Below are 56,570 nucleotides of genomic sequence, written 5' to 3' on the forward strand. Positions count from 1 at the left end.
AAGACCGGGCCTCTGCTGGTTGTGATCATGATGTGGTGTCTAGATCACTAGCAGAGGCCCGACCCATACCCACAGACGGCATCAAAAACAGGCTCTTAGAACGGTAGTCATGCCTCGTCGATTCGCTGTGATCGCGTCGGGAGTCGCCTTGCTGACCGGCGCCACCACCGTCCCCGCCCACGCTGCCGGGGTGATCCAGAACTTCTCGGCCACCGCGACCACGTTGAACGCGGTGAACGAGATTTCCTACTTCCCGCTCGGGCCCATCATCCCGCTGCCGGTGTCGATTTCGCGGGTGGTCGACGGCTCACCACAGGTGGTGGCCAGCGGCAAAGGTTTCGTGCAGTACCAGTGCAACGGAACCGCGGTCACCACCTACACCGCCCTCGACCGGCAACTCACGGTGCCCTGCGGCTGAGGAACTTCCGCGGACACTAAGGGTCCGGCGTCGGCTCGTTCGAGAGCCAGGTGCGGGCGTCGGCGACGGTGGGCTTGATGGTCAGGTCGCGGTCGAGGGCGGTCAGCTGCAGGTGCCGGAGCATCGTGCGCTGCGCGCTGACCAGGCAGAACGCGACGCCCGCGGAGGTCGCCGCCTGCGCGAAGATCTGGAGTGCCGCGAGCCCGGACGAGGAGAGGAAGGCGACCTGGCCGAGATCGGCGATGACCGCGGCCGGCGGGCCGGTGAGGGTCGATTCGAGGTGCCGGGCGAAGGTGCGTGCCGTGGCGAGGTCGATCTCGCCGGACACGGTCGCCAGCACCACGCCGTCGTCGCGGGTGATGGACACGGTGAGGTCCGCTCGGCCGTAGTCCCCGCCGGACCGGCTCACCACTGCGTCGTGGAAGCAATTCCGCATTACCATGCTCCTTCTCGTCGGGAACTTCGTTCCTGCCGCGCCCGCCTGAGCAGGACCAGCAGCCACAGCACGCCGATCAGCGCGATCACGCCCTGGCCCGCCCAGGTCGTCACGGTGTACACCGTCGCCGCGTCCCCGGGCGGGACGGCGAGGCCGCGCGGGTCGAACCGCGCCACCTGCCCGGTGAGCACCAGGGTGATCACCAGCGCAATGGCCGACATCGAGTCCCACAGCGCGTGCAGCAGCGCGACGCCGAGGAACGCCGTCGCCAGGCGAAGGCTCAGCACGAAGTGTTCGCGCGTGCTCGGCGCGAACAGCAGCCCGCCCAGGATCGCGGTCCACAACCCGTGCCCGACCGGTGCGAGCAGCCCGCGCAGCAGCTCGGTCGTGACCAGGCCGGTCAGCGACAGGCCCTGCGCGGTGAACAACGACGTGAGCGCGTAGCCCGCGGATTCGAAGGCGGAGAACCCGAATCCGACCGTCGCACCGAGGATGATCCCGTCCCGCAGGGACTTCACGGCCAGCCCGCGCGTCAGCAGCGCGAGCGCGACCAGCTTGACGGCCTCCTCGATGAGCCCGACCCCCACGTACAGCCACGTCGACGGGTACAGCAGGTAGGTCTCCAGCACCGAGGCACCGAGGACGCCGAGCACCCCGCCGACGAGGAAGGTCCGGAACACCAGCTCGGCGGTGATCTCCCCCGAGTCGCGGCGCTCGAACGCCCACGCCACGAACGTCACCGGCACCAGGAAGCTCCCGAGCAGCACGAGGGTCGGCAGCAGGTTGGGGTTGCCGGTCGCGTACGTGACGACGACCGACAGCACCCACAGCAGCAGGCCGACCGTGAAGATCCGCGGCCACGCCCGCCGGCGGGGACGGCGGCTCACCGTGGTCATCGGCGCCTCCCGAACCGCTCGCCGCGCCCGGTGGCCGCGGTGTCGACGAACGCGCGGAACCGTGCGGGGGAGCCGGGTTCGGCGACGCCGTCGAAGCCCTGCGGGCAGCGCAGTGCCGCCCACCGCCGCCCGTCTTCGGATTCGACGCGGTACAGCGCGAACGCCTCGGCGAGCGGCTCGTCGTCCAGCTCGTGCAGCACCGGTGGCGTCAGGCCGGTCAGCTCCAGCCCGCCGCCGCCCGCGGCCAGCCGGTCGCCGAAGGTGCGCAGCAGGCGGAGGAAGTCGTCGCCGGGCTGCTCGACCCGGGACAGGTCGACGACGAAGTCGCGGGCGCCGGCGTACACCAGCCCGGCCAGGTACCCCGCCAGGGTCCGCGCCGCCGCCGCGTCCGCCCGTCCGGCGATCGTGACGACGGCGTAGCGCCCGGGGTGCAGGGTGGAGCTGATGGTGAGGTCGCCCGGAGGCGCCGCGCGGCTGATCAGCCGGTCCAGTTCCGCGAGCGCGAGGAGGGGTCGGGAAAGCCTGGTGATCATGGGAGTCCTCCCGGTGGTGCGAGTTCTTGTGCGAGGCGTTCGTGCACCAGCCGCACGGCCATGGCACCTTCGCCGGCCGCCGAGGCCACGCGCTTCACCGAGCCGTGCCGGACGTCGCCGACGGCGAACACGCCCGGGCTGCTCGTCTCGAGCGGCAACGGCGTGAACGAGCCGCCCGCGTCCGCGCCCGTGAGCACGAATCCGTCCTCGTCGAGGGCGATGTGGCCGGACAGCCAGCGTGTGTGCGGCGCCGCGCCGATGAAGACGAACAACGCGCGGGCGGCGAGCCGGTGCCGCTCGCCGGTGCGGTTGTCCTCGGTCTCGACGCCCGACATCGTCTTGCCGTCCTCGACGACATCGCGGACTTCGGTGTGCAGGTGGACCCGGATCCGCGGGTGGCGGTCGACCTGGTCGACCAGGTAGCGCGACATGTCCGCGCCGAGATCGCCGCCGCGCACCAGCAGGTGCACCACCGGTGAGGTCTGCGCCAGGAACACCGCCGCCTGCCCCGCGGAGTTGCCGCCGCCGACCACCGCGACCGGGTCGGCCCGGCACTGCCTGGCCTCCTGCGGGGTCGCGGCGTAGTAGAGGCACGTGCCCTCCAGGTGTTCGAGCCGGGGGAGGGGCAGCCGCCGGTACCGCGCGCCGGTCGCGATGATCACCGTCCGCGTGACGATCTCGGTGCCGTCGTCGAAGCCCACCGCGTACAGCCCGCCCCGCGGGACGAGCGTGCGCGCCTCGGCCGGAACGGCGACCCGGACCCCGAACTTGGCCGCCTGGATCGCCGACCGCTCGGCCAGTTCCGCCCCCGAAATCCCGGACGGGAAACCGAGGTAGTTCTCGATCCTCGACGTCGTGCCCGCCTGCCCGCCCGCGGCGACGGCGTCGAACGCCGACGTCGCCAGTCCTTCGGAGGCCGCGTAGACGACGGCCGCGAGCCCGCCGGGCCCGGCGCCGACCACGAGCACGTCGCGCACGCCCGCCGGGGGTTCCTCGTGCCGCAGCCCCATCGCGCACGCCAGTTCGGCGTTGCCGGGGTTGCGCAGCACGCCGGCGCCGGGCAGCACCACCACCGGCGTTTCCTCGACGGTGACGCCGAGCCGGCGCAGCAGCGCCTCGGCTCCGCGGTCCTTGTCGAGGTCGTCCAGCCGGTACGGCAGGCGGTTGCGGGCCACGAACTCCAGCAGCCGCCGGGTGTCCGGCGAGTAGCACGAGCCGACGATCCGCAGTCCGTCACCGGAGCCGATGATCAGCGTGCGGCGGACGAAGTAGGCGTGCAGGATCAGGTCGCCGAGCACCGGGTCGCCGAGGACCAGCCGCTTCAGCTCGCCGATGGGGACGACGAGGACTTCGCCGGGTTCCACCGCGACGGCGGTGAAGAACGACGGCTGCCCTTCGAGCAGGCCCAGCTCGCCGAGGAACCGCCCCGGCCCGTGCACCCGCACGGTTCTGGTGTCGTCGCCTTCGCGGTGCTGGATGGCGACCTTGCCACGCAGGACGACGTACCAGGCCGTCGTCCGTTCCCCTTGCGCGTAGAGCACTTCCCCCGGCCGAACCGGACGGCGCTCGCCCGCGGCGGAGAGCTTTTCGAGCTGCTCGCGGGTCAGCCGGGGGAACGCGCCCTGCGGATCCGGGGTCTCGACGAGGTCCGGTGCCGAGACCGTCATACGAACGCCTCGTGCACGTAGCACCAGCGCCAGTTCTCCCCGGGCTCGAACGAGCGCACGATGGGGTGGCCGATGGCGTGGGCGTGCATGCTCGCGTGCTTCATCGGTGACGTGTCGCAACAGCCGACGTGCCCGCAGGTCAGGCACAGCCGCAGGTGCACCCATGAGGTTCCGGTGGAGAGACACTCCTGGCAGCCCTGGGGCGTCCGGGGCACCACATCCCGGACGAGAGCCAAGTGCGGGTCGATGACAGTGGTCATTTCTTCGCCTCCTCCGGCGAGTTCAGCGCTTGGTCGAGCCAGTCGCGCAGCACGTTTTCCGGCGCCGCCCCGGCCTGCCGCCGGACGACCTCGCCGCCGCGGAGCACCAGCAGGGTCGGCACGGCCATGACGTCGAACCGGCGCGCCACGCCCGGCGCGCGGTCGACGTCGACCTTGACGAGCTTCACCTTCCCGGCCCGTGCGCGGGCGAGCCGGTCCAGCGCCGGGCTCACCGACCGGCAGGGGCCGCACCAGGTCGCCCAGAGGTCGACGAGCACCGGGAGACCCGCCTGTTCGGCGATCGGCGCGAAGTCGTCGTCGCCCGCGTCGACCACCCACGGCAGCGGCCGGTGGCAGTGGCCGCACCGGGGCGAACCGTCTGCGACGGCCGGAATCCGGTTGGTCTTCCCGCAGTGCTCGCAGGTGACGGTGACGGTCTTCATGCCGCCTCCTCCGCGGGGGCGCGGAACTCGACGGTCAGGTCACCGTCGACCGCGTCGACCACGATCGCCAGCCCCTCGGCCAGCTCGCCGCGCAGCAGCGCGCGCCCGATCCGCGTCTCGACCTCGTGGGAGATGTAGCGGCGCAGCGGCCGGGCGCCGTACACCGGGTCGAACCCACGCTCGGCGATGAACCGCCGCGCGTTTTCGGTCAGCTCGATCGTGACGCCCTGCTCGGCCAGCCGGCGGCGCAGCTGGTCGAACTGCAGCTCCACGATCCGCTCGATCTCCGGCCGCCCCAGCGGGGTGAACAGCACGATGTCGTCGAGGCGGTTGAGGAACTCGGGCCGGAAGTGGTGGCGCAGCTCCGCCAGCACCGCCTCCCGGGCCTCCGCCTTGATTTCGCCGGACGACGTGACGCCGTCGAGCAGGTGCTGCGAGCCGATGTTGGAGGTCATGATGATCACGGTGTTGCGGAAGTCCACCAGCCTGCCCTGCGCGTCGGTGATCCGGCCGTCGTCGAGCACCTGCAGCAGCGTGTTGAACACGTCCGGGTGCGCCTTCTCGATCTCGTCGAACAGCACCACCGAATACGGCTTGCGCCGCACTGCTTCGGTGAGCTGCCCGCCCTCGTCGTAGCCGACGTACCCCGGTGGCGCGCCGAGCAGCCGGGAGACCGTGTGCCGCTCCTGGTATTCGCTCATGTCGAGCCGGACCATGTTGTCCTCGCTGTCGAACAGCGCCGCCGCCAGGGTTTTCGCCAGCTCCGTCTTCCCGACCCCGGTCGGGCCGAGGAAGAGGAACGACCCGATCGGCTTGCGCGGGTCGCGGATCCCGGACCGGGCGCGGATGATCGCGTCGGCGACCAGCCCGACGGCCTCGTCCTGCCCGACCACCCGCTCGTGCAGGATCTCGTCGAGCCGCAGCAGCTTTTCGCGCTCACCCTCCTGCAGCCGGGACACCGGGATGCCGGTCCACTGCGCGACGATCTCGGCGATCTCGTCCTCGGTGACGACTTCGCGCAGCAGGCGCTTCTCGCCCTGCTTGCTCGCCAGCCGTTCCTCCTCGCCCTCGAGCTGGCGCTCCAGCTCGCGGATCTCGCCGTAGCGCAGCTCGGCGGCCCGGTTGAGGTCGTAGTTCCGTTCCGCCTCTTCGGCTTCGTGACGCACTCGCTCCAATTCGGACCGCAGCTCCTGCACGCGCCGGATCGCCTGGCGTTCGGCGTCCCACTGCGCCTTCTTGGCGTCGGTTTCGGCCCGCAGGTCCGCCAGTTCCCGGCGCAGCTCCTCCAGCCGCGCCTTGCTCGCGGTGTCGGTTTCCTTGGCCAGCGCGGCTTCTTCGATCTCCAGCCGCGTCAGCCGCCGGGTGAGCTCGTCGAGTTCGGCGGGCATCGAGTCGATTTCCGTGCGCAGCCGCGCGCACGCCTCGTCGACGAGGTCGATCGCCTTGTCCGGCAGGAACCGGTCGCTGATGTAGCGGTGCGACAGCACGGCCGCGGCGACGAGCGCCCCGTCCTGGATCTTGACGCCGTGGAACACTTCGAGCCGTTCGCGCAGGCCACGCAGGATGGAGATGGTGTCCTCGACGGCGGGCTCGTCCACCACGACCGGCTGGAACCGCCGTTCCAGCGCGGCGTCCTTCTCGATGTGCTTGCGGTACTCGTCCAGGGTGGTCGCGCCGATCATGTGCAGCTCGCCGCGGGCCAGCATCGGCTTGAGCATGTTGCCGGCGTCCATCGCACCTTCGGTGGCGCCCGCGCCGACGATCGTGTGCAGCTCGTCGACGAACAGGATGATCCGGCCCTCGGCCGCTTTGACCTCGCCGAGCACGGCCTTGAGCCGTTCCTCGAACTCACCGCGGTACTTGGCCCCGGCCACCAGCGCGCTCATGTCGAGCGAAAAGATCGTCCGGTCCCGCAGGCCCTCCGGCACGTCGCCGCGCACGATCCGCTGCGCCAGCCCTTCCACGATCGCGGTCTTGCCGACCCCGGGATCACCGACGAGCACCGGGTTGTTCTTCGTTTTGCGCGAGAGGATCTGGACCACGCGGCGGATCTCGGTGTCCCGCCCGATCACCGGGTCGAGCTTGCCGGTGCGCCCGTCGGCGACGAGGTCGCGGCCGTACTTCTCCAGTGCCTCGTACGCGCCTTCGGGCGTCGCCGACGTGACGCGCTGGTTGCCGCGGACCTTCGTCAGCGCGGTCAGGAAGGAATCACGGGTCACGCCGTGGTCGCGCAGGATCCGCCCGGCCGCCGACGCCGTCCCCTCCTCGGCCAGCGCCAGGACCAGGTGCTCGACGGAGACGTACTCGTCCTTGAGCCGCCGGGCTTCCCGCTCGGCGGCGTCGAGCAGCCCGGCCAGCCGCCGGGTGACGTAGACCTGGCCCGGCTGGGCGCCGGGCCCGGTCACCTTCGGCCGGCGGCCGAGCTCCACCTCGACCGCGGCGCGCAGCGCGTCGACGTCGGCGCCGGTCTGCGCCAGCAACCGCGGTACCAGGCCTTCGGGCTGGTCGAGCAGCGCGAGCAGCAGGTGCTCGCCGTCGGTTTCGGTGTGGCCGAGGCGCCCGGCGACGCTCTGGGCCTCCTGCAGGGCTTCCTGCGACTTCTGGGTCAGCTTGCTCATGTCCATCGCCGGTGGCTCCTGACTCGGGCTTCGAGGACGTCGATGCGGTCGAGCAGGTCGAGCACCAGCCCGAGCGCGGCGTAGTTGAGGGACAGGGTCGTGCGCAACCGCTGGATCCGGGCCAGTCTGGCCACAGTGGACGGTGGGAAGCACGGCCGCCCGTTCGCGTCCGGGGCCGACTCCACCAGGCCGAGCGCCGCGAACCGGCGGAGCAGGTCGGGGTGCAGCCCGGTGCGCGCGGCCACGGTCTCGAGGTCGAGCCGGGCCGGGCGGACGAGCACGTACCGCGCCATCAGGTCCTCCTGGGATCGAAGTCGGACACCGCGGCGAGCTCTTCGTACAGCTCGCGTTCCCGCTTGGTGGGGCGCTTCGGCACCTTGATCCGGACCTCGGCGTAGAGATCGCCCGGCTTGCCCTTCGGGTTCGGCATGCCCTCGCCGCGCAGCCGCAGCCGCCGCCCGCTGGACGACCCGGCCGCGACGCGCGCCTTCACCTCGCCGCCGGGGGTGGTGATCGGGACCGTGGCGCCGAGCGCGGCCTCCGGCGGCGTCACCGGGAGCTCGACGTGGATGTCGCGTCCGTCCAGGCGGTACCGGCGGTCCGGCCGGATGCGGACGACGAGGTAGAGGTCACCGGGGGCGGCGTTGCCGGAGCCGCGCCCGCCCTGCCCGGCCAGCCGGATGCGCTGCCCGTCGAGCACGCCCGGCGGGATCTTCACGTCGTATTCGCGGTCGCCGCCGAGGTTCAGGTGCCGCTGCCCGCCGCGGTAGGCATCCTCGACGGCCAGCTCCAGCGCGGCCTCCTGGTCCGCGCCCGGGACCGGGCCGCCGCGCCCCCGGCCGCCGAAGAAGCCGCCGAGGAGGTCTTCGATGTCGACGCCCTCGAATCCGTCGAACCCACCGCCGGAGGTGGTGTAGCGGACCCGGCCGCCACGCGGTCCGGCACCGGCGCCGACGCGCTGTTCCCAGTCGTCGGGCACCTGCCGGAAGTCTTCGCCGAACCGGTCGTACCGGCGCCGCTGCTCCGGGTCGGACAGGACCTCGTAGGCCTCGCCGACCTCCTTGAACCGCTCTTCGGCCTGCGGATCCTTGTTGACGTCGGGGTGGTTCTCGCGGGCGAGCCTGCGGTAGGCCCGCTGGATCTCCTCGGCGCCGGCGTCCCGGCCGACCCCGAGCGTGGCGTAGAAGTCCCGTGCCACGTGTGCTCACCCCCGCGGTTTGGCCACGGCGACCGCGGCCGGCCGCAGCTGCCCGCCACCGGTCCCGTAGCCCGGCCGGACCACCCGGGCCACCGTGTTCGGCTCGGTGGCCGGCTCGTCGACGACCGCGACCACCTCGTGCCGGGCCGGGTCGAACGGGACGCCGCTCTCGGCGTCCCGTTCGTACCCGAGGCCGGCCAGCAGCTGCACGGCCTGGTCGCGGATCGCCAGCACCCCCTGCACGACGGCGGTGGGGTCGGCTTCGGCGTGCGCGAGCGCCAGTTCCAGGTTGTCGACGACGGGGAGGAAGGCCGCGGCGACCCGGGCCCGTTCGGCCTCGCGCTCGGCGCGCAGCTCGGCCGCGTGCCGCTTGCGCACGTTGTCGGCGTCGGCCATCGCCCGGCGCCAGCGGTCCTCGCATTCGGCCGCCTTCGCCTCGAGCTCGGTGATCTTGTCCGGCCCCGCCGCCGGGACGGGCGCGTCCTGGGGGCCGGACTCGGCGCCCGTCCCGGCGGCTTCCACGGAGGTCCCAGGCTCCGTGGATTTTCCAGTGGTGGCCATGGTTCCTCACGCCCGATCGAAGTCGGCGTCGATCACGTCGTCGTCCTCGGCCGGCTCCGGCCGCGGCGGCGGACCGCCGTTTCCGCTCGGCCGGGCCGCGGTGAGCCCGGCCAGCACCTGCTGCAGTTCCGACGTCAGCTCGCGCACCCGGTCCAGCGGCGCGTTCGACTGGACGGCTTCGCGCGCGTCGGTGATCAGCATCTCCGCGCGCGCCTTCTCGTGCGCCGGCGTCTGCTCGGTGATCGCCCGCTCGGCCTGGTAGGCGACGGTGTCCAGCAGGTTGCGCGCCTCGACCTCCTCGCGCAGGCGCTCGTCGTCGGCGCGGTTGCGCTCGGCTTCGCCGACCATCCGCTCGATCTCGGACTTGTCGAGGTTCGAGCTCTCGGTGATCGTGATGCCCTGCTCGGCGCCGGTGTCCTTGTCGCGCGCGGTGACGTTGACGATGCCGTTCGCGTCGACGTCGAACGTCACCTCGATCTGCGGCTCGCCGCGGGGCGCCGGCCGGATGTCCTCGAGCCGGAACCGCCCGAGCACCCGGTTGTCGGCCGCGCGCTCGCGCTCGCCCTGCAGCACCACGACGTCGACCGCGGGCTGGTCGTCCTCCGCGGTGGAGAACACCTCCGTGCGCCGCGCCGGGATCGTCGTGTTCCGTTCGATGATCTTCGTCATCACGCCGCCGCGGGTCTCCACGCCCAGGGACAGCGGGGTGACGTCGAGCAGCAGGACGTCCTTGACCTCGCCCTTGAGCACCCCGGCCTGCACGGCCGCGCCGAGCGCGACGACCTCGTCCGGGTTGACGCTCATGTTCGGGTCCTTGCCGTTCGTGAGCCGGCGGACCAGGCTCTGCACGGCGGGGATCCGGGTCGAGCCGCCGACCAGGATGACCTCGTCGATGTCGTTCGCGCTCACCTTGGCGTCGGCCATCGCCTGCCGCACCGGGCCGAGGCAGCGCTCGACCAGGTCGGCGGTGATCTGCTCGAACTCGGAGCGCCGGACGGTGGCGGTCAGGTGTTTCGGCCCGCTCGCGTCGGCGGTGATGAACGGCAGGTTGACACTCGTCTGGGCGACCGAGGACAGCTCGACCTTGGCCTTCTCCGCCGCCTCGAACAGCCGCTGCAGCGCCTGCGCGTCCTGCCGCAGGTCGATGCCGTTGTCCGCGGCGAACCGGTCGGCGAGGAAGTCCACGAGCCGGCGGTCGAAGTCGTCGCCGCCGAGGTGGCTGTCGCCCGCGGTGGCCCGCACCTCGACCACGCCGTCGCCGACGTCGAGCAGGCTCACGTCGAACGTGCCGCCGCCGAGGTCGAAGACCAGCACGGTCTCGTGCTGCTGGGAGTCCAGCCCGTAGGCCAGCGCGGCCGCGGTCGGCTCGTTGATGATCCGCAGGACGGTCAGCCCGGCGATCTTCCCGGCGTCCTTGGTCGCCTGCCGCTGCGCGTCGTTGAAGTACGCGGGCACGGTGATCACGGCCTCGGTCACCCGCTCACCGAGGCTCTTGCCCGCGTCGTCGGCCAGCTTGCGCAGCACCTGCGCGCTGATCTCCTCCGGCGAGTGGAGCTTGCCCCGGATGTCGAAGCGCACGACGCCGCCCTCGCCTTCGACGACGGCGAACCCGACCGCCTTGGCCTCGTCGGACACCTCGTCGAACTTGCGGCCGATGAACCGCTTGGCCGAGTAGATGGTGCCCTCGGGGTTGAGGATCGCCTGGCGGCGGGCGAGCTGCCCGACCAGCCGTTCACCGCTTTCGGTGAACCCGACCACCGACGGCGTCGTCCGTGCGCCTTCCGAGTTGGGGATGACCCGCGGCTCACCCGCTTCCCAGACGGCGATCACCGAGTTCGTGGTGCCGAGGTCGATGCCGACCGCCCTGGCCATCACGCACCCCCCGGCGCCGGGGGCAGCTGCGCCAGCAGCGCCCGGGCGTCGTCGGCGACTTCGGCGTCGGCGACGACCTCGTAGCGGGTCGGCGCCATCGCACGCACCGACGCGAAGTCCCGGCGGCCGCCCTGCAGCGCGTGCGCGGCCAGACCGAAGAGCGCCCCGACGACCGCGCCGAAGACCAGCCCGTAGAGGGCGAGCGTCAGCGTGGCGAGGACCGGGGTGAACCAGTTGAACAGGCCGAACAGCCAGCCGATCAGGAGCCCGCTCAGCGCTCCGGAGCCGGCGCCGCGCAGGGCGGCGCCGCCGAGGCCGAGCCGGCCGATGACCTGCTCGACCAGCTGCACGTCGCGCCCGATGATGGCCGTCCGCTGCACCGGGAACCCTTGGTCGGAGAGGTGGTCCACGGCGCGCTCCGCGTCGCGGTAGTCGTCGTAGGAAGCGATCGGGACCCGGTCGGGGGCGTGGCGTGGAGAAGGCGCTTTCGCGCCCGGCTGTGCGGTCATGGCTCGTCTCCAGTGTTCGCGTGTTCTTCGGCCCGAGCTCGAGCGCCGGACGAACATTCGGGTTCTCGGCGATCACGGAAGTGATCTGAACGCGGCAAAGTCGTCGCCGGTGTCACGGTGCCGCCGGATCGTCCTACCGGGAGTGTCCGATTCGAACCGACTTCGTTCCACCGTGGCAAAGGTGCGCACCATCCGCGTGCGCCCGGCAGGTCGAATTTCCGGGAGCTTTGTCGTCCCGGCAGAACAGGTCCCGGCGGCGTAGGGTGCGAAACAGCAGGTCGGTGGCGGGGAGGCTGGAATGACGCCGGAGGACGACACGGTTCCACTCCGCCGGGAAGCCAAAACGGACAGCTGGTGGCGTGCCCAGATGTCAAACCTCTACGGCCTTTCCGCGATTTCGATGATGATGTTCGACGGCCGCGAAGCGGCGGACATAATGCGGCTCGCCACGACCTCGGTTTCGTCGTTGAGTGGTTGCACAACCGATGCGGCGTACCTCGTCGACGACGACGGAACGATTGTCCCGCAGGAAGGTTTCGGGGAGGCGCACCCCGATCTCGACACCGAAATCGGCAAGCTCGACGGGCAGAGCGGGCGGATCGAGCTGGCCGACGGCCACTGGCGCTGGTGCTACGCACTGCGCGGGCTGGGCGGCCTGACGGGCACCCTCGTGGTCCGGGCCGAGCAGCCACCCTCGCGGGACGAGATCTTCCTGGTCGGCTCGCTCTGCCAGCAGGCCGCCGCGGCACTGGCCAGCTCCGCACTGCTCAAGCGCGAGCGGCGGCAGTCGGTTTCGCTGCGGGAGCTCAACGAACAGCTGTCCACGTCCGTGGAGCGGCTCAAGCAGCAGACTCAGGTGCACGACGTGCTGTCCACCATCTCGGCTTCCGGGGCCGGCGAGCCGGGTATCGCGCACGCGCTGCACGAGCTGACCGCGCTGCCCGTAGCGATCGAGGATCGATTCGGCAACCTGCGCGCGTGGGGCGGCCGGCCGGACCCGTACCCGAAGGTCGGTGTGCACCGGCGCGAGGAGCTGCTCCGGCACGCCGCGACCCTGTCCGAGCCGGTCCGCGTGAAGGACCGGCTCATCTCCCTGGTGCGGCCGCGGCACGAGGTGCTCGGCGTGCTCGCCCTGATCGACCCCGGGCGGACGGCCGGCCCGGACCAGGTGTTCGCGCTCGAATACGGCTCGACCGTGCTGGCGCTCGAGCTCTCGCACCAGCGCAGCCTGGCCGAGGTCGAGCTGCGCCTGCGCCGTGACCTCGTGGACGACCTCATCGCCGGAACCGGTGACGGAAGCGCTTACGCGCGAGCCGACGCGATCGGGCACGATCTTCGCCGCCCGCACCACGTGGTCGTGCTGCGGTGGTCCGGCGAGCTGGCCGAGGACGTGGTCGCCGAGGCCACCGGACGCGCCGTGACGACGCTCGGGCTCGCCTCGCTCGTGTCGCGCCACTCGGGCGCGGTCGTGCTGCTGGTCGCGGGGCCGCTGGACGGCGGGGCGCTGTACGCCTCGCTGTCGGAGAGCCTCGGCAACGAGGGGGCGATCGGCATCGGCAGCCGGTGCGAGACCCCGGGGCGGCTGCCCAAGTCCTACGCGGAAGCGGTGCGGGCGGTCCAGATCCGGCGCAGCTCGCACACCCCGAACGGGGTCACCACGTTCGACCAGCTGGGGATCTACCGCATCCTGGACACCGGGCAGAACCACGGCGACGTCGTCGAGTTCGTCCGCGAGTGGCTCGGGAAACTGCTCGACTACGACACCCAGCGCAACGCCGAGCTGGTCGCGACGCTCGCGCAGTACCTCGACTGCGGCGGCAGCTACGGTGACACCGCCGCCGCGCTGATGATCCACCGGAGCACGCTGCGCTACCGGCTCGGCCGGATCCGGGAGATCACCGAGCTCGACCTCAACGACGTGGACAGCAGGCTGAACCTGCACCTCGCCACCCGGGTGTGGCAGGTGCTGCGCGGATCGTCGTGACCGGAGGTGACGATGGACCAGCAGGACCGGACCGATCGCACGGTGACCCTCGGCGGAGCCGCGCTGGCGCCGGGCGACCACCTCTGCGTCTTCCACCGGGGGAAAGCCGACCGGGACCGCCTCCTGCTCCCGTTCCTCACGGAGGGCCTGCTGGCCGGCGACGCCGTGTTCTACCTGGCCGCGGAGGGGAAGCGGGAGACCTTCCGCGAACAGCTGGCCGCCTTCGGCGACCTCGTGCTCACCGAGCCGGAAAACGGCCACCTCCGGGACGGCGAGTTCGCGCCCGACGCCCTCTTCGCGACGCTGGACGGCTGGTCGCGGCGCAAGCTCGGCTCCGGTGACCATCCGTTCGGGCGAATCGTCGGCGACATGAGCTGGGCCGCTCCGCGGCTGAGCCCCGCGCTGATCGGCGAGCTGCTCGCCGAGGAGGTCGCGGTGACCGCGTGGGGGAAGGACTTCCCGCAGGTCGTCCTGTGCCTCTACGACCTGGCCCTGTCGGCTACCGCACGTCCGTGCGCACGGACGTGTGATGCGCCCGCCGGCGGGTACGCGACCCCGAAAGGACCTGCGGGGAAAGGAGCTTGCCTTGGTACAGCACGAGAAGTGGCTGACCGCCGTCGAAGACGTCGCCGAGCTGGACGACCCGGCTGCCGCGAGGGCCGTGCTCGCCGCGGTCGTCGCCGCCCTCGCCCGGTGCCTGCCCGGCACCGGCCGCGCATGGCTGGCCGACCGGCTGCCGAGTCCCGAGGCCGGGCCGGCGCGCGATCCCGGGCCGGCGAACCTGGAGTCGGGCACCGACGTCGAAGCCGCGGTGGCCCGGCAGCTGCGGACCACCCCCGAGCGGGGCCGCTACCTCACCCAGGCGGTCCTGACCGCGCTCACCCGGACCGATCCCGGACTCGCCGAGGAGCTTCGCGGACGGCTCCCGCGCGCCGTCGTCGAGACGCTGAAGCCTGCGGGCGAATCGCCCCGCGACGCGGCGAGCCACCGGCCGGAGGTCCCGACCCGGCTGACGGACGAAGAGGTGGCTCGCGGCCTGCGTCACCTGACCGGATGGTCCGGGGACCGGCACGGGATCGAGCGCACCGTGCAGCTGCCCGCCGAGCGGATCACGCCGCTGGTCGAGCGCGTCCAGCGGGAGGCGCGGGCGATGAACGACCACGCCCACGTCGAGCGGGCCGACGGCGGGGTGACGTTCCGGCTGAGCACCGGCCGGGAAGGCGTCGTCACCGAACCGGATCTGTGGCTGGCCGAGCGGATCGACGAAGCCGTCGCCGCCGTCGGGTCCGGGGGACGGCCCGGTTGAGGGCGGCCGGAGCGGATACCCGGGTGCCATGGACGACTCCGAGAACTGGTGGCGTGACGCCGTCGTTTACGAGGTCTACCCCCGCAGCTTCGCCGACGCGAACGGGGACGGCACCGGCGATCTCGCGGGTCTGCGCGCGCGGCTCGGCCACCTCGCCGACCTGGGCGTGGACGCCGTGTGGACGACGCCGTGGTACCGCTCGCCGATGGTCGACGGCGGCTACGACATCGAGGACCACCGGGCCGTCGACCCGCTGTTCGGGACCGACGCGGACGCGCTCGAGCTGATCGCCGAGGTGCACCGGGCCGGGCTGCGGCTGCTGATCGACGTCGTGCCGAACCACACCTCCGACCGCCACCGGTGGTTCCGGGCCGCGCTGGCCGCCGGGCCCGGTTCGCCCGAACGGGCGCGGTACCACTTCCGGCCGGGGCGCGGCGACGGCGGCGAGCGGCCGCCCACCGACTGGCGCAGCGTCTTCGGCGGTCCCGCGTGGCAGCGGGTGCCGGACGGCGAGTGGTACCTGCACCTGTTCGCGCCCGAGCAACCGGACCTGAACTGGGACCACCCGGACGTCCGCGCCGAGTTCGAAGACCTGCTGCGGTTCTGGTTCTCCCGCGGGGTCGACGGCGTCCGCATCGACGTCGCCCACGGCCTGGTCAAGGATTCGGCGTTCCCCGACCTGGGCGCCGACCACGAAGACCTGATGCGGCCGCCGGACCGCGGCCGGCACCCGCACTGGGACGTCGAAGGCGTGCACGACATCTACCGGGCGTGGCGCAAGGTGGCGAGCGAGTTCGGCCCGGACCGCGTGTTCGTCGGCGAAGCCTGGGTCGCGAAGCCGGACCGGCTGGCGTGCTACGTCCGCCCGGACGAGCTGCACACCGTGTTCAACTTCGACTTCCTGCGCTGTTCGTGGGACGCCGGGGCGCTGCGTTCGGTGATCGACTGCACGGTGCACGCCCTGCACGCGGTGGGGGCGCCCGCGACCTGGGTGCTGTCCAACCACGACGTCGTCCGGCACGTGACGCGGTTCGGCCGCGCGAACACCCGGGTCGAGGACCACCCCTGCCCGCCAGGGCCCGCCGATCTCGCGCTGGGCAGGCGGCGGGCCCGGGCGGCGCTGCTGCTGATGCTGGCCCTGCCCGGCGGCGCGTACCTCTACCAGGGCGAGGAACTGGGGCTGGACGAGGTCGAGGACCTGCCGGAGGACGTGCTCACCGATCCGACGTGGAAACGCTCCGGCCACACCCAGCGGGGCCGGGACGGCTGCCGGGTGCCGCTGCCCTGGTCGGGAACGGCCCCGCCGTTCGGCTTCACCGACGACGGCGGGCCGACCTGGCTGCCGCAGCCGTCGCGGTGGCGGGAGCTGACCGCGCAGGCGCAGCGCGACGACCCGCAGTCGATGCTCTGCCTGTACCGCACCGCCCTCGCGGCGCGGCGGGAGCACCCCGCGCTGGGGGACGGGACGATGACGTGGCTGCCCGCGCCGGAGGGGGTCCTTTCCTTCGCACGGGAGCCCGGGTTCGAGTGCGTGGTCAACCTGTCCGCCGAGCCCGTCGAGCTGCCGGACGGCGCGCGGGTGCTGCTGGCCAGCGTGCCGCCGGAGGGGGGCCGGGTACCGGTGGACGCCGCGGCGTGGCTGGTCAGGCGGTGACGAGCCGGATCCAGCGGTAGCCGTGACCGGCGATGGCCACCTCCGCGGGATCGATCCGGTCGTCGTAGGCGCCGTCCTCGAACACCGCCAGCGCGCGGTCGTCCGGCTCGGCCGGGATGCGGACGCAGGTGCCGGCGGAACCCAGGTTGTGCACGAACACCATGCGGCCCTTCGCCGTTTCGGCCCGGTGCACCAGGACCTCCGACGGCCCGCCGTCGACGGGTTCGTGCCGGCCGACGGCGATCTCCGGGCACTCCTTGCGGGTGTGCAGCACCCGCTCGAACCAGGTCAGCAGGCTGTTGGCGTCACGGCGCTGGCCGAGGACGTTGACCCGTTCGTAGCCGAACGGCCCGCCCTCGACGAGCGGGGCGACCAGCCGCTCGGCCGGAGCGCGGGAGAACCCGCCGTTGGGCCCGTCGGACCACTGCATCGGCGTGCGGATCGCGGTGCGCTCGGGCAGCGCCAGGTCCTCGCCCATGCCGATCTCGTCGCCGTACCGCAGCACGGGGCTGCCCGGCATGGTCAGCAGCAGGCTGTAGGCCAGCTCCAGGCGCCGCCGGTCGCCCTCCAGCATGCAGGCCAGCCGGCGCCGGATGCCCCGGTCGTAGAGCTGCATGTGCGGCTCGGGCCCGAACCGGCCGAGCACGTCGCCGCGTTCTTCCGAGGACAGGCCGCCGAGGTCGACCTCGTCGTGGTTGCGCAGGAAGGTGGCCCACTGGGCGTGGCCCGGCAGCCGCGGCGAGCGCCGCAGCCGCTCCCGGACGGGCCCGGCGTCGCCGCGGGCCAGTCCGAGCATCAACGCCTGGTTGAGCCGGAAGTCGAAGAGCATCGTCGCGCGGCTGGCCTCGTCGTCGGCCGTGCCGAAGTACTCCAGCAGCTCGTCCTCGGGCACGTTCGCCTCGGCGAGCAGCACGGCGTCCCCGCGTTGCCAGGAAACGGTTTCCCGCAGCTGCCGCAGCAGGCCGAAGTCCCGCCGCCCGCGCGACTCGATGAGGAACGGGGCCGCGTCGATCCGGAACCCCGCGACGCCGAGCCGCAGCCAGAAGGTGACGATCTTGGCCAGCTCGGCCCGCACCGCCGGGTGTTCGACGTCGAGCTCGGGCTGGAAGCGGTAGAACCGGTGCCGGTACCAGCGGCCGACGGCCTCGGCGTAGGTCCAGGTCTCCTCTTCGGACCCGGGGAACACGCAACCGTCCCACCGGTCGGCCGGTTCGCGGTCGGCCCACACGTACCAGTCGTGGTGCGGCGCCGCCCGGCCGGACAGGGCCGACCGGAACCACGGGTGCTCGTCGCTGGTGTGGTTGACGACCAGGTCGAGCACGATCCGGAGGCCGGCCTCGTCGGCCTGGCTCACGAGCTCGGCGAAGTCACCGAGCGTGCCGAAGCGCGGGTCGATGCCGTAGTAGTCGGTGATGTCGTAGCCGCCGTCGCGGCGCGGCGAGGGGTGGCACGGGTTGAGCCAGATCGTGTCCACGCCGAGCCGGCCGAGGTAGTCCAGCCGGTCGGTGAGGCCGCGCAGGTCACCGACCCCGTCGTCGTCCGAGTCCTGAAAGGTCTCGATGTCGAGGGAATAGATCACCCCGTTGCGGTACCACCGGTTCACGGTGCGGCGGCTACCCGCCGGACCCCGGGACAAACTCAGTCGTGCGCCCGCGCGAGGTGCTGTCCGCGAAGGATGGCGTAGAGGTGGTCCGGGTCGTGGGGGAAGGGGAATCCCGTGGCACAGGCCCGTTCCGCGTCCTGCCGGATGCCGCGCAGCGCACCGGGGGACAGCTCCGGGATGCCCGGGCCTTCGGCGCGCAGCCACTCGAGCAGCTCGTCCCACCCGGCCCAGTCACCGGCCGCCAGCACCGTCCCCACGGCGGCTCGGTCGAATTCTTCCGCCCGCAGGTCGTCGCCGGTCGTCGTAGCGTCCTTTTCGGTCATGTCACGGCGATACCCGGTGATCCGGCAGGCAAACGCCCGGCCACCGGCGTGCCCGGCCACCGGGCTCGCCGGTGGCCGGGCACGAGAGCCCGTCAGGGCTTGAGGACGACCTTCTCGCAGTTGTCCTGCTTGTTCTTGAACAGCTCGAAGCCGCGGTCGGCCTCCTCCAGCGGCAGCGTGTGGGTGATGATCCGGGTCGGATCCAGCTCCCCGTTCTCGATGCGCCGCAGCAACGGCTCCATGTAGCGCTGCACGTGGCACTGTCCGGTCCGCAGCGTCAGCGACCGGTTCATCCACGCACCGGCCGGGAACTTGTCCAGCAGGCCGCCGTAGACGCCGATCACCGAGACCACGCCGCCGCTGCGGCAGGAGAGGATCGCCTGGCGCAGCGCGTGCGGGCGTTCGGTCTCCGACCGCACCGCCTGCTTGACCCGGTCGTAGGCGGCGACGTGCGCGCTGCCGTGGGTGGCTTCCAGCCCGACCGCGTCGATGCACTTGTCGGGCCCGCGGCCACCGGTCAGCTCCAGCAGCCGGGACCGGACGTCGACCTCCTCGAAGTTCACCGGAAGGTGGCCCGCCCGTTCCGCCAGCTCCAGCCGGTACGGCTCCTTGTCGATGGCGATGACCTTCGCCGCGCCCAGCAGCCGGGCGCTGTCCATGGCGAACTGGCCGACCGGGCCGGCGCCCCAGACCGCGACCACGTCGCTCGAGCGGATGTCGCACATCTCGGCGCCCATGTAGCCGGTGGGCAGGATGTCGGAGAGGAACAGCACCTGTTCGTCGGTCAGGTCCGACTCGATCTTGATCGGGCCGACGTCGGCGAACGGCACCCGCGCGTACTCGGCCTGGCCGCCCGCGAAGCCGCCGGTCAGGTGCGAGTAGCCGAAGATCCCGGCGACCGGGTGGCCGAACATCTTCTCCGCGATCCCGGCGTTGGGGTTGGAGTTCTCGCAGCAGGAGTACAGTTCCGCGGCGCAGGCGCCGCACGCGCCGCAGGCGATCGGGAACGGCACGACGACCCGGTCCCCGACGCGCAGCCGTCCCGGATCGACACCCGCGCCGACCTCGACCACCTCGCCCATGAACTCGTGGCCCATGACGTCGCCGTCCTGCATGGTGGGGATGTACCCGTCGACCAGGTGCAGGTCCGAGCCGCAGATCGCGGTGGAGGTGATCCGCACGATCGCGTCGCGGCGGTTGAGGATCCTGGGGTCCGGGACGTCGCGGACCTCGACCTTGTTGCGGCCCGACCAGGTGTTGGCCCTCATGCGTCCGCTCCCTTCTCGAGCTCGGCGTCCGACAGCGGCTGGGCCGGGCGCTGCGGGAACTCCTTGCGCGCCCGCTTGCCCCACGGGGCGCCGTCGGACCGGACGACCTCGCCGGTCTCCAGGACCTGCTTGAGCCGGCGCAGGTCGTCGTCGAGCTGCTGGTGCGGCTCCTCGCCGAAGTACTTGGCGACGGCCTTGCCGAGCGCGCCGCCGGGGATCTGGTAGGTCAGGACGACGTGCACCTCGGTGCTCTCCCCGTCGGGGGCGGGCGCGAACCGGACGGTGCCGGCGTTCGGCACGTCGGCTTTCCCGGTCGACTGCCACGCGATCCGCTCGCCCGGTGTCTCCTCGGTGATCTCGGCGTCCCATTCGACGGCCTTGCCGAACGGGGCGCCGGCGGCCCAGTGGCTGGTCCGGTCGCCGGTGGCGCGGACCTGTTCGAGGTGCGCCATGAACGACGGAAGGTTCTCCAGGTCGCGCCAGAACGCGAAGACGTCCGGCGCGGATTTGCGGATGGTGGTCGCTGCGGTCAGTTCCACGGAATCTCCTTTGCGTGTGCCCCGCTCCGCCCGCGCGGAGCCGGGGTGGTCCGCGCGGGTGGCCCGCACGGCGGTCAGCAGGTCCAGCGCCGTGATCCCGGCGACGGCGCCGGTGACCCCGGCGAGCCGCCACCGGCGCTGCCCGCCGCGGTGGGCGAGGGCCAGGCCGAGCGCGGTCAGGTCCATCGCGTCGCCCGCGACCCGGGTCCACGCCCAGGCGCCCTTCCGCCGTCCGGCCAGCAGCCCGGCCGCGTGGACCAGCTCCCGCACGCCGACGGCCGGCACCACCGCGCGCGAGGTCGCCGAGTCGTCGACGCCGCTGATCCGGCGCACGGTGTGCGGGGCGGCCAGCTGTGCCACGCCCAGGCCCAAGCTCAGCCAGCCCAGTCGCCGGCCTTGCCGCTGCACCTGTTGTCGTTGTCGTGTTCGTTCTGTTTCCGGGCTTACCGATTGCGTCATGATCGGCCTCCGTTTCCGGGAGCGGCTACCCCTCGGCGATCCGGCTAACCCACCGATCGCGCGGTCGTGGTTTATCGGGACCGCGTCAGGAAATTCGGGCCCGGGGGGACAGCCACGACGAGGAGGCAGACATGAAGGCAGTGGTGTACGAAGGGCCGCGGCAGGTCAGGGTGAAGGACGTGCCGGACGCGCGGATCGAGCGGCCGACCGACGTCCTGGTGCGGATCACCTCGGCGAACATCTGCGGTTCGGACCTGCACATGTACGAGGGCCGGACCGACTTCGAGACCGGCCGCTGGTTCGGGCACGAGAACCTGGGCCAGGTGGTCGAGGTCGGCACCGGGGTCGACAAGGTCCGGGAAGGCGACTGGGTCGTCATGCCGTTCAACATCGCCTGCGGGCACTGCAAGAACTGCGAGCGCCAGCTGACGAACTACTGCCTGACCGCCCAGCCCGAGCCGAAGCTGGCCGGTGCCGCCTACGGCTTCGCCGACATGGGCCCGTACGCCGGGGGACAGGCCGAGCTGTTGCGCGTGCCCTGGGGTGACTTCAACTGCCTGCGGCTGGGCGAGGACGCCGAGCAGCGCCAGACCGACTACGTGATGCTCGCCGACATCTTCCCGACCGGCTACCACGCCACCGAGATGGCCGGCGTGCGGCCCGGCGACCAGACGGTCATCTACGGCGCGGGCCCGGTCGGCCTGATGGCCGCGCTCTCGGCGACCATCCGCGGCGCGAGCAAGGTGATGGTCGTCGACCGGCACGCCGACCGCCTGCGCCTGGCGGAATCGATCGGCGCGATCGCCATCGACGACTCGAAGACCGACCCGGTGCAGGCCGTGCTGGACGAGACGATGGGACTGGGCGCGGACAACGGCTGCGAGTGCGTCGGCTACCAGGCGCACGAGCCCGACGGCCGGGAGCAGGCCAACCTGACGATGAACCGGCTGGTCGCCTCGGTCCGGTTCACCGGGAAGATCGGCAACGTCGGTGTCTTCGTGCCCCAGGACCCCGGGGCCGAGGACGAGCTGGCCAAGCAGGGCAAACTCGCCTTCGACTACGGCATGTTCTGGTTCAAGGGCCAGCACATCGGCAGCGGTCAGGCGCCGGTCAAGAGGTACAACCGGCAGCTGCGCGACCTGATCGCCGCGGGCAAGGCCGAACCGTCGTTCATCGTCAGCCACGAGCTGCCCATCGACCGCGCACCGGAGGCCTACGAGCACTTCGACAACCGTGACGACGGCTGGACGAAGGTCGTCCTGCACCCGGCGATGGCGGGTGCGTGACGTGACCGGAGAGCTGAACGGCCGCCGGATCGCGATCCTCGCGGCCGACGGGGTGGAGCGGGTCGAGCTGGAGCAGCCACGCCAGGCGCTGGACGACGCCGGCGCGAGCACCGTCGTGGTCTCCATCGCGAGCGGCGAAATCCAGGCGCGCAACCACGACCTCGAAGACGCCGGCACGTTCCCGGTGGACCGGCTGGTCACCGACGTGTCGGTCGACGACTACGAAGCGCTGCTCCTACCGGGCGGAACGGTGAACCCGGACAAGCTGCGGATGGAACCGGCGGCAGTCCAGTTCGTCCGCGACTTCGTCCGGTCGGGCAAGCCGGTGGCCTCGATCTGCCACGGCCCGTGGAACTTCGTCGAGGCCGACGTGGCCCGGGGCCGCAGGCTGACGTCGTGGCCGAGCGTGCGCACGGACCTGCGCAACGCGGGAGCCGAGGTGGTCGACGAGCCGGTCGTCACCGACGGCAACATCACGACCAGCCGATCGCCTGACGACCTGCCGGCGTTTTGCGAGCGCATCGTGAAGGAGTTCGCTTCGTAGATCGGATGTCTCGGGCCGTCCGGGTCGTTCTGGTGGCAGCCGAAGTTTCCCGGCTGCCACCAGAACGCCTGTGACGGCGGTCTCAAGCAAACCGCAAGGCGGTGGTTTCCGCGTGGACATCGATGCGGTTGAGATGCCCGACGGGCTGCGGGAGCTGCGCGCCACGCGCGACCGGCAGCGCACTTTGCCCGGCCCCACCGCTGGTCGACCTCTTCGATCCGCACCTGCCGGATCAGGAGATCGATCGCGCGGAGTTCGAGCGGGCCTGGTCCGCGGCGCGCTGGGAGAATGACCGGTAGCGGCTCACGGCAGATCAGTGAGCCGGCTCACCGAACCACCGGCGCAGGGCGACCGACAGGGCGGATATGTCCGGGTTCTCGTCGGCGGCCCAAGCGACGTACCCGTCGGGCCGCATGAGCAGCGCGGACCACGTCACCTGCTGCGCGGGTTTGCTCGACACGATCCGTACCTGCCCTGCCCAGCCATCGACTGCATCCCGCACGGCCGGGTTGTCGGCCAGATCCACCAGCAGCGCACGCCCGTCAGCGCAATGGTCGCCGACGTGCGTGCCGTCGGCCAGCTCGACGTCCGGGGCGGGCGCTCCGACGAGGTCGTGCTCTCCGGGCTCGTACCGGTGCAGCATGCCGGAAAGCTTGGTCAGCACATAGGTCGCGCCGTCGGGCGTGGAGACGAGGTCGCTGAGCACGCTGCGCAGCGCCGAGCTGTGCGCGTCGGTTCGCATCGCGGCGACTTGCGCGCGCGTCCACTCCAGCACCCACTTGCCGACCGGATGCCGCTCGGCGGTGTAGGTGTCGAGCAGATCCTCCGGCGCCGAACCCCGCACCACGGCGGCGAGCTTCCAGCCCAGGTTCACCGCGTCACCGATGCCGAGGTTCTGCCCTTGCCCGCCCAGGGGCGAATGCACGTGTGCCGCATCGCCGGCGAGCAGCACCCGGCCCAGCCGGTACGTGGTCGCCTGTCGTGTGTGGTCGGTGAATCGGGTGGCCGAGTGGATCGCGGTGACCGTCACGTCGACGCCTGCCACCCGCTGCACTGTCGCCTCCAGCTCCGCCGGCGTGATGGGTGCTTCACGATCTTCCGGCGGACCGCCGAACTCCACGGTGACCAACCGTCCCGGGTACGGGCCATGCAGATAAACGCCACCATCGGTGCGATTCCACCCCACCGGCAGGTTTTCGTGCCCGATCATGTCGGCAACGAACTGGCGTGCCGTGACTGCCGGGTCCACGCCGGGGAATTCGAACCCGGCGAGCTTCCGCACGGCACTGCGCCCACCGTCGGCGCCCACCAGCCAGTCGCCCCGAACGGTGCGCCCGTCGCCCAGTTCGACGGTGACACCGTCCTCCTCGGCGGTGAATCCGGCGACTTCGGCGCCACGCAGCACCGTGACGCCGAGCTCGGCCGCACGCTCGTTCAGCAGCGCCTCGATTTCCTGCTGCGACACCAGGATCACGCCGGACGCCGGGCCGGCATGCGTGAACGCCGGACCCGTGAAATCGACCAGCCCGATGTCGACCACGATGCCCGCGAAGTGAGCTCCGACCGGACCGCCGCCCGCAGCGTTCTCGATTCCCTTGGACGCCAGGAACTTCTGCATCCGCTCCACGGCGGCGTCGTGCCGTTCCTGCAGTTGTGGCAACAGGCTACGCCGGTGGAAGGCTCGAGCCGTCGCCAGGTTCACGTACCCGGCTTTCATGGTCGGGTCGATGCCCGTGAGCCGCTCGATCACCAGCACGTCGACGCCGGCCAGCCCCAGCTCGCACGCCACCATCAGGCCCACCGGGCCACCGCCGGCGATCACCACGGAGTAGTCGGCGGCCCGGCTTGATCGACTGCCTGCGGCCGTTGGCGATGAAGTCACGAAAATTCCCCCTGGAGAACTGAAGCAGTCGTTGACTGCGTTAGTGGACTATAGGGAGGCTGTGACACAAACGCAAGTGCCGACTGCGTTAAGGTGGGGGTGTGAACGAGCGACAGCCGGTCCGGCGGCCCGGCGGCCGCGCCGCCCGAGTCGGCGCGGCGGTCCACCGGGCCGTCACGGACCTGATCAGCGAACGCGGCTACGGCAACTTCACCGTCGGCGAGGTGGCCGCCCGCGCGGGCGTGGCCGACAGCAGCATCTACCGCCGGTGGGGCAATCTGGAGAGCCTGCTCACCGACGTGCTGCTCACCCGCCTCAACGCGGTGTCACCGATGCCCGACACCGGGACCCTGAAGGGCGACCTGCGCACTTACGCGGCCCAGGTGGCCCGCGAAATCACCGGACCCGACGGCCCGGCGGTGCTGCACCTGGCCGTCGCGTTGTCGAGCAAAGGCCGGCAGGGCGTGCGGGCCGCTGACAACCTCCGCACCGAACGCACGCGCCAACTGCAGTCCATGCTCGACCGCGCCCACGACCGCGGCGAGCACGCACCCGACGCATTCGACGTGCTGGACCACATCCTGGCCCCGATGTACATCCGCGTCTTGTTCGGCATGGGACCGCTCACCACGGAATACATCGACAGACTCGTCGACCGGCTGCTGTAACCGGCGGCTCCGGTCAGCGCAGCCTGCTTTCGGCGCCCGCCCGAGGGCCGGAACCTCGTAGAGCCCTGCGGCTTCATCACCGAATCGCACCCGATCTGCCGTTGGCTGCGCGTTCGTGCACCCATTCCGGCGGAGAGAGGGATATGGGATGGTCGAAGGGTGGCGAGGACTGCGGGGGAGTTCGACAGCTGGTACGCGGAGCGGACCGGGTCGCCGGTCGCTGACGAGCTCGTGCGGCGGGTCCTGAGGCTTCCGTCGGATCTGCAGTCGACGAGCTTGCTGGGCGGAGCCGGGCTCGATGAGGTTGTGACGGCGCTCGACCTGCAGGGTGAGCGTGTTCTGGTCAATTTGGCGTGCGGGCGCGGCGGGTACGGGCTGGAGATCGCGCGGCGCCGCGGTTGCCGGGTGGTCGGGATCGACTTTTCCGAGGTCGCGATCGAGCAGGCCCGGCGCCGGGCCCGGGAGTTGCGGCTGGCGAGCGGTTGTCGCCGCGACTGCGGCAGATGGATCTGGGCCGGCAGTTGCCGCGGGCCGGGTTCGTGGATGTCGAGGTAACCGACAAGCCGGCCCGGCGGCTGGCCGAGCACGCGCTGTGGCGGGAAGTCCTCACGTTCGAGGCCGGTGACGACCCAGCAGTGCGGTCGATGCAGGAAGAGGCCCAACGAATGCTGGCGACGTTCGAGGGCTTGCGCCGGGTCCTGGCCACAGCACGCGCACCCCGCACAGCCCCGTAGTCAGCCGGACACGGACTCTCGATCAGTGGCATGAGAGAGGGTGCGTTGACGTTGGATGCGGCTTCAGTCGTGCCTTTCACCGGCGAGTGGCAGCGGCGCGGCAGCGTTACGGCCCGGCGGTGATGGACGATTATGTGAGTGTGTCTCGCCGCCGCTGGGTCCCCTGGGTCGCTGCAGGTGCAGTGGCGGCTGCGGGCGGAGGCGGCACCGTGTGGGTCGGGCTGGAGGCGGCGGACAAGCTCGGCAGTGTGGTCGGGGCCGTGTGTAGCGTGCTGGGTCTGGGGTTGTCGGCCTATGGTCTGGTGCGGGCCCGCAACCCTGAGTCTCCGGCTCCGGCAGGCGCTGCGGCGGTGACGAATTCCCTGGCGGATGTGACGACCGCGGAGCTCGTGCTGCAGGCCGGGACCATCGGCGGCGGGGTCGCTGCCGGCGACGGCAATGTCGTCGGGGACCACAACCTGGTGGCCGGGCCGGGTGGGGTTGTCGCCGGACCGGGTGCGCAGGTATTGCTTCCTGCGCTGGTTTCTCCGGCTGAGCCGTTACCACCGCCGGCTGTTGACCTGTGTGTCGGTCGTGACACGCAGGTGGCGGGGGTCGTGGCTGGGTGGAAGGCGGGCCGGTCGGTGGTGGTCGCCGGTGGGCCGGGGATCGGGAAGTCGACGGTGCTGGGCCGGGCGGTCACCGACCCGGCAATTGTCGCTGCTTTCGGGGCGCGCCGGTTCGTGGTGTCATGTGACGGTGCTGAATCGGCGGCTGCTGTGGTGGACAAGATGGCTCTTGTGCTGGGGGTGGCTCCGGGTGAGCATTTGCGGAACCGGGTGTTGGCGTTCGTGCGGGAAGCGCCCTGTGTGCTGATTCTGGACAATTTCGAGACACCGGCGGACGCCGATCCCGCGGGTGCGGTCGGGCTGGTCGCGGAGGTGCGCGCCGGTGCCGCGGATTCGACGGTCGTGGGTATCGGCTACCGCGGCGGCGGCGCACCGGTCGGTCTGACCGGCATGGCCGAGACGGTATTGGGGCCGCTTTCTCCTGCTGCTGCCGCTGAGGTGTTCAGCGAGGTCGCCGGCGACCGGCATCGCGGCGATCCGATGGTCACTGTGCTGGTGGCCGAGCTGGACGGGGTGCCGTTGGCGATCACCCTGCTGGCCACCCTGGCGCGCTCCGAGGCCGGCTTGGACACGCTGATGGCGGCCTGGAGAGCCAAGCGCACCGATCTGCTTGCCCACGCTGCCCGCCCGGATCGGACCTCCAGCCTGCCGGTGTCGATCGAGCTGTCCTGGGACCGGCTCAGCTCGGATGCTCGGACCGTGTTGTCGTTGGCGGCGCTCCTGCCTGACGGCTGGCCACGAGACCGGCCGGGCCTGTACCTGCCCGACGAATTCGCTGCGGGGGTGATCGAGCTGGGTCGCCGGGCGCTGGTGCACAGTGATCACCCACGGCAGCGTTGCCTGGCCCCGATCCGCCGGCACGTAGCCGCTCACCATCCGCCCGAGCCGGCGGCGCTGGCCCGGCTTGTTGCGCGCGTGCAGACTCTCGCTGAGCTGGCCGACCGCGTCGGCGACGAAGCGGGCAGCGAGGCTGTAGCCACGGTGGTGCCCGAGTTCACCAATATCGTGGACGTCATCCAAGCCAGGTTGCCCCACGATCCAGCACCTCTTGCACCACTGGTACGAAAACTGCTGCTATTCCAGCGATTCACCGGGCTCGGCGACGACCGGCTCGCCCGAGAGACGCTGAGCTCCGATCTCGAGCCACTCACCCGAGCCGATATCGCCTCTGCTCTAGGCGAGCTCTATACCGGGCGAGGAGAGAACAGTCGCGCACGCAAGCTGTTCGATCAGGCGTTGCCGCTTTATCGGCGTGCTGGCTCGGTGCTGGGGGAAGCCAACTGCTTGAGCAACCTCGGCGAACTGGAATTCATCGAGTCGGACAACGCCCGCGCTAGCGAGCTGTACGGTCAGGCGTTGCCGCTTTACCGGCGTGCTGGCTCGGTGCTGGGGGAAGCCAACTGTCTGCGCAACCTCGGCGAACTGGAGTTTAACGAGTCGGACAACGTCCGCGCGCGCGAACTTTTCGACAAGGCGCTGCCGCTCTATCAGCGTGTCGGAGATGTGCTGGGGGAAGCCAACTGTCTGCGCAACCTCGGCACCCTGGAGTTCTACGAGTCGGACAACGTCCGCGCGCGCGAACTGTACGGCCAGGCGCTGCCGCTCTATCAGCGTGTCGGAGATGTGCTGGGGGAAGCCAACTGTCTGCGCAACCTCGGCGAACTGGAGTTCTACGAGTCGGACAACGTCCGCGCGCGCGAACTTTTCGACCAGGCGCTGCCGCTCTATCAGCGCGTCGGCTCGGTGCTTGGCGAAGCCAACTGCTTACGCAACCTCGGCACCCTGGAGTTCTTCGAGTCGGACAACGTCCGAGCGCGCGAACTGCTCGACCAGGCGATGACCCTCTACCAACGCATCGGAGACCGGTACTCCCAAGAATTGACCTATACATGGCTTGCGCGTCTACCTTAAGTCACGCGGTAAATTGGGAAACGGCAATCAGTACGCTGATCCTTAAACTTGATAACCATCATTTATCTGCACCTTTGGCTAGCTCATGGCTGAGTAGCGAAGACAGGCTACAGCTTTCACGAAAGGCTATCCAAATTTCGGCAAGACAGCGCGTTGGGTGTCAAATCGCCGATGCCATGTAGGCCATGAGGATATAGTTGGGGTGCGGGTCGAGGTTTGCGGGCGCGGTCGTAGCGCATGGTTGTGCGTGGGTCGGCGTGGCGGGCCGCGATCTGGACGTCGCGTAGGTCGACGCCGGCGTCGCGCATCGTGGTGACGAAGGTGTGGCACAGCATGTGCGGGTGCATCCGCGGCAACCGCACGACCGGGGTCTCGGCCACCCTGCGTAGCCGGCGGGTGGCGCAGTGCCGGTCCATGCGGACGCCTCGTCGGTTGAGCAGGATCGGGCCGGAATCGCGGTCGCCGACGGCTCGGTCGCTCGCCCGTGGGACCGCCGGTGGCAGGGGCACCAGTACACCCTTTTGCCCTTGCCGGCCACCCGCAGCGTCCGGTGTCCGTGTTCCTCGCGATGTCGCTGATGTCTGCGCCGCAGGCTCGAATACCCGGAGGTATAGTAGGCCGAGCATCGCCACCAGCGCGAAGTCAAACGGGTTGACCGGCTCCCGGGCCGCGGTCAGTAGTGCCTCGAACTGCAGGTGCGACGGGCCGAGGGTCAGTAACTCGTTGGGCACCAACGGGCGTCGGACGTATTCAGCTGGCGAGTGCTGGAGCACGGTGTCGATGACGCAGGTGCGGTAGAAGCCGGTGACCACGGACATCCTGCGCGAGACCGTGGAGGGGTTTGAACCGTCGCACCTCTGGGATGGCAGCGAGGATACTGGCCGAGTGTCGAGCAGTGGACGAAGGAAGCGGGCGGCCACGCGCCGCGCCGCGGTCGAAGGCGTAGCGGCCAACCTTGCCGATGAGGACGCGGATGTCTACAACATCATTGATGCCGCCGCCCGGGAGGACGCGGTGATGACTGCTCTGGACCTGACCGCGCTGGCGGCAGCGGCTGTCACGGCCCTGGCCAAGGCGACGGGCCGTACGCCGTTGGAGGCTTTGCGCTCGATCGACCGTGAAGGACGTTGACGAGCTCGGCCGCCATGTCACCGCTGGTCGCGTTGCCCTGAATCGTCGGTCCTTGTTGTCGGTAAATCTTTTGTCAATTTCAGGGTAAGTTCGTTGTTTGCGGCCTGGATCTGCTGGAGTTTGATGGGTTCGTTCAGCGGGCGCAACAGGACAAGAGCCCGTTGGTAGCAGTCCGCCGCATCATCGAATCGGGACAGTTTGCTGTACACAATGCCGAGATCGGTCAGAGCATGGCCCTCGGTGTATCGGTCGCCGATTTCCCGGCAGGCAGCAAGCGACCGTCGATGACAGTCGGCTGCCGTGTCGAGTTGCCCGAGTTCGCGGTACGTGACTCCCAGATCGTTCAGCGTGCGGGACTCACCATACCGATCACCCAGTTCACGGCGTATAGCGAGCGACTGTTCATAGTGGTCGAGGGCTTGGTCGAACCGTCGAAGGTCGCGATAGCTGGTGCCGAGATCGGCGAGTATGCGGCCCTCGGCGTACCTGTCGCGCCCTGCTCGGCACACAGCGAGCGCTCGCCGGTAGGCGGATATGGCGTCACTCAACTGACCAAGATCGTTGTAGGCGACGCCGAGGTTGTTCAGCGTGCGCCCTTCGGCGTACGTGTCGCCGGCCTGCCGGAAGACGGTCAACGCCCGTTGGTAGCAGTCGATTGCCTGGTCGGCCTTTCCGAGGTCACGGTAGGCGATTCCCAGGCTTGCTAGGTTCATTCCTTCTCCGTGTTGGTCGCCGATTTTCCGGCGGATCGCGAGCGCCTGCTGGTAATGATCGAGCGCTTCGCCGAAACGGCGCACTTCCCGACAGGCGATGCCCAGATTACCCAGGCACGCGGCTTCGCCGTGGCGGTCGCGCAGGCGGCGTGCGGAAGTCAGGGCCAACCTGTTGGTGGCAATCCAGTCGGACCAGTGTTTGCGGAGGTCGAAGTAGAAGAACAGGCTCAACGTGATGTCGCGTGCGTGTTCGTCGTGACCGGTCTGGTGGGCGACGGTGACAACGGCCACCAGGTTGGCTCGTTCGGCGTCCAGCCAGGTCAACGCCGCCCCGCGGTCAGGAAACCGCATGACACGGTCATCGGCAGTCAGACGCAGATTCAGGTGCGTGTCAGCCGCGTGGGCCACGTCGCGGTAGTAGCTCAGCAGCCGGGTGAGAGCGGCATCGCGATAGGTCGCCGGCTCATCCTGGTCGCAGCGTTCCTGGGCGTACAGCCGTAGCAGGTCATGCATGCGATAACCCGCCACCTCTGCGGCATGGTGGATCAGATGCGCCCGCCGCAACCCGTTCAGCTCGCGGCGGGTGATGTCCTCTTGCGCGCCAGCCAGCGCTGCCGCCGCACCCAGGCTGACTCTGGGCCCCGGGTTCAGTGCCAGCAACCGGAACAGTCGCGCCTGTTCGGGAGGCAGGTGTCGATATGACGCGTCGAACGCCATCCGTACCGCGACCGAGTCGCCGTAGGCAAGTTCGCCGAGCCGGTCCCGGCCGGTCGAGAGCACATCGACCAGTTCGCCAAGCGACTGGCCGGGTTGATCGGCTAGCAACTCGGCGGTGATCCGCAAGGCGAGCGGCAGGTAACCGCACAGATCCGCCAGCAAGACCGCCGCGTCCGGGTCGTCCCCGACTCGCGCGTCGGTCGGGTGTGCGGCGGTCAACGCCTGTTTGAGGACGGCGATGGCTTCAGCCTGTGGCAGCACGTCTACCTCGACCCGCCGGGCACCGGCGATGGGCAGAGTATGACGACTGGTCACCAGCATCCGGTGTGCAGTGCTGCCCGGCCGCAGTGGGCGGACCTGATCCAGTGTGGCGGCATTGTCGGCGATGATCAGCACCCGCCGGCCTTCGGCGGCCCGGGCGGCGAGCTCCGACCGGTACAGAATCTCCCGTTCGGCGTGACCAGGTGGGATGTGCTCGCCGGCCACGCCGAGAGCCCGTAGGAGGACGGCCAGTCCGGACGTGGCGTCGATGCGCCGTGCGCGGTCGTAACCGTGTAGGTCGATGAACAGCACTCCGCCCACGAACCAGCCCGCCTCCTCGGCGCGCCGGGCCGCCCGCACGACCAGAGCGGTCTTGCCGATGCCCGCCAGACCGGCAACGGTGCAAACCAGCGCTACGTCGGTCGCTGCTTCAGCGGGCGACAGCACCGCTGCCAGCGCGGTCAGTTCGGCCTCGCGTCCAGTGAATCCCTCCTCTGCCGGCAGCCCGGCCATCGCCGCTCGCGTGGGTGCGTGGAAATACACGGCGCCGACCTTTCCGGCCTGCACGACGCCTCCGATGAAATCGCCCGCCAGCTCGTTATGCGACTCGGTCACGACTAGATTATCGACCTGCGTCGTCGTTACCGATCGAACACTCTCATCGACATGAGCGGACATCGTGAGTCTGCGATCTTCGGGGCTGCATTCGACGGGTGGGTGCGACGTCGAAGTCGTCCAGCGCTCCCGAGCATTTCACGGTCCGTTGTGGATCAGCGACGCCCACAGATCTGCGCGCTCAGGGTACTCGGCGCGCAGGTCGAGCGTGGCCTGCCGGACCGCGAGAGCCGCGTTGCCGGCCGACGGCATCCCGTCCAAGTGCCGGTAGATCTCCCGCGCGGCGGTGGCCGCGATGTCGTCGGCGATCGGCCACAACGTGGCGATGACGTGGCGGAAGCCGGCCAGCTGGAAGGCCGATGCGAGGTGCAGTGATTCGTCGGCCTGGTTGATGCCCGGGTTTGCCGTCGAGCAAGCGGACAGATACGCCAGTTCGGCGTCGGCCAGCCGTAGCCGGCTGATCGCGGCCAGCGAGAGAATTCCGTCGTGGAGGCGGATTCCGCTGCGGGAAGGCACGAGCAGGTCGGCATCCGCGTGGCAGGCGAAGTGCGCCCACGTCGATTCGCGCAGCGCGGCGAGGACCGCGTCGGTCGTTGCGTGCTCGCCGGACAGCAGTGGCAGGTCGGGGTGGGCGTTGTGGAGCTGTTCGGCTTCGCCGGCGGTGGCCGGCAGTGGCGCCGAATCCGGGGCGTTGGGGACGGCGACGGTCAGCTGCCTGCGTCCGGTCGTCGGTGGGCGGGACCTGGCGTGGGTCAACGTGCGCAGGGTTGCCGTATATGACGAAGCCACGGCGTCCAGCGCGCCCGGTTCGCCCGGATGTCCGGCGGCGTGCCACGGGAACAGGCTGAGGAGATCAGTCGGCATCCACCACACTCGGGAAGTGGCGGGTAGGGCGGCCAGGATCGGGGCGACCGCGGCGTCCCACAGCCAGCCGGCGATCTCCGGGATGACGCGTCGCCGGCGCAGGGCGGCGGCCAACCCGCTTTGCTGGTTGACGTCGATCAGTTCCTGGATCCGCCGGTGCAGGTCGGCGCCGCCGAGCTCGGGCAGGCGGACGAGGATCGGATCGCCGCCGGCGGTGACGATGATCGCCTCACCCCGGCGCAGGTCCGTGTTGACCACGACCACCGCGCCGTCGGCTGCCGCCGCTCGCAGTTCCGGGAACGTCGGTGCGGCAACGGGTTCAGCGTCGACGTCGAGTTCGGCGGCCAGCAGGATGCCCCGGCTGAGTTCGGCCACTTCGACGGCGCCCTCCGGGTCGTCGATCGCGCAGTGCGCGGCGATGCTTTCCCGCACCAGTCCCGTGTACTGGCCGATCCGGTACTCGCGGTCGCGCCAGTTCGCACCCGGCGGCGGGACCGACGGCAACAGCGCGGCCGCCGAGACCAGCAGTGTCGTGGCACGGACGTGGTCGCCGAGCACGGTCGCCAGCCGGCCGGCCACGTGGTACGAGCGCACCTGCTGCGTCGTCGACGCCGTGGCGGCCGCGCCGGCGATCGTGTCGATGAGCGGACCGAGGCGGTCCTCGTGCAGCGGACGGCCCGTGGTGGTGGCGAACTGGTGGTGCGCCTGGCCGAGATTCGTGGCCACCAGAGCCAGGTCGGGATGGCCGGGTGACAGGCAGGCCAGCGCCTGTTCCTGGAATTCGATACCGCGTTGCATGTCGGCCGCCTCGCCGGAGTGCCGGGCCCGGCGCTGGTGGACGATGTTGAGCTCGGACAGGTAGCGGTACCGGTCGGGGCGGTCGGTGGGCAGCGTGTCCAGCGCCAGGTGGGCGAGTTCGATCGCCCGGTCCAGGTCGGCGAGGTCGCCGTGGTGTTCGAAGCGCTCCCGGTACGCCGCACTCACCATGCGGATGGTGACGCCCCGGGTCGGATCTTCGGCCGGGATGGCGGCCAGCGCCTGCTCGCCCAGTTCGATGGCGTACGTCCGGTCGGCGGCTGCCTCGGTGTGGTCCGCCCGGCTCCGGTAGGCGACGCAGAGGTTCGACAGGGACGTGATCCGCACCGGATGGCCGTCGGGCAGCAGCGCGAGCGCCTCCTCGTCCACGTCGATGGCTTGCTGGAGATCCGACAGCAGGCCGGTGTGCCCGTAAAGCCGTTGCAGCGCGGGGCCGAGGTTGCCCAGCGCGCTCGCCCGGTCCAGCGAACCGGCCTGGTACGTCGCGACCGCCAGCCGGCCGTAGCCGATCGCGCGCCGCAGGTGCGCCAGGTCTTCCGTGGCCTCGTAGAGGTGGCGGCAGGCCAGGTTGAGCATGGACGCCGGCACCGCCCGGCGCACGTCGTCCTCGGGCAGCATCGCCAACGCCTGCTCGCCCGATTCGATGGCCCGGCGGAGGTCGGCGACATCGCCGAACCGCTGGTACCGCTCGCGGTACAGCACGCACAGGTCGGTCGGTGGCCGGTGCAGGTCCGGGTCCGCCGTGCGCGCCCGTTCCTCGAACTCGATCGCCCACCGCAGGTCGGCGACGTCGCCGAGGCGCTCGTACCGGCGGAAGCGGACCGCGCCGACCCGGCTCAGGTAGCCGGCGTGGTCGGGGTGGCCGGCCGGGGTGCCGGCCAGCGCCTGCTCGGCGCAGTCGACCGCGGCGCCCATGTCAGCGAGGTCGCCGGTCCTGATCGACCGGTCGAGGTAGCCGTCGGCGAGATTGGACAAGCACGTCGCGCGCCTCGGGTCGTCAGCGGAATGCGCGGCCAGCGCCGCCGCGGTGAGTTCGATCGACCGCGTCAGGTCGGGCATCGCCCCGGTCCGCGTGTACCGGGCTCGATGGGCCACCCCGAGGTTCACCAGGATTCCGGCGAACTCCGGGTGGTCCGAGCCGAGGACGCGCATCGCGCGTTCCCCCGCTTCGATGGCCCGCTCCAGGTCGTCGGCACGGTGGGTGCGCTGGTAACGCCACTGGTGGCCGACGATGAGCATCGCCATCCGGTTGCCGGCGCGAGGATCGTCGTCGGCGGTCGCGGCGACCGCGGCCGCCAGCAGCGTGATCCCGGCTTCGAGCAGATACGGCTCGGCGGTGCGGAAGGCGGCACGCAGCAGGTCGGTCCCGACCCGGTCCTGGGCGGTCGCATTGGCCGTCGGGCCGATGAGCGGGCGCAGCGGATCGGGCAGCACGGCCGGATTGCCGGCCAGGGGCGCGAGAAAGGTCAGCGCCCTGGCCAGTTCCGCGTGCTTGGCACCTTCGTCAACAGCGGTGGCGCGGAAGAAGTGCAGCCAGCCGAGCACCGCACACGCCGTCGTCCGACGCTCGTCCGTGGCGGACGACGCGATCGCAGTCACCTCGTCCGCGTCGGCGGTGGTCGCCTTCGCGAACAACGCATCCGTTCGGCCCGATCGCCGGAAGTCGGCCAGTCGCTCGGACAACCGAGCCAGCGCCTCGTCAGATGCCACCGGCCAAAACCCTACCTACCCGGGGTCGTTACGGCCAGGGGACCGGCCGAGGCGTTCGGCGAGGAAGGCCAGGATTTCGTCTCGGGCGCGGAGTGTGGGGTGTCCCTGCCGGTCGACGAGGTGGGCGGTGACGACGCTGTGGGGACTCCCGACCACGTCACGGAAGAACGGCGGCGGCTCGGGGTTGGCCGTCTCGCCCGGGATGACGCGTCCGTCGAACGCGTCGCCGAGCAGTGCCCGGTAGGCGGCGAATCGTTGGCCGGTGCACCACCGGTCGTTGTCGAAGCGGTAGGCGAGCACCGTCAGTCCGTCGCGCTGGACGCGTTCGCGCACCATCGCGGCGTCCTCGTCGCTGATCTCCAGTCCGGCGGGGTCGTCCAGGGGCAGTGAGGGATGGTTGACCACGGGGGCGATGACGGCCGGTTCGAGGGTCATGGTGAGCGCGAAGTTGCCGGTGAAGCACAGCCCGATCGCGCCCACGCCCGGCCCGCCGCACTCGGTCAGTGCGGTCCTGGCCAGCCCGCGGAGCCAGGTCGTGATCGGGCTGGTGCCGCCGCCGGCGAAGGCGCGGAACTCGGCGCTGACGCAGGCGCGGCGGACGACCTGCTGCCCGTCGGCGGTGGTGGGGAAGGCGCCGTCGACGCCGAACAGCGAGGGAAGGTAGACCGTGAAACCCGCGTCTCCGATCCAGCGTGCCAAGCGGATGACGTCGGGGCTGATGCCGGGCATCTCCGGCATCAGGACGACGGCCGGCCCGGACCCGCCGACGTAGACGGTCTTGCTCGTACCGCCGGTTTCGACAAGCCGTTTCGAGAAGTCCGCGAGAGCGTCGTCTTGCGGTTCGGTGATCGCCATAGCGGCATCGTCGGGCCGGGGCGGCCGCTCCGGCCAGTGGCGAGATCGCCAGATGTCCGGGTAATCTCGCCAGGTGGTCGCTCCGCTGCGGGTCGGTGTGCTCGCCTATCCGGGTTGCTTCGCGTCGGAGGTCTTCGGGGTTCCCGACCTGCTCACCATGGCCTCGCACATCGCGGCCGGGGATCCGCGGTACGACGTGGCGATCCTGTCCCCGCGGCGGCGCGTGGCCGCCTCCGGCGGGGCGGTGCTCACGGTCGTGCCGGTGCGGCCGGTCGACGTCCTCGTCGTCCCCGGGTTCGAGCTGCATCCCGGACTCGACCTGGACGCGGTACTCGCCTCGCTCAGGCCGGAGATCGAAACCATCAGATCGGCTTCGCAGTCGGGAGTCGCGCTGGTTTCGATCTGCGTCGGCGCGTTCCTGCTGGCGGACGCGGGCCTGCTCGACGGTCGGGAGTCGACGACGTCGTGGCTGTTCGCCGACCGGCTGGCGGACCGGTGCCCCGGTACCGCGGTCAGACCGGAGAAACTGGTGGTCACCGACAGCGGGGTGACCACGACCGGCGCGTTCAGCGCGATGTACGACTTCGCCCTCGGCCTCATCCGCGAGCACGACGGCAGCCGCGTCGCCCGCGCCACAGCGCGTGTCGCGCTCGTCGACGATGCCCGGCCCAGCCAGGCTCCCTACGTCGACACGGACCTGTTGCCGGCCACCGGAAGCCGGTTCTCCCAGGGCGTCAAACGGTGGCTGGACCAGCACCTGCGCGAGCCCTACGACCTCGGGCTGCTTTCCGCGGCCTGCCACGTCAGCACCCGGACCCTCCTGCGGCGCTTCCGCGCCGAAACCGGCCAGACCCCGCTCGGATACCTGCAGGCGGAGCGGGTGCGCCGGGCGAAACACCTGCTGGAGAACACCGAGCGGACCGTCGCCGGCATCGCCGCCGAAGTCGGCTACCGCGACCCCGGGACGTTCAGCGCGATCTTCACCCGCCTGACCGGGCACCGGCCACGGGACTACCGCACGACGTTCCGGCCACCCGCCGAACCCGCCTCCTGACCCACCGACGACAACGGGATCAGCCGGTCACCGCGCTGTTGACCGCGCCGAAGTCGAGACCGCCCGCCAACGCGGTGCAGGTGCCGTGTTCGAGCAGCTCGGCCGCGGCGCGCTGGGCGACGGCGTAGGCGGCCTGGGCGATCGCCGTGCCGACGCTGATCCGGCGGACGCCGGCCGCGGCCAGCTCCGCGACGGTCGGCGCGCCTGGCCAGACCATGACGTTGACCGGCAGGGGGCTCTCCTTCACCAGTGCCCTGAGCGTGTCCAGGTCGACCAGGCCGGGCACGAAGAGGCTGTCCGCGCCCGCGGCGGCGTAGGCGCCCGCGCGGGTCAGGACGTCGTCCAGCCGGCCCTCGGGCGCGCCGATGCCGAACAGGTAGACGTCGGTGCGGGTGTTGATCCACAGCTCGGGCAGGCCGGCCGCGGTCGCCGCTTCACGGGCCGCGCGGACCCGCTCGGCCTGCGCCGGGGCGTCGAACAGCGGACCGCCGGGGGCGGTCGAGTCCTCCAGGTTGATCCCGACCGCGCCGGCCTCGACGACGGCGCGCACGGTGGCCGCGACATCGTCGTAGCCGCCCTCGATGTCGGCGGTCACCGGGACGTCGACGACGCGCACGATCCGCGCGACCAGCGCGGCCATCTCCTCGCGCGTCAGGCCGTGCCCGTCGGGGCGTCCCGCGGACCAGGCGACCCCGCCGCTCGTGGTGGCGATCGCCGGGGCGCCGGCCCGCGCGATGAGGGCCGCGCTGGCGGCGTCCCAGGCGTTCGGCAGCACCAGCGTGCCCTCGTGCAGGACACGCAGCTTCTCGGCGAGTTCCCGCCGGTTCGTGGACATCCGTTCTCCTCTTCGGGGTTCAGCCGTCCGATGTGGACACACCGGCGGTGATCAGGTGGGTGGCGGCGAAGGCGCGCCACGGGTGCCAGGCGGCGGCCGGCCGGCCGGCGTCGGGGTCGAGCACCGTTTTCCCGAGCGTGCGCTCGGTGGCCGGGAACGCGTCGGCGTGGCCGAGCCGCAGCGCGATCTCCTGGGCGGTGCCGGGCTCGATGCCCGGCACCGCGGTCAGCGCCGCGGTGCAGCCGGCCAGGCTCGCGCCGGGCTCGAGCAGGGTTTCGTCGGCGGCCACCGCGGCGGCGAACGCGCGCAGCGTCCGCTCGGTCGCCGCGGACAGCCGGGCCCCGCTCAGGTCCGCCCCGGCCAGCATCCGGGCCGACGGGAACAGGTGGGTGAGGCCGTGGCCGAGGCCCGGCACCGGCCGGCCCGCCACCCCGACCAGTGCGGCCAGCTGCCGCCGCACCCGCGGGCGGCCGCTGTCCTGGCCGAGCACGGCCGCCACGGCGATCTCGAAGGGTCCCCAGGCCCCGGGCACGCGCAGGCCGGGCCGCGCGCGCAGCAGGGGGCCGAGCACCGGGTCGGCGGCGAGCCCGGCTTCGGCCGGTGCCGGGTCGGCGTCGACGCCGAACACCCGCCCGGCGCGCTCGACGACGTGGATGAGGCCTTCCCAGAACGGCAGGTGCGCGGTGAGCAGCAGGTGGTCGTCGCCCCCGCGCGTCACCTCGATGACGCCGGCCTCGCCGTCGAGGCTGATCGTGCGGCGGTAGACGCTGTCCCGGACCGACTCCACACCGGGGACCGCCCGCTCGGCCAGGAACGCGCTCAGCGCCTCCCAGTGCAGGGGCGGGGAGAACGGCAGCCGCAGCACCAGCCCGCCGTCCGCGGCGAGCCGGTCGGCCTTGCGGCGCCGGCTGCGCAGCTCGACCGGGGACGCGCGGAAGACGAGCTTCATGTCCCGGTTGAACTGGCGGAGGCTGCCGAACCCGGACGCGAACGCGATGTCGGCGACGGTCAGGTCGGAGTCGTCGAGCAGGCGGCGCGCGAAGTGCGCCCGCCGCGAGCGGGCCAGCCCGTCCGGCGTCACGCCGAGGTGGTCACGGAAGAGCCGGCGCAGGTGCCGGGGCGAAACCGCGAGCCGCGCGCCGAGGACCGCCTCGGTCCCGGAGTCCAGCACCCCGGCGATGATCAGCTGCACCGCGCGGCAGACCAGCTCCGGCGCGCCGGCGGCGACCGGGCCGGCGACGCGGTACGGACGGCAGCGCAGGCAGGCCCGGAACCCCGCCGCCTCGGCCCCGGCGGCCAGCTCGAACGTCTTCACGTTCTCCGCGAGCGGCTTCGCCCCGCAGCCGGGACGGCAGTAGATGCCCGTCGTGACCACGGCCGAGAAAGTCGTCATGTCCCCAGGTGTAGACGATCCGGCCCGGCCGGCGCCAGCCAGATCCGGACATGGTGCGCGCCCGGGGCGAAGACGTGTCCGGACGCGACCGCGCCCGCTCGCATCGAGGAACGCGCCCTCGAGGATCGCGGCCGCCTGGCCGGGTCCGCGGGCAGGCGCGCGCGGACCCGACCGGGGGGTCAGGTGGTCGACAGGGGCAGCAGTTCGTAGCCGACGGTGGAGACCGTTCCGTCCCGGGCGGTGAGCACCGCGGTGCCGACGATGTCTCCGGCGTCGTTGATGCCGGTGGCGCCGCCCAGCCGCACGTTCGCGGTCGGTGCGATCAGCGCGTTGAGCTCGGTTGCGTGGCCGTTGCGGTAGACGAAGCCGTTGCTGATGCCCGACACGTCGGGGAAGACCGCGTCGTCGCCGACGATCACGCCGGCCGTGTTGATCGCCGTGGCGTGGGCCGTGCCCTGGTTGACTCCGCGGGGGACGTTCAGGTCGATCGCCTTGCCGCCGCTGAACAGCACCGCGTGGGAGTCGAGGAGGGAATGGCCGGCGGGCGACGCCGAACCCACCGCCTGGCCGGCGGTGTTGATCGCCAGCGCTTCGCTCCAGGCGCCGCCGTCGAGCTGGCCGAGCGTGCTGAGGTTTCCGTTGGCCCACTCCAGGGCCACCTGGTTGCCGCCGGGCAGGGTGCCCCCCGGGACCGCCGCCTCGCCGACGACCACTCCGGTGCTGTTCTCGCCGAGCGCTTCGGTGTCGTTGGAGCCACTGAGCGACGGCAGGGTGGTCACCGTGGTGCCGTTCCGGACCCACGGCGTGATCGAGGTGCGGCCGCCCTGCCAGCCCACGATCTGCTGAGCGTTGGTGACGCCGAACGCGTCCGCCGATCCGGTGGGGTTCACGCCGAGATCCGAGCCGGCGCTGCCGGGTCCCGGCCAGATCGCCGGGCGGGTGATTTCCTGTGCGCCACCGGGGATCGCCACGTTCTTCTGGTAGTTGCCCACGATCACGCCCTGGTCGTTGATGGACCGCGGCCTGGCGTCCTGGTTGTTCGTGCCGGGGTCGGCCAGGAACAGGGGCGTCGTCGTCCCGGCCTTGAGGACGAAGCCCTCCTCCCGCCCGAAGCGCGCCGCGTCGAGACCGACACCGATGATGTCACCGCGCGCGTTGATCCCCCGGTATTCCAACGTCTCCGCGGCGCCGAGCACGAGCCGGTACTGCGGAACGGCCGCGGCGGCCGCATCCGGCGCGGCCGCGCCGATTCCCGCGATCGCCGCGGCCGCGGCCACCACGGTCACCTGTGAAAGCCTGCGCATCGAAACCCTCCCTCGATAGTGATGTCCCCACGCAATACGCGCCGGGGTTACGCGGGCCGCGCCGCACGAAGCCGGCCGACCTCCTTTCGGCCCTTCTCCGGCGGGTCGCGAGTTGGTTGACTTCTCGCGTGAGGATCTCGGGTGTGCTGCTCACCGTCCTGCTCGCCACCGCCGGCGTCGTCGTTCCCGTCGCCAGGGCCGAGGCGGACCCGCCGTCCTGGACCGGGCCGCTCAGCACCCGCGGCCGGTACATCGTCGACGCGCACGGTGACCGCTTCAAGCTGAAGGCCGCCAACTGGCACGGTGCGAGCGGCACGTGGACCGGCTCCGGCGCTGTCGACGACCCGGCGAACCACCACGCCGGCGAGATCGCCTACCAGACCCCGCTCGGGCTCGACCGCGCGTCGATCGACACCGTCATCGACGGGCTCGCGCAGCTCGGCCTCAACAGCGTCCGGCTGCAGTTCTCCAACGCGATGATCCACGACACCCGGCCCGTCCCGGACCTGGCCGCCAACCCGGGCTTGCACGGCCTGACGCCGCTGCAGGTCTACGACCGCGTCGTCGACCGGCTGACCGCGCGCGGGTTCGCCGTCATCCTCAACAACCACACCACGACCTCGCGCTGGTGCTGCGGGCTCGACGGCAACGAACGCTGGAACACCGCGCAGACCGAGCAGCAGTGGCAGGACGACTGGCTGTTCATGGCGCGCCGCTACGCCGCGAACAAGCGCGTCGTCGGCGCCGACCTGTACAACGAAGTCCGCCGCAACACCTTCGACGACCCCAACTGGGGCTGGGGCAACGGCACCGACTGGCAGCGCGCGAGCCAGCAGGTCGCCGACCGCATCCTCACCGAGGCCAACCGGGACCTGCTGATCTTCGTCGAGGGCATCAACTGGACCGGCCTGCCGATCGACGGCTTCCCGCACGGCCGCCCGACGCTGGAACCGGCCCGGACGCTGTCGCACACGCTCGTGGACTCCGGCAAGCTCGTCTATTCGGCGCACTTCTACGGCTACACCGGGCCCAACCACTCCGGCGCGACCGGCATCGGCGAAACGCACGACCCGCGCTACCGCGACCTCTCGCTCCAGGACCTGCGGGACACTTTGTACCGGCAGGCGTTCTTCGTCTCGGCCGACACCGGCAAGCACTACACCGCGCCGCTGTGGATCAGCGAATTCGGCGAAGGCCGCAACACCACCGACCCGGCGTCGCGCGCGTTCTTCGAGAACTTCGTGAACTACCTGGCCGAGACCGACACGGACTTCGCCTACTGGCCCGCGGTCGGCTTCCAGGCCGGCGGCACCGGCGACGGCTGGGCCCTGCTCGAATACGACCCAGCCGGACGCCGCATCGACGTGCTCGACGGCACGGACTGGCGCGGCCCCGCCTGGCAGCGGCTGATCGCCGCCCCGTCGCGGACCGGGCAGATTCCGTCGGCCGAGCAGTGGTCGATGCTCAACCTGGACTACGCGGACTTCCAGGAGTCACGCCAGGTCCGCGCGCTCCCGGACTGGAATTCCGGCGCCCGCAAGGGCGTCTGCCCCGACGGGCAACGGCTCGCCGGCCTGGCCCACACCGGCAACCGTGGCCTGTGTACCGGGACGCTCGCCGCGCCCACCGGGTACGTGGTCGTGCGCGACGAGACCTACGTCGACACCGACTGGGCGTCCGGCTACACCAAGACGCAGTGCCCGCCCGGCCACGCGGTCGTCGGGTACAGCGTCCAGGGCGCGGCCTTCTCCGCGGTGCTGTGCGGCCGGTCGGCGACCCCGCTGGGCGGCACCGGCCGCACGGTGTGGTTCGACCGCGGCGACAACCGCCCGGCCGGCGACCCCGGCGGCGACTTCGCGACCGGGAACTACAAGGGCCAGTGCGGGCCGGGGGAGTACGTCGCCGGCGTCGCCTACACCGGCCGCATCGGCTCGGGCCGGACGCCGGACGCGTTGCTCTGCCGGTCCGTGCTCTAGCGTCCGGCGGCGGAACAGCGGTCTCCGATGGTCCGGAGCGCGTCGAGGAGCTCCGGTGGGCCGTCGACCTGGAAATCGGCGTCGATGGCGAGGACGGTCGCGGCGAGCAGGTGCGGGGTGTCCGCGCCGACGTGGGCCAGGCAGGTGTGGTCGTCGACGGCTTCCACGGCGATGCTCGGGGGCAGCCAGTCCACCAGTTCGGCCGCCGGCTTGTGCACGAGAACCCGTGCGCGGTAACGGAAGAGTGCGGCGTCGACGCCTCGGGTGACGTAGGCGGCGAGGTCATCTTCGGGCGGCACCCGGGGCATGAAGCGTGGCCCGGTCGGCGTCCGCGGCTGCATCCGGTCGACCCGGAAAGTGCGCCAGCCGGCGCGGTCGAGGTCCCAGCCGACCAGGTACCACCGGCGGCCGAGGTGCACCAGCCGGTGCGGTTCGACCGCACGGCGCTGGTCACTGCCCTCGCGGGCCCGGTAGTCGAAGCGAAGCCGGTGGTGGTCGGAGCAGGCCGCCGCGATCACGGTCAGCACGCCGGGGGCCACGGCCGGGCCGCCGTGCGGCGGGGTGACGGTGGACGTGCGGAGCAGGCCGATTCGGTGGCGCAGCCGGGCGGGCAGGACCTGGTCGAGCTTGGCCAGCGCCCGGGCCGCCGCGTCCTCGATCCCGGCGACCGCGCCGCCGGCCGCGCTGTTCAGGCCGATCGCGACCGCCGTGGCCTCGTCGTCGTCGAGCAGCAACGGGGGCAGCTTCGCGCCGGGCACGAGCCGGTAGCCGCCGGCCACACCCCGCACAGCGTGCACCGGGTAGCCGAGCTCGCGCAGCTTCTCGATGTCGCTGCGCACCGTGCGCGGGCTGACGCCGAGCCGCCCGGCGAGCTCCTGCCCGGTCCACGAGGGCCGGACCTGCAGCAGGGACAGCACCTGCAGCAACCGGGCCGAGACCGTCTTCACATCGGGTCACCCTACCGCTATTGCGGCAGCAATCCTGCCGTTATCGGCGGTGTCCTGGAGGCATGACGCAAACCACTGCCGCCGCGAGCGTCCGTCCGTTCCGGATCGACGTCCCGCAGGCCGACCTCGACGACCTGAACGAGCGGCTGGCCAGGGTCCGCCTCCCGGACGAACTGCCCGATACCGGCTGGGACCTGGGCGTCCCGGCCGGATACCTGGCCGACCTGGCCGCCTACTGGCGCACCGGCTACGACTGGCGCCGGCACGAGGCCGCCCTGAACGAGATCCCGCAGTTCACCACGGAGATCGACGGGCAGAACGTGCACTTCCTGCACGTCCGCTCACCTGAGCCGGACGCGACGCCGATGATCCTCACGCACGGCTGGCCGGGCTCGATCGTCGAGTTCCTCGGCGTGATCGGCCGGCTCAGCAACCCCCGCGCCCACGGCGGCGACCCGGCCGACGCCTTCCACCTGGTCATCCCCTCCGTCCCCGGCTTCGGCTTCTCCGGCCCCACCCGCGAAAGGGGCTGGAACATGACCCGGGTGGCGCTGGCGTGGGCCGAGCTGATGCGCCGCCTCGGCTACGAGCGCTACGCCGCCCAGGGCGGCGACCTGGGCGCGTTGATCAGCCCCGAGCTGGGCCGGGTCGCGCCCGGGGCGGTCATCGGGATCCACGTGAACGCCGCCACCGTCGGCTTCCAGCCGTCCGGTCCGGTGCCCGAAGCGGTGCGGGCCCAGCTCACCGCCGCGGAGCGGCAACGACTGGCCGCCCTCGGCCGGTTCACCGCCGAGGGCACCGGCTACCGGGCGATCCAGTCGACCCGGCCGCAGACCCTCGCCTACGGCCTGACCGATTCCCCGGCCGGCCAGCTCGCCTGGATCATCGAGAAGTTTTAGGAGTGGTCGGACCCCGCGGCCGCGCGGCCCGAGGACGCGGCCGACCGGGACACCCTGCTCACCAACGTGATGATCTACTGGCTGACCGCGACCGCCGGGTCGGCGGCCAGGATCTACTACGAGGGCCGGAAGCACGCCGAAAGCGGGTGGTTCCCCCTCGCGAACTCCGGGGTGCCCACCGCGGTGGCGAACTTCGCCGGCGACACCGCGATCCGGCGCTGGGCCGAAGAAGCCAACACCATCGTCCGCTGGACCGAGTACGACCGCGGCGGGCACTTCGCCGCCCTGGAAGCCCCCGGCCTGCTGACCCACGACATCCGGGAGTTCTTCCGCTCCCGGCGGTGAAAGCGGTCGACGAGCCGGCCGCGCGTTCCGCTGGGTGGACGTGCTGACCGTCCGGGAGCGGGATCCCGAGAATGCCCGCATGACGGGATTGACCGAGGAGACCGCCTACGACTGGACGCGAGCCGCGCAGTGGCGGGCCGGGCAGGCGCGCCTGCCGGGGCTGAGCCGGCGCGGCCTGCTGCGGCTGACGGCGGCCGGCGGTCTCGCGCTGGCCGCGGCCGGGACCGCACCGGGGACGGCGTCAGCCGCGGGCCCGATCGTGAAGCCGCTGCCACCGGAGCTGTTCGAGGTCTACGGAACCAACGCCGAGACGCGCTGGGAAGCCATGCGCGGCCAGGGTTACCTGACACCGGTCGACCGGTTCTTCGTCCGCGACCACACGTCGACGCCGGTGCTGGACGCGGCCACCTGGCGGCTGACGCTGTTCGGCTCCGGGCTGCACCGCGGGCCGGTCGAGTTCACCTACCGGGACCTGCGCGCCCTGCCGTCCGAGACGGTCACCGCGTTCATCGAATGCGCGGGCAACGGCCGGAGTTTCTTCACCAGCCAGCAGGGGCAGACGGTCAGCGGGACGGCGTGGAAGCTCGGCGCGGTCGGGGTCGCACGCTGGCGCGGCGTCCGGCTCGCGACGGTGCTCGCCCGCGCCGGGCTGACCCGCGACGCCGTCGACGTCCTGCCGGAGGGCCTCGATCCGGACTACGTCACGGGCGGAGTGAACCTCGGCAAGGTGCGGCGGCCGCTGCCGGTGGCGAAGGCGCTGGAGGACGTTCTGCTGGCGTACGAGATGAACGGGCAGCCGTTGCCGCCCGACCACGGTTTCCCGGTGCGGCTGGTGGTGCCGTCGTGGGCCGGGATCTCGTCGATCAAGTGGCTGGGCCGGATCGAGGTGTCGGCGGAGCCGCTGGTGTCGCCGTGGAGCACGCAGTACTACCGGCTGCTGGGCCCGGACTACCCGGCCGAGGGCACGCCGGTGACCGAGCAGGTCGTGAAGAGCGCGTTCGAGCTCCCGTGGGGCGCGACGCTGGCGGTGGGGCAGCGCCAGGTGCTGCGCGGCCGCTCCTGGTCCGGCCACGGCCGGATCCGCCGGGTCGAGGTGAGCACGGACGGCGTGACCTGGGAGCGCGCGAAGCCGATCAGCCCGGCGCTGGAGCGCGGCTGGCTGCAGTGGGAGTTCCCGTGGCGGCCCCGGACGGCGGGGGAGTACACACTGCGGGCGCGCGCGACGGACATCACCGGAGTCCGGCAGCCGGAGGTGGCGCCGTACAACACGCAGGGGTACCTGTTCGGTGCGGTCGTCCGGCACCCGGTCACGGTCGCCGCCGGACGATGAAGCGGCTGGTGCGCGCGCTCGCGCGGGCGTTGACCGGCGTGGGCTGGGTGCTGGTGCTGCCGGTGCCGCCGTTCGAGCCCGGGATCGTGGTGCCGGTGCCCCGCCCGGCGGCCGACGTCCCGCGGGTCACCCTCGTGGACGAGCCGAATCCCAGCTGTCGAAGTAGGTGATCTCCTCGACGGCCGGGCGGGCGGCGGGCCGGAAGTCGCGCTGGGTCGTGTAGGCGACGGCGAGCAGGCTGACCTGCGTGACGTCCGCGGGGATGCCGAGCAGCGCGGCTACGTCGGTTTCGTGGTCCTGGAGGTGGTAGCCGCAGATGGAGCTGCCGAGGCCGCGGTCGCGCAGGGCGAGCTGGAAGCTCCAGACGGCGGGGTAGGCGGAGCCGAAGTACGCGGACTGCGAGAACGTGTCGGCCGGCGGGCGGCCGATCATGCAGGGGATGGCCAGGACGGGGACGCGGTCGAGGTTGCGGACGAGGTGCCGGGCGGAGGCGAGCGCGCGTTCTTCGACGAGGTGGCCGTACTTTGCCCAGGCGGCTTCGGCGGTCTCGCGGTTGTACGCGGCGATCCGGGCCTTGGTTTCGGCGTCGCGGACGAGCAGCCAGCGGAACTGCGCGGCCATGCTGCCCGCCGCGGGCGCCTGCTGGGCGATGCGGAGGCAGTCGTCGAGCACGTCCTGGGGCACTTCCCGGTCGAGGTCGAGCTTGCGGCGCACGGATCGGGTGGTGGTGAGCACGGTTTCGGCGTCCATACTTACAGTGTATGCGTACACTGTAAGTATGTCTCTGACTCGCGAGAAAGTCCTCGACACGGCGCTGCGGCTGGCCGACGAGCAGGGCTTGGCGGCGTTGTCGATGCGCAGGGTCGCCGCCGCGGCCGGCGTCGAAGCCATGTCGCTCTACAACCACGTCGAGAACAAGGGCGATCTGCTGGACGGGCTCACTGCCCGGGTCTTCGAAGAGGTGGCGCTGCCGGATCCCGCGTGGCCCTGGTACGGGCGGCTGCGGACGCTGGCCGAGGGGCTGCACGCGAGCTTCACGCGGCACCCGGTCGTCGTGCGGGCGCTGGCCGCGCAGGACGCGAACCCGCGTTCGGCCGGGGCGTTGCGGGTGATCGACGCGCTCCTTCGCGCCCTGCTCGACGCGGGGCTGGACGAGCAGGCCGCGGCGCGTGCTTACCGGTCGCTGCTGGGGATGCTGTTCGGCTCGGTGCTCACCGGCACCGCCGGGACCGGGACCCCGGCGGTGCGGGCCGAACCCGTGGTGGCGTATTTCCGCCGGATGGCCACGGCGGCGGACCTGCCGAGCCTGCACCGCGTCCTGCCCGCGCTGGAAGCGGGCGACTGCGTCCAGGACTTCGGGTACCAGCTCGAGTTGCTGATCGGCGGGCTGCGTCCGGCGTGAGGCATTACCCGGCTTCGAGGGCGTGCGCCGCTTCGGCGACCGTGCGCAGCGTGGCGATCGGGTCGTCGCCGAGGGGGTAGACGCCGACGTGGTCGGCGCCCGCGTCCCGGTGGGCCAGCAGCCGCGCCGCCACGGTGGCCGGGTCGCCGTGGGCGACGAGCGCGTCGATGAGGCGGTCGCTGCCCGCGTCGGCGAGGTCTTCGTCGGTGTAGCCGAGGCGCCGGAGGTTGTTCGCGTAGTTGGTGACGCCCAGCGCGAGCCCCGGTGGTGCGGACCGGGCGACCGCCCGGGCTCGCCCGGCGTCGCGCTCGGCGATGGCGAAGTGCCCGGGGAGCAGCAGTTTGCCCGCCCCGAGGATCGCCCGCGCCTGCCGGGTGTGCTCGGCGGGCACCATGCACGGGACCGATCCCGCCGTGCGGTCGCGGGCCAGGCGCAGCATCTTCGGCCCGAGCGCGGCCACCACCGTCCGGCCGGCCGGGACACCGCCGGCGGCCAGCTTGTCCAAATAGGACAGCAGAGTGTCGTACGGCGACGCGTATTCGGCGTGGACCTCGCGGTGCCCGATGCCGACGCCGAGCAGGAACCGGCCGGGGTGGCGGGCTTCGATCCGGTGGTAGGAGGCCGCGACGGTGCCCGCGTCGGCGGTCCACGCGTTCACCACGCTGGTCCCGACGGCCAGCCGGGTGGTGGCGTCGAGCAGCCGCTCGACGAGGGCGAGGTCGGCGGGCGGCGAGGCGTCCAGCCACAGGGTGCCGTAGCCGGCTCGCTCGACTTCCGCCGCCGCGGCCGGATTCACTTCGTGCTCGCGCAGGTGGGCGCCCAGCAGCCCGAGATCGATGGTCATGTCCCGACTCCAGCACCGCGGCGGGCCGCGAACCAGGGCCAGGGCGCACGCGCAGCGATAACCTGGTGGCATCGTCGCAGGGAGGACCGGTGGAGCTACGGGCATTGCGGTACTTCGTCACGGTCGCCGACGAGCTGCACTTCGGCCGGGCGGCCGATCGGCTGCACATCGCCCAGCCCGCGGTCAGCAGGCAGATCGCCCGGCTGGAACGCGAACTGGGCGTCCGGCTGTTCGACCGATCGCCGCGGCGGGTCCGGCTCACCGCGGCCGGCCTGCGGGTGCTGGACGCGGCGCGGGAGGCGCTGGCCGCGGCCGACCGGGTCCGGGTCTCGGCGAGCCCGCGGGCGGGCGTGATGCGCATCGGCACCGGCACCGGCCAGTTCACCGCCCGGCTGGAACGCGGGATCGACGCGTTGCGCGAGCAGGCACCGGGATTCGACGTCGTGCTCGTCGACCTGCCGCTGCCCGCGCGCCTGAACGCGCTGCGGCAGGGCGAGCTCGACCTGGTGCTGGCGCGCGGGGTGCGGGCGGCGCCCGGGCTGCGGGTCCTGCCGACGTGGACGGAGTCCCTGTTCGCGGTCGTGTCCGTGCGGCACGCCGCCGCCGGTCGCGCGGCCGTCGGGGTGGCGGAACTGGCCGGCGGTCCCTTCCGGACCGCCCAGGACCACGATCCGTCGGTGGTGCGGGAAATCGGCGCCCGGGTGCGGCCGGGACACCGCGCCGGCACCGTGGGGGACACGATCGTCGAGGTCGGCTCCGACCCGCGCAGCTGGACCGTGCTGCCCGCCGATCAGGTCGCCGAGCTGCGCTCCGGCCGGGTGCGCGCCATCCCGCTCGAACCCCGGACGACGGTCACCGGCAGCGTCGTCGTCCCGGACGACCTCCCGTCCTCCTGCGCCACGGCCCACCGGGCGGCCTTCGGTGACTGACGCCGGGCCCCGCCTGATCCTCCCCGCCGAGCGCCTGCGCACGACCTGGTGCGGTCGTCCGGCGCGCCGGCCGCATCGGCTACGGCATCCGGCCGGGCGCTACCGCACCAGCATCGCCGGGGAACTCAGTGGACCTCGTTCAGCTTTCCCGTCGCGACATCGAAGACGAAGCCGCGGACGGAGTCCTTCTTCGGGATGAACGGGCTGCCCTTGATCCGCGCGATCGACTGGCGGACGTCTTCGTCGAGGTCGGAAAAGGCTTCCGCGGCCCAGGCGGGCTTCACGCCGACGTCCTCCTGGATCGACTTCTTGAAGTCGTCGTCGGTGAAGGTGAGCATGCCGCAGTCGGTGTGGTGGATGAGGATGATCTCCTCGGTGCCGAGCAGCCGCTGGCTGATGGCGAGCGAGCGGATCTCGTCTTCGGTGACGACGCCGCCGGCGTTGCGGATGACGTGGGCTTCGCCTTCCTCGAGGCCGAGGACGCCGTAGACGTTGATGCGGGCGTCCATGCAGGCGAGGACGGCGACGTGCTTGGCGGGCGGCAGGGGCAGGGGCCCGGTGAAGCTCGCGGCGTAGCCGGCGTTGTTGGCCAGGAGTTCGTCGGTGACCGACATGGTGGTCCCTTCCACGTGATGGGTTGGTCCGAGTGGACGCGTCCGGGCAGCCGGGTGCAACCGCGCCCACGACCTGGGAAACCCCGTTCCCCGAACGGGTCAACCCAGTTCCAGGTGCTCGCGCAACGTCGTACCTTCGTACTCGGTGCGGTAGACACCGCGGTCCTGCAGCTCGGGTACCAGCCGGTCGACGATGTCGTCGAGGGCGGCGGGGACGAGGTGCGGGCTGATGTTGAACCCGTCCACCGCGCGCGTGCGGACGTAGTGCGCCCATTCGTCCGCGACCTGCCCCGGGGTCCCGATGAAGCCGTGCTGGCGCGGCTGAACCTCCAGGACGAGCTGGTGGATCGACAGCTTCTTCGCCTCGGCCAGCTCGCGCCACCGCTGGATCCGCTCCAGCTTGCCGGTCCGGTCGGCGACCGAGATCGTCCCGCGTGACGGGTCGAGTTCGCCCTCGGCCGGCTCGACGTCCGGCAGCGGGCCGTGCGGGTCGTACGCCGAGAGGTCCTGGCCCCAGTACTGTTCGAGGAACGCCAGCGCCCGCTGCGGGGTGATCTGGCGCCGCCGGATGTCCTCCGCGCGCTCGGCCGCGTCGGCGGGCGTGTCACCGAGGACGACGGTGGCGCCGGGCAGGATCCGGACGGCGTCGGCGGCCCTGCCGTGGCGGGCGAGGCGGGCGCGCAGGTCTTCGGCGTAGGCGAGCGCCTTGTCGTAGGCGGTGTTGGCGGAGAAGACGACGTCGGCGTACTTCGCCGCCAGTTCGCGGCCGCCGGGGGAGTCGCCCGCCTGGAACAGGACCGGACGGCCCTGCGGGCTGGGCGGCACGGTCGGGGCGGCCCGCAGGCTGACCAGGTCGGTGTGCCGGTCCACCAGCTCCTCGCCGGACCACAGCGCCAGTGCGGCTTCGACGAACTGCGCGGCTCGCTCGTACCGGCGCTCGTGGGCCAGCCAGCCGCCGCGGCGGAAGTTGGCGCCGGTCCAGGCGTTGTCGGTGGTGACGATGTTCCAGCCCGCCCGGCCGCCGGACAGGAAGTCCAAAGAGGACAGCCGGCGGGCGAGGTCGGCCGGGAAGTTGTAGGTGGTGTTCTGGGTGGCGACCAGCCCGATGCGGGTGGTGGCGGCGGCCAGCGCGCTCAGCTGGGTGATCGCGTCCGGCCGGCCGGCGACGTCGAGGGCGTGGACCCGGCCGCGGTTCTCCCGCACCCGCAGGCCCTCGCCGAGGAAGAACGCGTCGAACAGGCCGCGCTCGAGGGTGCGTGCGACCGTCACGTAGGTCTCGATCGCGGTGTGGTCGGCGTTCGACGGGTCGTCCCACAGGAACTGCGGGCCGACGCCGGTGTAGAACACGCCGAGGTGCAGCCGCGCGCTCATGCGAACACGCTTTCCGCGCGCGGGAGGCCGAGCGACGCGCGGAGCGTGGCGCCGGGGCGCGGCGGGGCGGACAGGCCCTCCGCGCGCAGGGCGGGCAGCACCTCGCCCGCCAGCACCGGCAGGTCGGCGGCCAGGTCCGCGAGGTGCAGCCGGACCCCGTCGACGCTCGCGGCGAGCCAGCCCAGCAGTTCGGTCAAGCCGAGCGGGGATCCGGTGTAGTGCAGGCGGTCCTCGTGCGTGCGTGGCCCGGCGGCACCGAGCCGGACCTCGACCTCCGCGAAAACCAGGGGAGCGCCCGTTTCCCGCGCCCGCGCGGCGCGGTGGCGGACGTCGTCGAGGCCCGCGCCACCCACGAGCACGACGTCCGGGCGCGCGGCTTCGGCCAGTGTGTCGGCGGCGAGCACCACCGGCCTGCCCTGCGGTGGCCGCGGGGTGATCAGGGGGCCCTTGACCGAGAACCGGGTCCCGGTGAAGTCGACGTGGTGGACCTTGCCCGGGTCGAGGTACCGCCCGGTGGCGACGTCCTTGACCACCGCGTCGTCGTCCCAGGAGTCCCACAGCCGGCGCACGACTTCGACGGACTCGGCGACTTCGTGGTGCAGCGCGTCCGGGGCGAGCCGCGACCCGCCGACGGTGGCCAGGGCCGCGGCCGAGCCGTCGGCGCCGACCACCCAGGCCGCCCGCCCGTGCGAGGCGTGGTCGAGGCTCGCCAGCTGTGCGGCCAGGTGGAACGGCTCGGCCGTGGTGACGTTCGCGGTCGCGGCGAGGCCGAGACGGTCGGTCAGGGTTGCGACGTAGGCCGCGCGGGTGCCCGCGTCGAGCCGCAGCCCGCCGCGCGGCGGCAGCGGCGAGTCGTCGAACGTGGCGAAGGTGAACCCGGCGCGTTCGGCCGTGGTGACGACGCCGGCCAGTGCGCGGGGGGACAGCCGGTCGGGTGCGGCGCCGTCGCCGTCCAGCTCCACGGCGACGTGCAGGCTGCGAGAAGTCATGCCTCCACAGCTATCCGGTGCACGGCCGCGGTGCACGCACGTTCAGGATGTGGACGGTGTCGCCGGGTGACTCGTCCAGGATCTGGAATCCGCGGCCCGCTCGTTGACCGGGCCCGGTCTGCTTCCTAAGGTTCGTCGTGTCAACGGGAAGCGTCCACGCTTTTCTCCCTTTCCCTTTTCCGGAACAGGTATCCTCATGCCCGAATCCGTCTGGGTCGCCCAGTCTGATCCGCGGGTCCGGCCGCTGCTCGCCGACCTGGCCCGCGAGTATTCGTCGCGCTACCACCGCGTGCTCAACGACGTCCACTTCGAACTCCGCGAGTACCCGGCGGAACGGTTCGCCCCACCGCACGGCGGGTTGGTGCTGCTCCTGACGGACGGCATCGCCGTCGCCGGTGGCGCCTTCCAGCGCTACGACGGGGAAACCGCCGAGCTCAAGCGGATCTGGACGCACCCCGCGCACCGCGGCCGCGGCCTCGCCCGCCGGGTCGTCGCCGAACTGGAGGCCGAAGCCGCCGTCCGCGGGTACGCCCGGATCTTCCTCACCACCGGCCCGAACCAGCCCGAGGCGCGCGGGCTCTACCTGGCCACCGGGTACACGCCGCACTTCGACGTCGACGCCGCGCCCCGGACGCGGTTGCCCTTCTCGAAAGCCCTTCCCGCCGCGGTGGGGGCGAGATGACCAGTGATCTCGGGACGCGGCCCGCTGCCGCCGCGACACCGGACGAAGCGCTGAAGATCGTTCCCGCACGCCATCCGCTGACCTGGGTGGCCGCCGCCGTCGTCGCGGTCCTGGTCGCGATGGCCGGCCACGCGCTGGTGACCAACAAGGCGTTCGACTGGCCGACGTTCGCCAAGTTCGTCTTCCAGAAATCGATCTTGGAAGCGGTCGCGCTGACCCTCGAACTGACGCTGTTCGGGGTGGTGGCCGGGTTTCTGCTCGGCACCGTGCTGGCGTTGATGCGGGTATCGCGGAATCCGCTGCTGCGCGCGGTCAGCTGGACCTACACGTGGATCTTCCGATCGGTCCCGCTCATCCTGCAGCTGCTGTTCTGGTACAACCTCGCCATCCTCTACAACGAGCTCTCGTTCGGCATCCCGTTCGGCCCCTCGTTCGTCTCGGTCGGGACGATGAGCCTGATCCCGCCGTTCCTCGCCGCCGGGCTCGGGCTCGCGTTGCACCAGGGCGCCTACGCCGCGGAGATCGTCCGCGCGGGCTTCCTCTCGGTGGACGCGGGGCAGCGCGAGGCGGCCGCGGCGCTGGGTATCCCGGCCGGGCGGCAGTTCCGCCGGATCGTGCTGCCGCAGGCGCTGCGCACCATCGTGCCGACCGCGGCCAACGAGATCGTCGGCCTGCTGAAAGCGACGTCCCAGGTGTACGTCATGGCGTTGCCGGAGTTGTTCTACCAGGTGCAGGTGATCTACACGCGCAGCGGCCGGGTGATCCCGCTGCTGCTGGTGGCCACCGCCTGGTACCTCGCCCTGACCAGCGTGCTGTCGGTCGTGCAGTACTACGTCGAACGCCGGCTGGGGCGCGGGGCATGACCGCCGAGTACACAGTGGACGTTCGCGGGGTCCACAAGAGCTTCGGGGCGCTGACCGTGCTGGACGGCGTCGATCTGCGGGTGCGCCAGGGTGAAGTGACCGTCCTGCTGGGACCGTCGGGGTCCGGGAAGTCGACGCTGCTGCGGCTGATCAACCACCTCGAACGCGCCGACCGCGGCTTCATCAGCGTCGGCGGCGAGCTGATGGGCTACCGCCGGTCCGGGAACCGGCTGCACGAGCTCAAGGAACGCGAGATCCTCAAGCAGCGCACGAAGATCGGCTTCGTCTTCCAGAACTTCAACCTGTTCGGGCACTTGACCGTGCTGGAGAACGTCGTCGAGGCACCGATCTCCGCGCAACGCCGTCCGCGCGCGGAAGCCGAGGCCAAGGCGCGCGAACTGCTCGACCGGGTCGGGCTCGCCGACAAGGCCGGCCAGTACCCGCGGCGACTGTCCGGCGGCCAGCAGCAGCGGGTCGCGATCGCCCGGGCGCTCGCCCTCGAACCCGGCGTCCTGCTCTTCGACGAACCCACGTCGGCGCTCGATCCCGAGCTGGTCGGGGAGGTCCTCGCGGTCATCCGCGACCTGGCGCGGACCGGGACCACGATGATCGTCGTCACCCACGAACTCGGCTTCGCCCGCGAAGTCGCCGACACCGTCGTCTTCCTCGACGCGGGCCGTGTGGTCGAACAGGGCCCGCCCGCCGAGGTGCTCGACAACCCCCGCCACGCCCGCACCCGGGCCTTCGTCGAAAAAGTCCTTTGAGGAGAGTCATGAGACTGAGAACCCTTCTGCTCGCTTCGGTGTTCGCGCTCGCCGCCTGCGGCAGCCCGGAGGCCGCGACGGCCCCGGAGAAGCCCGGCGGCGTCAACATCACCGCCGACCAGCACCGCGTCCGGGCGCAGAAGGTGGACGCGATCGCCGCGCTCGTCCCCGCCGGCATCCGCACCCGCGGCACCCTGGTCGTCGGGACCACCGGCAACGGCACCCCGCCGCTGTCCTTCCGCGCCGACGACGACAAGACGGTCATCGGCGTCGAGCCCGACCTCGCGCAGCTGGTCGCCGACGTCCTCGGCCTCAAGCTCGACCTGCAGGCGTCGTCGTGGGAGAACCTGTTCCTGTCGGTGGAGAACCGGCAGTTCGACGCCGGGTTCTCGAACATCACGGTGACCGAGGAACGCAAGGACAAGTACGACTTCGCCACCTACCGCAAGGACACCATCGCGTTCGAGGTGAAGAAGGAGAAGGACGTCACCGTCAAGGAGCCGAAGGACATCGCCGGGCTCACCGTCGGCGTGGGCGCCGGGACGAACCAGGAGCAGATCCTGCTGCGCTGGGACCAGCAGAACAAGGCGGCCGGGCTGGCGCCGGTGAAGTTCCAGTACTACCAGGTGACCTCCGACTACTACCTGGCCCTGCAGTCCGGCCGCATCGACGCCTACGTCGGCCCGAACCCGACCTCGGCCTACCACGTGGCCGTCGACGGGACGACCAAGATCGTCGGCACCGTCTCCGGTGGCGGCACCATCCCGGCCGACATCGCGGCGATGACGAAGAAGGACGACGGTCTGGTGAAGGCGCTGCAGCAGGCGCTCGACACGGTGATCAAGAACGGGCAGTACGCGGAGGTCCTCAAGCGCTGGAACCTCACCTCGGAGGGACTGCCGGCCTCCGAGGTCAACCCGCGGGGCCTGCCCCGGAAGTGAAGCGGCTCAGCGGCTGATCGCGGCCGCGTAGTCGAACAGCGTCACGCGGTCGGGAAGCTTCGTCTTGGCCATCAGGCTGGAGACGTGCTTCTCGACCGTTTTCGGCGAGATCAGCAGGCGCCGGGCGATGTCGGTGTTGCCGAGCCGGTGCGCGAGGAGCTGGAACACGTCGTACTCGCGCACCGTCACACCGGCGTCGCGCAGCTCGCGGGGGAGCCGGTGCAGGCCGTGCCGCCGCTGCCGCACCGGCTCCCCGGCCCGCCGCAGGAGGGTGCGGCACGCGCCGGCGACCGCCGGGACCGCCCCGTCGTGGAAGTACTCCTCCGCCTGGCGCAGCCACGTCACCGGATCGCCCCAGCCGTCGGCCAGCGCGGCTTCGGCGACCAGGCGCGCACCGAGGTGCCCGGCCATCCGATACGGCAGAGCCGCTTCCCGGGCTTCCTTCGCCGCCACTTCCGCGCGCGCGGTGTCGCCTTGACGGCCGTGGAGCACCGCCTCCGCGAGGGCGGCGAACTGCCGGTTCCAGCGGAAGCCGCTCTCTTCGGCGGACGCCGCGACGGTGAGTTCCGCCGGGCCGGAGTCGTGGGCGAGAACGCCGAGCAGCAGCTCGATTCCGTGCCGTCCCGCCAGCGGTGAGCCGCCGGGTTCGTGGGCTCGCGCCAGCTTCAGATCGCGCCGGGCCCGGTCGTGGTCCTCTTCCAGCAGGGCGCAGAACGCCTGGCCCAGGCCGAGGCACAGGGCGAGGTCCGGGTGCCGGTCGCCGTCCGCGGCGCGGAAGGCGGTGATCGCCGCGGCCAGGCCGGCCCGGTCGGCCTGGTGCGCCGCGGAGACCGCGCGGACGACGTGCGTTCGCCCGGCCGCGGCGCCCAGGTGGTGCTGCGCCGTCAGGTCCGCCAGGCGCTGCCCGGCGGCGCGGTAGTCCCCGCCGAGCACGGGCCCGTGCAGGATCGCGTCGGCTTCGGCCGCGTGCGCCGCCGCCACCGCGCCGCCGCGCGCCGCCTGCGCGCGGGCCAGTTCCAGGTCGCCGGTGTCGCCGTTCGCCAGCGCCGCGTGCTCACCCAGCCGCCGCAGCACGTGCGTGCGCCACAACGGGAGCCGGTGGGTTTCGGTGAGCTGCCGCGCCCGTTCGAGGTGGTCGCGGGCCACCGCCGGGTGCTCGGCGAGGGCGCTCAGCCCCAGCAGCGCCTGGACGGCGACGGCCGGGTCGTCGTGCCGCTCGGCCTGCT

Annotated in this window: 51 protein-coding genes and 2 pseudogenes (1 of these 53 running past the window's edge); 22 read left to right on the forward strand and 31 right to left on the reverse strand. The window is 71.6% G+C overall.

The window, feature by feature from the left end; genetic code table 11:
• Nucleotides 1-109 precede the first annotated feature (109 nt).
• Nucleotides 110-418 carry a hypothetical protein gene (locus OO60_RS31250; RefSeq protein WP_155848792.1) on the forward strand — a complete coding sequence of 103 codons (309 nt, stop codon included), beginning with the start codon at nt 110-112 and terminating at the stop codon, nt 416-418.
• 16 nt (nt 419-434) lie between these two features.
• Here the strand turns inward: OO60_RS31250 and OO60_RS31255 are convergent, their stop codons facing one another.
• The 12 genes from OO60_RS31255 to OO60_RS31310 are packed head-to-tail and all read right to left on the reverse strand — an operon-like array spanning nt 435 to nt 11,411.
• Nucleotides 435-854, reverse strand: a complete 420-nt coding sequence (locus OO60_RS31255; RefSeq protein ID WP_003055059.1) for an STAS domain-containing protein — start codon at nt 852-854, stop codon at nt 435-437.
• Entirely contained in the window at nt 854-1,750 is an 897-nt protein-coding gene (locus OO60_RS31260) for a PrsW family intramembrane metalloprotease (protein WP_003055061.1), read from the reverse strand. Before OO60_RS31260 ends, OO60_RS31255 begins: the two co-directional genes overlap by 1 nt.
• The gene (locus OO60_RS31265) at nt 1,747-2,283 is read right to left on the reverse strand and encodes an STAS domain-containing protein (RefSeq protein ID WP_003055063.1); all 537 of its coding nucleotides are present in this window, start codon (nt 2,281-2,283) and stop codon (nt 1,747-1,749) included. Before OO60_RS31265 ends, OO60_RS31260 begins: the two co-directional genes overlap by 4 nt.
• On the reverse strand, nt 2,280-3,950 hold the full coding sequence (locus OO60_RS31270; RefSeq protein WP_003055066.1) for an FAD-dependent oxidoreductase: 1,671 nt from the start codon (nt 3,948-3,950) through the stop codon (nt 2,280-2,282). The genes OO60_RS31265 and OO60_RS31270 overlap by 4 nt, the downstream gene beginning before the upstream one ends.
• Complete coding sequence (locus OO60_RS31275) at nt 3,947-4,210, reverse strand: UBP-type zinc finger domain-containing protein (RefSeq protein ID WP_003055068.1); 264 nt, start codon at nt 4,208-4,210, stop codon at nt 3,947-3,949. The genes OO60_RS31270 and OO60_RS31275 overlap by 4 nt, the downstream gene beginning before the upstream one ends.
• Nucleotides 4,207-4,653: a thioredoxin gene (gene trxA, locus OO60_RS31280; RefSeq protein WP_003055070.1), complete on the reverse strand. Its 447-nt coding sequence runs from the start codon at nt 4,651-4,653 to the stop codon at nt 4,207-4,209. The genes OO60_RS31275 and trxA overlap by 4 nt, the downstream gene beginning before the upstream one ends.
• Complete coding sequence (clpB, locus tag OO60_RS31285; protein ID WP_003055072.1) at nt 4,650-7,277, reverse strand: ATP-dependent chaperone ClpB; 2,628 nt, start codon at nt 7,275-7,277, stop codon at nt 4,650-4,652. Before clpB ends, trxA begins: the two co-directional genes overlap by 4 nt.
• Nucleotides 7,268-7,564 (reverse strand): chaperone modulator CbpM, encoded by a 297-nt coding sequence (locus OO60_RS31290; RefSeq protein ID WP_003055074.1) that lies wholly within the window; start codon nt 7,562-7,564, stop codon nt 7,268-7,270. The genes clpB and OO60_RS31290 overlap by 10 nt, the downstream gene beginning before the upstream one ends.
• Nucleotides 7,564-8,469, reverse strand: coding sequence for a DnaJ C-terminal domain-containing protein (locus OO60_RS31295; RefSeq protein ID WP_003055076.1), 906 nt, complete (start codon nt 8,467-8,469; stop codon nt 7,564-7,566). The genes OO60_RS31290 and OO60_RS31295 overlap by 1 nt, the downstream gene beginning before the upstream one ends.
• Nucleotides 8,470-8,475: 6 nt before the next feature.
• Nucleotides 8,476-8,991: a nucleotide exchange factor GrpE gene (locus OO60_RS31300; protein ID WP_003055079.1), complete on the reverse strand. Its 516-nt coding sequence runs from the start codon at nt 8,989-8,991 to the stop codon at nt 8,476-8,478.
• Nucleotides 8,992-9,036: 45 nt separating this feature from the next.
• Nucleotides 9,037-10,902, reverse strand: coding sequence for a molecular chaperone DnaK (gene dnaK / locus OO60_RS31305; RefSeq protein WP_033262686.1), 1,866 nt, complete (start codon nt 10,900-10,902; stop codon nt 9,037-9,039).
• On the reverse strand, nt 10,902-11,411 hold the full coding sequence (locus tag OO60_RS31310) for a YflT domain-containing protein (RefSeq protein WP_003055086.1): 510 nt from the start codon (nt 11,409-11,411) through the stop codon (nt 10,902-10,904). The genes dnaK and OO60_RS31310 overlap by 1 nt, the downstream gene beginning before the upstream one ends.
• A gap of 367 nt (nt 11,412-11,778) precedes the next feature.
• Between OO60_RS31310 and OO60_RS31315 the strand changes: the two genes are divergently transcribed.
• From OO60_RS31315 to OO60_RS31325, 4 genes and pseudogenes are all read left to right on the forward strand, one after another.
• Nucleotides 11,779-13,395 carry a PucR family transcriptional regulator gene (locus OO60_RS31315; protein WP_240490559.1) on the forward strand — a complete coding sequence of 539 codons (1,617 nt, stop codon included), beginning with the start codon at nt 11,779-11,781 and terminating at the stop codon, nt 13,393-13,395.
• A gap of 12 nt (nt 13,396-13,407) precedes the next feature.
• Nucleotides 13,408-13,875 (forward strand): annotated as a pseudogene (locus OO60_RS48460) (MEDS domain-containing protein); the annotation flags it as partial.
• Nucleotides 13,876-13,981: 106 nt separating this feature from the next.
• Nucleotides 13,982-14,701, forward strand: a complete 720-nt coding sequence (locus tag OO60_RS31320; protein WP_003055090.1) for a DUF2267 domain-containing protein — start codon at nt 13,982-13,984, stop codon at nt 14,699-14,701.
• A gap of 28 nt (nt 14,702-14,729) precedes the next feature.
• Complete coding sequence (locus OO60_RS31325; RefSeq protein ID WP_003055093.1) at nt 14,730-16,355, forward strand: glycoside hydrolase family 13 protein; 1,626 nt, start codon at nt 14,730-14,732, stop codon at nt 16,353-16,355.
• On the opposite strand, the gene OO60_RS31330 is transcribed toward OO60_RS31325, so the two are convergent.
• The 4 genes from OO60_RS31330 to OO60_RS31345 form a co-directional block, all read right to left on the reverse strand.
• Nucleotides 16,345-17,958, reverse strand: a complete 1,614-nt coding sequence (locus OO60_RS31330; RefSeq protein ID WP_003055096.1) for an alpha-amylase family protein — start codon at nt 17,956-17,958, stop codon at nt 16,345-16,347. The genes OO60_RS31325 and OO60_RS31330 overlap by 11 nt on opposite strands.
• A 35-nt stretch (nt 17,959-17,993) precedes the next feature.
• On the reverse strand, nt 17,994-18,281 hold the full coding sequence (locus tag OO60_RS31335) for a hypothetical protein (protein WP_003055099.1): 288 nt from the start codon (nt 18,279-18,281) through the stop codon (nt 17,994-17,996).
• Nucleotides 18,282-18,373: 92 nt separating this feature from the next.
• Complete coding sequence (locus OO60_RS31340; RefSeq protein ID WP_003055102.1) at nt 18,374-19,549, reverse strand: zinc-dependent alcohol dehydrogenase; 1,176 nt, start codon at nt 19,547-19,549, stop codon at nt 18,374-18,376.
• Nucleotides 19,546-20,496 (reverse strand): SRPBCC family protein, encoded by a 951-nt coding sequence (locus OO60_RS31345; RefSeq protein ID WP_003055104.1) that lies wholly within the window; start codon nt 20,494-20,496, stop codon nt 19,546-19,548. Before OO60_RS31345 ends, OO60_RS31340 begins: the two co-directional genes overlap by 4 nt.
• A gap of 182 nt (nt 20,497-20,678) precedes the next feature.
• Here OO60_RS31345 and OO60_RS31350 point away from each other — a divergent pair, with 182 nt between their 5' ends.
• Both OO60_RS31350 and OO60_RS31355 read left to right on the forward strand, forming a co-directional pair.
• The gene (locus tag OO60_RS31350) at nt 20,679-21,833 is read left to right on the forward strand and encodes a glutathione-independent formaldehyde dehydrogenase (protein ID WP_003055106.1); all 1,155 of its coding nucleotides are present in this window, start codon (nt 20,679-20,681) and stop codon (nt 21,831-21,833) included.
• A gap of 1 nt (nt 21,834) precedes the next feature.
• Nucleotides 21,835-22,377, forward strand: a complete 543-nt coding sequence (locus OO60_RS31355) for a type 1 glutamine amidotransferase domain-containing protein (protein ID WP_033262688.1) — start codon at nt 21,835-21,837, stop codon at nt 22,375-22,377.
• Between the two features lie 313 nt (nt 22,378-22,690).
• Here OO60_RS31355 and OO60_RS31360 read toward each other — a convergent pair whose 3' ends face one another.
• The gene (locus tag OO60_RS31360) at nt 22,691-24,169 is read right to left on the reverse strand and encodes an FAD-dependent monooxygenase (protein ID WP_240490560.1); all 1,479 of its coding nucleotides are present in this window, start codon (nt 24,167-24,169) and stop codon (nt 22,691-22,693) included.
• A gap of 191 nt (nt 24,170-24,360) precedes the next feature.
• Between OO60_RS31360 and OO60_RS31365 the strand changes: the two genes are divergently transcribed.
• The 3 genes from OO60_RS31365 (at nt 24,361) to OO60_RS31385 (ending at nt 28,180) form a co-directional block, all read left to right on the forward strand.
• On the forward strand, nt 24,361-24,927 hold the full coding sequence (locus OO60_RS31365) for a TetR/AcrR family transcriptional regulator (protein ID WP_003055114.1): 567 nt from the start codon (nt 24,361-24,363) through the stop codon (nt 24,925-24,927).
• A gap of 159 nt (nt 24,928-25,086) precedes the next feature.
• Nucleotides 25,087-25,482, forward strand: coding sequence for an SAM-dependent methyltransferase (locus tag OO60_RS31370; protein ID WP_003055115.1), 396 nt, complete (start codon nt 25,087-25,089; stop codon nt 25,480-25,482).
• A gap of 388 nt (nt 25,483-25,870) precedes the next feature.
• Nucleotides 25,871-28,180 carry a tetratricopeptide repeat protein gene (locus OO60_RS31385; RefSeq protein ID WP_051767817.1) on the forward strand — a complete coding sequence of 770 codons (2,310 nt, stop codon included), beginning with the start codon at nt 25,871-25,873 and terminating at the stop codon, nt 28,178-28,180.
• A gap of 116 nt (nt 28,181-28,296) precedes the next feature.
• Here OO60_RS31385 and OO60_RS46025 read toward each other — a convergent pair whose 3' ends face one another.
• The gene (locus tag OO60_RS46025) at nt 28,297-28,992 is read right to left on the reverse strand and encodes a tyrosine-type recombinase/integrase (RefSeq protein WP_205624081.1); all 696 of its coding nucleotides are present in this window, start codon (nt 28,990-28,992) and stop codon (nt 28,297-28,299) included.
• Between OO60_RS46025 and OO60_RS31390 the strand changes: the two genes are divergently transcribed.
• Nucleotides 28,985-29,311 carry a hypothetical protein gene (locus tag OO60_RS31390; RefSeq protein ID WP_003055124.1) on the forward strand — a complete coding sequence of 109 codons (327 nt, stop codon included), beginning with the start codon at nt 28,985-28,987 and terminating at the stop codon, nt 29,309-29,311. The genes OO60_RS46025 and OO60_RS31390 overlap by 8 nt on opposite strands.
• 17 nt (nt 29,312-29,328) lie before the next feature.
• Here the strand turns inward: OO60_RS31390 and OO60_RS31395 are convergent, their stop codons facing one another.
• The 3 genes from OO60_RS31395 to OO60_RS31405 form a co-directional block, all read right to left on the reverse strand.
• The gene (locus OO60_RS31395) at nt 29,329-31,617 is read right to left on the reverse strand and encodes a tetratricopeptide repeat protein (RefSeq protein ID WP_003055125.1); all 2,289 of its coding nucleotides are present in this window, start codon (nt 31,615-31,617) and stop codon (nt 29,329-29,331) included.
• Nucleotides 31,618-31,755: 138 nt separating this feature from the next.
• Nucleotides 31,756-35,007: a CHAT domain-containing protein gene (locus OO60_RS31400; RefSeq protein ID WP_033262691.1), complete on the reverse strand. Its 3,252-nt coding sequence runs from the start codon at nt 35,005-35,007 to the stop codon at nt 31,756-31,758.
• 15 nt (nt 35,008-35,022) lie between these two features.
• Entirely contained in the window at nt 35,023-35,862 is an 840-nt protein-coding gene (locus OO60_RS31405) for a dienelactone hydrolase family protein (protein ID WP_003055129.1), read from the reverse strand.
• Nucleotides 35,863-35,935: 73 nt separating this feature from the next.
• Here OO60_RS31405 and OO60_RS31410 point away from each other — a divergent pair, with 73 nt between their 5' ends.
• Nucleotides 35,936-36,916: a GlxA family transcriptional regulator gene (locus OO60_RS31410; protein ID WP_003055131.1), complete on the forward strand. Its 981-nt coding sequence runs from the start codon at nt 35,936-35,938 to the stop codon at nt 36,914-36,916.
• 19 nt (nt 36,917-36,935) lie between these two features.
• On the opposite strand, the gene OO60_RS31415 is transcribed toward OO60_RS31410, so the two are convergent.
• From OO60_RS31415 to OO60_RS31425, 3 genes are all read right to left on the reverse strand, one after another.
• Nucleotides 36,936-37,751: an isocitrate lyase/PEP mutase family protein gene (locus tag OO60_RS31415; protein ID WP_003055133.1), complete on the reverse strand. Its 816-nt coding sequence runs from the start codon at nt 37,749-37,751 to the stop codon at nt 36,936-36,938.
• 19 nt (nt 37,752-37,770) lie between these two features.
• Complete coding sequence (locus tag OO60_RS31420) at nt 37,771-39,144, reverse strand: AlkA N-terminal domain-containing protein (RefSeq protein WP_033262692.1); 1,374 nt, start codon at nt 39,142-39,144, stop codon at nt 37,771-37,773.
• A gap of 179 nt (nt 39,145-39,323) precedes the next feature.
• Nucleotides 39,324-40,448, reverse strand: a complete 1,125-nt coding sequence (locus tag OO60_RS31425) for a hypothetical protein (protein ID WP_004560673.1) — start codon at nt 40,446-40,448, stop codon at nt 39,324-39,326.
• Nucleotides 40,449-40,576: 128 nt separating this feature from the next.
• Here OO60_RS31425 and OO60_RS31430 point away from each other — a divergent pair, with 128 nt between their 5' ends.
• On the forward strand, nt 40,577-42,424 hold the full coding sequence (locus OO60_RS31430) for a glycoside hydrolase family 5 protein (protein WP_033262693.1): 1,848 nt from the start codon (nt 40,577-40,579) through the stop codon (nt 42,422-42,424).
• Here OO60_RS31430 and OO60_RS31435 read toward each other — a convergent pair.
• The gene (locus OO60_RS31435; protein WP_004560675.1) at nt 42,421-43,371 is read right to left on the reverse strand and encodes a helix-turn-helix transcriptional regulator; all 951 of its coding nucleotides are present in this window, start codon (nt 43,369-43,371) and stop codon (nt 42,421-42,423) included. The genes OO60_RS31430 and OO60_RS31435 overlap by 4 nt on opposite strands.
• 62 nt (nt 43,372-43,433) lie before the next feature.
• Here OO60_RS31435 and OO60_RS44715 point away from each other — a divergent pair.
• The 3 genes and pseudogenes from OO60_RS44715 to OO60_RS46645 all read left to right on the forward strand — a co-directional run bounded on the left by OO60_RS44715 (nt 43,434) and on the right by OO60_RS46645 (nt 46,115).
• A pseudogene (locus OO60_RS44715) lies at nt 43,434-44,615 on the forward strand (epoxide hydrolase family protein).
• A gap of 79 nt (nt 44,616-44,694) precedes the next feature.
• Complete coding sequence (locus OO60_RS31445) at nt 44,695-45,945, forward strand: sulfite oxidase (protein ID WP_033262724.1); 1,251 nt, start codon at nt 44,695-44,697, stop codon at nt 45,943-45,945.
• A complete protein-coding gene (locus OO60_RS46645; RefSeq protein WP_155848993.1) occupies nt 45,942-46,115 on the forward strand; it encodes a hypothetical protein in 174 nt (57 codons plus the stop codon). Before OO60_RS31445 ends, OO60_RS46645 begins: the two co-directional genes overlap by 4 nt.
• On the opposite strand, the gene OO60_RS31450 is transcribed toward OO60_RS46645, so the two are convergent.
• Nucleotides 46,072-46,695 (reverse strand): nitroreductase family protein, encoded by a 624-nt coding sequence (locus OO60_RS31450; protein ID WP_004558519.1) that lies wholly within the window; start codon nt 46,693-46,695, stop codon nt 46,072-46,074. The two genes, OO60_RS46645 and OO60_RS31450, sit on opposite strands and share 44 nt — an antisense overlap.
• Nucleotides 46,696-46,723: 28 nt before the next feature.
• Here OO60_RS31450 and OO60_RS31455 point away from each other — a divergent pair, with 28 nt between their 5' ends.
• Complete coding sequence (locus tag OO60_RS31455) at nt 46,724-47,347, forward strand: TetR/AcrR family transcriptional regulator (RefSeq protein WP_004558518.1); 624 nt, start codon at nt 46,724-46,726, stop codon at nt 47,345-47,347.
• A gap of 4 nt (nt 47,348-47,351) precedes the next feature.
• On the opposite strand, the gene OO60_RS31460 is transcribed toward OO60_RS31455, so the two are convergent.
• Nucleotides 47,352-48,191: a TIGR03620 family F420-dependent LLM class oxidoreductase gene (locus tag OO60_RS31460; RefSeq protein WP_004558517.1), complete on the reverse strand. Its 840-nt coding sequence runs from the start codon at nt 48,189-48,191 to the stop codon at nt 47,352-47,354.
• 89 nt (nt 48,192-48,280) lie between these two features.
• Here OO60_RS31460 and OO60_RS31465 point away from each other — a divergent pair, with 89 nt between their 5' ends.
• Nucleotides 48,281-49,120: a LysR family transcriptional regulator gene (locus OO60_RS31465; RefSeq protein ID WP_033262694.1), complete on the forward strand. Its 840-nt coding sequence runs from the start codon at nt 48,281-48,283 to the stop codon at nt 49,118-49,120.
• A gap of 125 nt (nt 49,121-49,245) precedes the next feature.
• On the opposite strand, the gene OO60_RS31470 is transcribed toward OO60_RS31465, so the two are convergent.
• From OO60_RS31470 to OO60_RS31480, 3 genes are all read right to left on the reverse strand, one after another.
• On the reverse strand, nt 49,246-49,734 hold the full coding sequence (locus tag OO60_RS31470) for a beta-class carbonic anhydrase (RefSeq protein WP_004558515.1): 489 nt from the start codon (nt 49,732-49,734) through the stop codon (nt 49,246-49,248).
• 99 nt (nt 49,735-49,833) lie between these two features.
• Nucleotides 49,834-51,105 carry an LLM class flavin-dependent oxidoreductase gene (locus OO60_RS31475; protein ID WP_033262695.1) on the reverse strand — a complete coding sequence of 424 codons (1,272 nt, stop codon included), beginning with the start codon at nt 51,103-51,105 and terminating at the stop codon, nt 49,834-49,836.
• The gene (locus OO60_RS31480) at nt 51,102-52,094 is read right to left on the reverse strand and encodes an LLM class flavin-dependent oxidoreductase (RefSeq protein ID WP_033262696.1); all 993 of its coding nucleotides are present in this window, start codon (nt 52,092-52,094) and stop codon (nt 51,102-51,104) included. The genes OO60_RS31475 and OO60_RS31480 overlap by 4 nt, the downstream gene beginning before the upstream one ends.
• Nucleotides 52,095-52,290: 196 nt before the next feature.
• Here OO60_RS31480 and OO60_RS31485 point away from each other — a divergent pair, with 196 nt between their 5' ends.
• Genes OO60_RS31485 through OO60_RS31500 form a run of 4 tightly spaced genes read left to right on the forward strand, consistent with a single transcriptional unit; the run spans nt 52,291 to nt 55,344 of the window.
• Nucleotides 52,291-52,776, forward strand: coding sequence for a GNAT family N-acetyltransferase (locus OO60_RS31485; RefSeq protein ID WP_003080364.1), 486 nt, complete (start codon nt 52,291-52,293; stop codon nt 52,774-52,776).
• Nucleotides 52,773-53,639: an amino acid ABC transporter permease gene (locus OO60_RS31490; RefSeq protein WP_003080366.1), complete on the forward strand. Its 867-nt coding sequence runs from the start codon at nt 52,773-52,775 to the stop codon at nt 53,637-53,639. The genes OO60_RS31485 and OO60_RS31490 overlap by 4 nt, the downstream gene beginning before the upstream one ends.
• Nucleotides 53,636-54,403: an amino acid ABC transporter ATP-binding protein gene (locus tag OO60_RS31495; protein ID WP_033262697.1), complete on the forward strand. Its 768-nt coding sequence runs from the start codon at nt 53,636-53,638 to the stop codon at nt 54,401-54,403. The genes OO60_RS31490 and OO60_RS31495 overlap by 4 nt, the downstream gene beginning before the upstream one ends.
• An 8-nt stretch (nt 54,404-54,411) precedes the next feature.
• Complete coding sequence (locus tag OO60_RS31500; protein ID WP_003080372.1) at nt 54,412-55,344, forward strand: ABC transporter substrate-binding protein; 933 nt, start codon at nt 54,412-54,414, stop codon at nt 55,342-55,344.
• Between the two features lie 6 nt (nt 55,345-55,350).
• Here OO60_RS31500 and OO60_RS31505 read toward each other — a convergent pair whose 3' ends face one another.
• A protein-coding gene (locus tag OO60_RS31505) for an ATP-binding protein (protein WP_033262698.1) crosses the window boundary here: on the reverse strand, nt 55,351-56,570 show its 3' end. It continues 1,663 nt past the right edge of the window; 1,220 of the gene's 2,883 nt are visible here — the last part of the coding sequence; its start codon lies off the right edge, out of view; the stop codon is at nt 55,351-55,353.

This window comes from Amycolatopsis vancoresmycina, assembly GCF_000716785.1.
GTDB lineage: Bacteria > Actinomycetota > Actinomycetes > Mycobacteriales > Pseudonocardiaceae > Amycolatopsis > Amycolatopsis vancoresmycina.

Coding starts and splice junctions, on each gene's coding strand:
- OO60_RS31250 (WP_155848792.1), top strand. CDS start 110: ATGCCTCGTCGATTCGCTGTGATCGCGTCGGGAGTCGCCTTGCTGACC.
- OO60_RS31255 (WP_003055059.1), bottom strand. CDS start 854: ATGCGGAATTGCTTCCACGACGCAGTGGTGAGCCGGTCCGGCGGGGAC.
- OO60_RS31260 (WP_003055061.1), bottom strand. CDS start 1,750: ATGACCACGGTGAGCCGCCGTCCCCGCCGGCGGGCGTGGCCGCGGATC.
- OO60_RS31265 (WP_003055063.1), bottom strand. CDS start 2,283: ATGATCACCAGGCTTTCCCGACCCCTCCTCGCGCTCGCGGAACTGGAC.
- OO60_RS31270 (WP_003055066.1), bottom strand. CDS start 3,950: ATGACGGTCTCGGCACCGGACCTCGTCGAGACCCCGGATCCGCAGGGC.
- OO60_RS31275 (WP_003055068.1), bottom strand. CDS start 4,210: ATGACCACTGTCATCGACCCGCACTTGGCTCTCGTCCGGGATGTGGTG.
- trxA (WP_003055070.1), bottom strand. CDS start 4,653: ATGAAGACCGTCACCGTCACCTGCGAGCACTGCGGGAAGACCAACCGG.
- clpB (WP_003055072.1), bottom strand. CDS start 7,277: ATGGACATGAGCAAGCTGACCCAGAAGTCGCAGGAAGCCCTGCAGGAG.
- OO60_RS31290 (WP_003055074.1), bottom strand. CDS start 7,564: ATGGCGCGGTACGTGCTCGTCCGCCCGGCCCGGCTCGACCTCGAGACC.
- dnaK (WP_033262686.1), bottom strand. CDS start 10,902: ATGGCCAGGGCGGTCGGCATCGACCTCGGCACCACGAACTCGGTGATC.
- OO60_RS31310 (WP_003055086.1), bottom strand. CDS start 11,411: ATGACCGCACAGCCGGGCGCGAAAGCGCCTTCTCCACGCCACGCCCCC.
- OO60_RS31315 (WP_240490559.1), top strand. CDS start 11,779: ATGTCAAACCTCTACGGCCTTTCCGCGATTTCGATGATGATGTTCGAC.
- OO60_RS31325 (WP_003055093.1), top strand. CDS start 14,730: ATGGACGACTCCGAGAACTGGTGGCGTGACGCCGTCGTTTACGAGGTC.
- OO60_RS31335 (WP_003055099.1), bottom strand. CDS start 18,281: ATGACCGAAAAGGACGCTACGACGACCGGCGACGACCTGCGGGCGGAA.
- OO60_RS31340 (WP_003055102.1), bottom strand. CDS start 19,549: ATGAGGGCCAACACCTGGTCGGGCCGCAACAAGGTCGAGGTCCGCGAC.
- OO60_RS31350 (WP_003055106.1), top strand. CDS start 20,679: ATGAAGGCAGTGGTGTACGAAGGGCCGCGGCAGGTCAGGGTGAAGGAC.
- OO60_RS31360 (WP_240490560.1), bottom strand. CDS start 24,169: ATGGTGGCGTGCGAGCTGGGGCTGGCCGGCGTCGACGTGCTGGTGATC.
- OO60_RS31405 (WP_003055129.1), bottom strand. CDS start 35,862: ATGGCGATCACCGAACCGCAAGACGACGCTCTCGCGGACTTCTCGAAA.
- OO60_RS31415 (WP_003055133.1), bottom strand. CDS start 37,751: ATGTCCACGAACCGGCGGGAACTCGCCGAGAAGCTGCGTGTCCTGCAC.
- OO60_RS31420 (WP_033262692.1), bottom strand. CDS start 39,144: ATGACGACTTTCTCGGCCGTGGTCACGACGGGCATCTACTGCCGTCCC.
- OO60_RS31425 (WP_004560673.1), bottom strand. CDS start 40,448: ATGCGCAGGCTTTCACAGGTGACCGTGGTGGCCGCGGCCGCGGCGATC.
- OO60_RS31445 (WP_033262724.1), top strand. CDS start 44,695: ATGACGGGATTGACCGAGGAGACCGCCTACGACTGGACGCGAGCCGCG.
- OO60_RS46645 (WP_155848993.1), top strand. CDS start 45,942: ATGAAGCGGCTGGTGCGCGCGCTCGCGCGGGCGTTGACCGGCGTGGGC.
- OO60_RS31450 (WP_004558519.1), bottom strand. CDS start 46,695: ATGGACGCCGAAACCGTGCTCACCACCACCCGATCCGTGCGCCGCAAG.
- OO60_RS31455 (WP_004558518.1), top strand. CDS start 46,724: ATGTCTCTGACTCGCGAGAAAGTCCTCGACACGGCGCTGCGGCTGGCC.
- OO60_RS31460 (WP_004558517.1), bottom strand. CDS start 48,191: ATGACCATCGATCTCGGGCTGCTGGGCGCCCACCTGCGCGAGCACGAA.
- OO60_RS31470 (WP_004558515.1), bottom strand. CDS start 49,734: ATGTCGGTCACCGACGAACTCCTGGCCAACAACGCCGGCTACGCCGCG.
- OO60_RS31475 (WP_033262695.1), bottom strand. CDS start 51,105: ATGAGCGCGCGGCTGCACCTCGGCGTGTTCTACACCGGCGTCGGCCCG.
- OO60_RS31480 (WP_033262696.1), bottom strand. CDS start 52,094: ATGACTTCTCGCAGCCTGCACGTCGCCGTGGAGCTGGACGGCGACGGC.
- OO60_RS31485 (WP_003080364.1), top strand. CDS start 52,291: ATGCCCGAATCCGTCTGGGTCGCCCAGTCTGATCCGCGGGTCCGGCCG.
- OO60_RS31490 (WP_003080366.1), top strand. CDS start 52,773: ATGACCAGTGATCTCGGGACGCGGCCCGCTGCCGCCGCGACACCGGAC.
- OO60_RS31495 (WP_033262697.1), top strand. CDS start 53,636: ATGACCGCCGAGTACACAGTGGACGTTCGCGGGGTCCACAAGAGCTTC.
- OO60_RS31500 (WP_003080372.1), top strand. CDS start 54,412: ATGAGACTGAGAACCCTTCTGCTCGCTTCGGTGTTCGCGCTCGCCGCC.